This window comes from Pseudomonas sp. Z1-29 (genome assembly GCF_051131995.1).
Taxonomy (GTDB): domain Bacteria; phylum Pseudomonadota; class Gammaproteobacteria; order Pseudomonadales; family Pseudomonadaceae; genus Aquipseudomonas.
The window spans coordinates 1,600,897-1,656,608 of sequence record NZ_CP071645.1; the positions used below are offsets into that span (position 1 = coordinate 1,600,897).

At 62.0% G+C, this 55,712-nt stretch carries 48 protein-coding genes, 4 tRNA genes, 1 pseudogene and 1 riboswitch (2 of these 54 only partly in view); of the genes and pseudogenes, 35 read left to right on the forward strand and 18 right to left on the reverse strand.

All coding sequences use genetic code 11. The annotated features are described in order from the left end of the window. The 4 genes from rlmD to J3P84_RS07495 form a co-directional block, all read left to right on the forward strand. On the forward strand, window positions 1–1,163 hold the 3' portion of the coding sequence (gene rlmD, locus J3P84_RS07480; protein WP_434629049.1) for a 23S rRNA (uracil(1939)-C(5))-methyltransferase RlmD. Its footprint begins 208 nt before the window's first position; the window shows 1,163 of its 1,371 coding nt (coding positions 209–1,371); its start codon lies off the left edge, out of view; its stop codon occupies window positions 1,161–1,163. 101 nt (window positions 1,164–1,264) lie between these two features. Continuing rightward, window positions 1,265–3,511, forward strand: coding sequence for a GTP diphosphokinase (gene relA, locus J3P84_RS07485; protein WP_434601575.1), 2,247 nt, complete (start codon window positions 1,265–1,267; stop codon window positions 3,509–3,511). Window positions 3,512–3,645: 134 nt separating this feature from the next. Further along, window positions 3,646–4,479 (forward strand): nucleoside triphosphate pyrophosphohydrolase, encoded by an 834-nt coding sequence (mazG, locus tag J3P84_RS07490; RefSeq protein ID WP_434629051.1) that lies wholly within the window; start codon window positions 3,646–3,648, stop codon window positions 4,477–4,479. Between the two features lie 26 nt (window positions 4,480–4,505). Further along, window positions 4,506–5,045, forward strand: coding sequence for a DUF2058 domain-containing protein (locus J3P84_RS07495; protein ID WP_305499418.1), 540 nt, complete (start codon window positions 4,506–4,508; stop codon window positions 5,043–5,045). 137 nt (window positions 5,046–5,182) lie between these two features. Here the strand turns inward: J3P84_RS07495 and J3P84_RS07500 are convergent, their stop codons facing one another. The 4 genes from J3P84_RS07500 to purM all read right to left on the reverse strand — a co-directional run bounded on the left by J3P84_RS07500 (window position 5,183) and on the right by purM (window position 8,286). Further along, on the reverse strand, window positions 5,183–5,377 hold the full coding sequence (locus J3P84_RS07500; protein ID WP_434629053.1) for a hypothetical protein: 195 nt from the start codon (window positions 5,375–5,377) through the stop codon (window positions 5,183–5,185). Between the two features lie 478 nt (window positions 5,378–5,855). Next, window positions 5,856–6,569, reverse strand: coding sequence for a DUF3108 domain-containing protein (locus tag J3P84_RS07505; RefSeq protein WP_305499421.1), 714 nt, complete (start codon window positions 6,567–6,569; stop codon window positions 5,856–5,858). Window positions 6,570–6,577: 8 nt separating this feature from the next. After that, complete coding sequence (gene purN / locus J3P84_RS07510) at window positions 6,578–7,228, reverse strand: phosphoribosylglycinamide formyltransferase (protein WP_434629055.1); 651 nt, start codon at window positions 7,226–7,228, stop codon at window positions 6,578–6,580. Continuing rightward, a complete protein-coding gene (gene purM / locus J3P84_RS07515) occupies window positions 7,228–8,286 on the reverse strand; it encodes a phosphoribosylformylglycinamidine cyclo-ligase (RefSeq protein WP_434572426.1) in 1,059 nt (352 codons plus the stop codon). The genes purN and purM overlap by 1 nt, the downstream gene beginning before the upstream one ends. A 365-nt stretch (window positions 8,287–8,651) precedes the next feature. Here purM and J3P84_RS07520 point away from each other — a divergent pair, with 365 nt between their 5' ends. The 5 genes from J3P84_RS07520 (at window position 8,652) to J3P84_RS07540 (ending at window position 13,231) form a co-directional block, all read left to right on the forward strand. After that, window positions 8,652–9,710, forward strand: a complete 1,059-nt coding sequence (locus J3P84_RS07520) for a DUF2066 domain-containing protein (protein WP_434631186.1) — start codon at window positions 8,652–8,654, stop codon at window positions 9,708–9,710. Between the two features lie 32 nt (window positions 9,711–9,742). After that, window positions 9,743–10,816: an AI-2E family transporter gene (locus J3P84_RS07525; protein WP_305499429.1), complete on the forward strand. Its 1,074-nt coding sequence runs from the start codon at window positions 9,743–9,745 to the stop codon at window positions 10,814–10,816. Between the two features lie 169 nt (window positions 10,817–10,985). Continuing rightward, on the forward strand, window positions 10,986–11,690 hold the full coding sequence (gene hda, locus J3P84_RS07530; RefSeq protein WP_003178999.1) for a DnaA regulatory inactivator Hda: 705 nt from the start codon (window positions 10,986–10,988) through the stop codon (window positions 11,688–11,690). A gap of 214 nt (window positions 11,691–11,904) precedes the next feature. Beyond that, window positions 11,905–12,531, forward strand: coding sequence for a C40 family peptidase (locus J3P84_RS07535; RefSeq protein ID WP_434629058.1), 627 nt, complete (start codon window positions 11,905–11,907; stop codon window positions 12,529–12,531). 166 nt (window positions 12,532–12,697) lie between these two features. After that, window positions 12,698–13,231 carry a C40 family peptidase gene (locus J3P84_RS07540; protein ID WP_434629060.1) on the forward strand — a complete coding sequence of 178 codons (534 nt, stop codon included), beginning with the start codon at window positions 12,698–12,700 and terminating at the stop codon, window positions 13,229–13,231. A gap of 170 nt (window positions 13,232–13,401) precedes the next feature. Here J3P84_RS07540 and J3P84_RS07545 read toward each other — a convergent pair whose 3' ends face one another. Both J3P84_RS07545 and J3P84_RS07550 read right to left on the reverse strand, forming a co-directional pair. Further along, window positions 13,402–14,712 carry a PQQ-dependent sugar dehydrogenase gene (locus J3P84_RS07545; protein WP_434629062.1) on the reverse strand — a complete coding sequence of 437 codons (1,311 nt, stop codon included), beginning with the start codon at window positions 14,710–14,712 and terminating at the stop codon, window positions 13,402–13,404. A gap of 209 nt (window positions 14,713–14,921) precedes the next feature. Then, window positions 14,922–15,506 carry a hypothetical protein gene (locus J3P84_RS07550; protein WP_434629064.1) on the reverse strand — a complete coding sequence of 195 codons (585 nt, stop codon included), beginning with the start codon at window positions 15,504–15,506 and terminating at the stop codon, window positions 14,922–14,924. A 159-nt stretch (window positions 15,507–15,665) separates the two neighbouring features. Continuing rightward, window positions 15,666–15,880, forward strand: a riboswitch (cobalamin riboswitch). A gap of 82 nt (window positions 15,881–15,962) precedes the next feature. Between J3P84_RS07550 and cobO the strand changes: the two genes are divergently transcribed. The 10 genes from cobO (at window position 15,963) to J3P84_RS07600 (ending at window position 24,962) form a co-directional block, all read left to right on the forward strand. Further along, window positions 15,963–16,574 (forward strand): cob(I)yrinic acid a,c-diamide adenosyltransferase, encoded by a 612-nt coding sequence (cobO, locus tag J3P84_RS07555; RefSeq protein ID WP_305499435.1) that lies wholly within the window; start codon window positions 15,963–15,965, stop codon window positions 16,572–16,574. 11 nt (window positions 16,575–16,585) lie between these two features. After that, window positions 16,586–17,965, forward strand: a complete 1,380-nt coding sequence (locus J3P84_RS07560; protein ID WP_434629066.1) for a cobyrinate a,c-diamide synthase — start codon at window positions 16,586–16,588, stop codon at window positions 17,963–17,965. Continuing rightward, the gene (gene bluB / locus J3P84_RS07565; protein ID WP_434629068.1) at window positions 17,962–18,612 is read left to right on the forward strand and encodes a 5,6-dimethylbenzimidazole synthase; all 651 of its coding nucleotides are present in this window, start codon (window positions 17,962–17,964) and stop codon (window positions 18,610–18,612) included. Before J3P84_RS07560 ends, bluB begins: the two co-directional genes overlap by 4 nt. After that, complete coding sequence (gene cbiB / locus J3P84_RS07570) at window positions 18,609–19,517, forward strand: adenosylcobinamide-phosphate synthase CbiB (RefSeq protein ID WP_434629070.1); 909 nt, start codon at window positions 18,609–18,611, stop codon at window positions 19,515–19,517. The genes bluB and cbiB overlap by 4 nt, the downstream gene beginning before the upstream one ends. Next, the gene (cobD, locus tag J3P84_RS07575; protein WP_434629072.1) at window positions 19,510–20,502 is read left to right on the forward strand and encodes a threonine-phosphate decarboxylase CobD; all 993 of its coding nucleotides are present in this window, start codon (window positions 19,510–19,512) and stop codon (window positions 20,500–20,502) included. Before cbiB ends, cobD begins: the two co-directional genes overlap by 8 nt. After that, complete coding sequence (locus J3P84_RS07580; protein ID WP_434629074.1) at window positions 20,499–21,950, forward strand: cobyric acid synthase; 1,452 nt, start codon at window positions 20,499–20,501, stop codon at window positions 21,948–21,950. Before cobD ends, J3P84_RS07580 begins: the two co-directional genes overlap by 4 nt. Before the next feature lie 132 nt (window positions 21,951–22,082). Continuing rightward, window positions 22,083–22,604, forward strand: a complete 522-nt coding sequence (gene cobU, locus J3P84_RS07585) for a bifunctional adenosylcobinamide kinase/adenosylcobinamide-phosphate guanylyltransferase (protein ID WP_434629076.1) — start codon at window positions 22,083–22,085, stop codon at window positions 22,602–22,604. Then, complete coding sequence (gene cobT / locus J3P84_RS07590; RefSeq protein ID WP_434629078.1) at window positions 22,601–23,656, forward strand: nicotinate-nucleotide--dimethylbenzimidazole phosphoribosyltransferase; 1,056 nt, start codon at window positions 22,601–22,603, stop codon at window positions 23,654–23,656. The genes cobU and cobT overlap by 4 nt, the downstream gene beginning before the upstream one ends. Continuing rightward, window positions 23,653–24,228 carry an alpha-ribazole phosphatase family protein gene (gene cobC, locus J3P84_RS07595; RefSeq protein ID WP_434629080.1) on the forward strand — a complete coding sequence of 192 codons (576 nt, stop codon included), beginning with the start codon at window positions 23,653–23,655 and terminating at the stop codon, window positions 24,226–24,228. Before cobT ends, cobC begins: the two co-directional genes overlap by 4 nt. A gap of 2 nt (window positions 24,229–24,230) precedes the next feature. Continuing rightward, window positions 24,231–24,962, forward strand: a complete 732-nt coding sequence (locus J3P84_RS07600) for an adenosylcobinamide-GDP ribazoletransferase (protein ID WP_434629082.1) — start codon at window positions 24,231–24,233, stop codon at window positions 24,960–24,962. Between the two features lie 19 nt (window positions 24,963–24,981). Here J3P84_RS07600 and J3P84_RS07605 read toward each other — a convergent pair. After that, window positions 24,982–25,677, reverse strand: a pseudogene (locus tag J3P84_RS07605) (SDR family oxidoreductase); the annotation flags it as partial. A gap of 140 nt (window positions 25,678–25,817) precedes the next feature. Here J3P84_RS07605 and J3P84_RS07610 point away from each other — a divergent pair. Further along, window positions 25,818–26,657 carry an NEL-type E3 ubiquitin ligase domain-containing protein gene (locus tag J3P84_RS07610; RefSeq protein ID WP_434631189.1) on the forward strand — a complete coding sequence of 280 codons (840 nt, stop codon included), beginning with the start codon at window positions 25,818–25,820 and terminating at the stop codon, window positions 26,655–26,657. 409 nt (window positions 26,658–27,066) lie between these two features. On the opposite strand, the gene J3P84_RS07615 is transcribed toward J3P84_RS07610, so the two are convergent. Further along, the gene (locus J3P84_RS07615; protein ID WP_434629084.1) at window positions 27,067–29,292 is read right to left on the reverse strand and encodes an autotransporter outer membrane beta-barrel domain-containing protein; all 2,226 of its coding nucleotides are present in this window, start codon (window positions 29,290–29,292) and stop codon (window positions 27,067–27,069) included. 765 nt (window positions 29,293–30,057) lie between these two features. On the opposite strand from J3P84_RS07615, the gene J3P84_RS07620 reads away from it, so the two are divergent. The 3 genes from J3P84_RS07620 to J3P84_RS07630 all read left to right on the forward strand — a co-directional run bounded on the left by J3P84_RS07620 (window position 30,058) and on the right by J3P84_RS07630 (window position 32,457). Continuing rightward, the gene (locus tag J3P84_RS07620; RefSeq protein ID WP_434601539.1) at window positions 30,058–30,462 is read left to right on the forward strand and encodes a MarR family winged helix-turn-helix transcriptional regulator; all 405 of its coding nucleotides are present in this window, start codon (window positions 30,058–30,060) and stop codon (window positions 30,460–30,462) included. Window positions 30,463–30,523: 61 nt separating this feature from the next. Then, the gene (locus tag J3P84_RS07625; RefSeq protein ID WP_434631191.1) at window positions 30,524–31,723 is read left to right on the forward strand and encodes an MFS transporter; all 1,200 of its coding nucleotides are present in this window, start codon (window positions 30,524–30,526) and stop codon (window positions 31,721–31,723) included. A 182-nt stretch (window positions 31,724–31,905) separates the two neighbouring features. Continuing rightward, on the forward strand, window positions 31,906–32,457 hold the full coding sequence (locus J3P84_RS07630) for a glutathione peroxidase (RefSeq protein WP_434629087.1): 552 nt from the start codon (window positions 31,906–31,908) through the stop codon (window positions 32,455–32,457). 90 nt (window positions 32,458–32,547) lie between these two features. Here the strand turns inward: J3P84_RS07630 and J3P84_RS07635 are convergent, their stop codons facing one another. From J3P84_RS07635 to J3P84_RS07645, 3 genes are all read right to left on the reverse strand, one after another. Next, window positions 32,548–33,822: an OmpP1/FadL family transporter gene (locus J3P84_RS07635; protein WP_305499461.1), complete on the reverse strand. Its 1,275-nt coding sequence runs from the start codon at window positions 33,820–33,822 to the stop codon at window positions 32,548–32,550. Between the two features lie 144 nt (window positions 33,823–33,966). Continuing rightward, window positions 33,967–34,449, reverse strand: a complete 483-nt coding sequence (locus tag J3P84_RS07640; RefSeq protein WP_305499463.1) for a hypothetical protein — start codon at window positions 34,447–34,449, stop codon at window positions 33,967–33,969. A gap of 275 nt (window positions 34,450–34,724) precedes the next feature. After that, window positions 34,725–34,949, reverse strand: coding sequence for a hypothetical protein (locus J3P84_RS07645; protein ID WP_007898912.1), 225 nt, complete (start codon window positions 34,947–34,949; stop codon window positions 34,725–34,727). A gap of 932 nt (window positions 34,950–35,881) precedes the next feature. Between J3P84_RS07645 and J3P84_RS07650 the strand changes: the two genes are divergently transcribed. Both J3P84_RS07650 and rmuC read left to right on the forward strand, forming a co-directional pair. Then, the gene (locus J3P84_RS07650; RefSeq protein ID WP_434572466.1) at window positions 35,882–36,205 is read left to right on the forward strand and encodes a sel1 repeat family protein; all 324 of its coding nucleotides are present in this window, start codon (window positions 35,882–35,884) and stop codon (window positions 36,203–36,205) included. Window positions 36,206–36,380: 175 nt separating this feature from the next. After that, window positions 36,381–37,769 carry a DNA recombination protein RmuC gene (rmuC, locus tag J3P84_RS07655; protein ID WP_434631194.1) on the forward strand — a complete coding sequence of 463 codons (1,389 nt, stop codon included), beginning with the start codon at window positions 36,381–36,383 and terminating at the stop codon, window positions 37,767–37,769. Window positions 37,770–37,911: 142 nt separating this feature from the next. Here rmuC and J3P84_RS07660 read toward each other — a convergent pair whose 3' ends face one another. Then, complete coding sequence (locus J3P84_RS07660; protein ID WP_434629090.1) at window positions 37,912–41,382, reverse strand: hybrid sensor histidine kinase/response regulator; 3,471 nt, start codon at window positions 41,380–41,382, stop codon at window positions 37,912–37,914. 252 nt (window positions 41,383–41,634) lie between these two features. After that, window positions 41,635–42,174, reverse strand: coding sequence for a TetR/AcrR family transcriptional regulator (locus J3P84_RS07665; RefSeq protein ID WP_434629092.1), 540 nt, complete (start codon window positions 42,172–42,174; stop codon window positions 41,635–41,637). A gap of 102 nt (window positions 42,175–42,276) precedes the next feature. On the opposite strand from J3P84_RS07665, the gene J3P84_RS07670 reads away from it, so the two are divergent. The 3 genes from J3P84_RS07670 to J3P84_RS07680 all read left to right on the forward strand — a co-directional run bounded on the left by J3P84_RS07670 (window position 42,277) and on the right by J3P84_RS07680 (window position 46,679). Then, a complete protein-coding gene (locus J3P84_RS07670; RefSeq protein WP_434629094.1) occupies window positions 42,277–43,470 on the forward strand; it encodes an MFS transporter in 1,194 nt (397 codons plus the stop codon). A 104-nt stretch (window positions 43,471–43,574) separates the two neighbouring features. After that, on the forward strand, window positions 43,575–44,723 hold the full coding sequence (locus J3P84_RS07675; protein WP_434629096.1) for a TDT family transporter: 1,149 nt from the start codon (window positions 43,575–43,577) through the stop codon (window positions 44,721–44,723). Window positions 44,724–44,804: 81 nt separating this feature from the next. Then, the gene (locus tag J3P84_RS07680) at window positions 44,805–46,679 is read left to right on the forward strand and encodes an MFS transporter (RefSeq protein WP_434572475.1); all 1,875 of its coding nucleotides are present in this window, start codon (window positions 44,805–44,807) and stop codon (window positions 46,677–46,679) included. A 103-nt stretch (window positions 46,680–46,782) separates the two neighbouring features. Here J3P84_RS07680 and sugE read toward each other — a convergent pair whose 3' ends face one another. From sugE to rdgC, 3 genes are all read right to left on the reverse strand, one after another. Continuing rightward, window positions 46,783–47,097 carry a quaternary ammonium compound efflux SMR transporter SugE gene (gene sugE, locus J3P84_RS07685; protein ID WP_305499474.1) on the reverse strand — a complete coding sequence of 105 codons (315 nt, stop codon included), beginning with the start codon at window positions 47,095–47,097 and terminating at the stop codon, window positions 46,783–46,785. A 117-nt stretch (window positions 47,098–47,214) separates the two neighbouring features. Then, window positions 47,215–48,180: a bile acid:sodium symporter family protein gene (locus tag J3P84_RS07690; RefSeq protein ID WP_434629098.1), complete on the reverse strand. Its 966-nt coding sequence runs from the start codon at window positions 48,178–48,180 to the stop codon at window positions 47,215–47,217. 142 nt (window positions 48,181–48,322) lie between these two features. Then, window positions 48,323–49,243, reverse strand: a complete 921-nt coding sequence (gene rdgC, locus J3P84_RS07695) for a recombination-associated protein RdgC (RefSeq protein ID WP_305499478.1) — start codon at window positions 49,241–49,243, stop codon at window positions 48,323–48,325. 160 nt (window positions 49,244–49,403) lie between these two features. Between rdgC and J3P84_RS07700 the strand changes: the two genes are divergently transcribed. The 4 genes from J3P84_RS07700 to J3P84_RS07715 all read left to right on the forward strand — a co-directional run bounded on the left by J3P84_RS07700 (window position 49,404) and on the right by J3P84_RS07715 (window position 49,920). Then, a tRNA-Val gene (locus J3P84_RS07700) sits at window positions 49,404–49,479 on the forward strand. A gap of 19 nt (window positions 49,480–49,498) precedes the next feature. Continuing rightward, window positions 49,499–49,575: transfer RNA gene (locus J3P84_RS07705), tRNA-Asp, on the forward strand. A 175-nt stretch (window positions 49,576–49,750) separates the two neighbouring features. Then, a tRNA-Val gene (locus tag J3P84_RS07710) sits at window positions 49,751–49,826 on the forward strand. 17 nt (window positions 49,827–49,843) lie between these two features. Next, window positions 49,844–49,920: transfer RNA gene (locus J3P84_RS07715), tRNA-Asp, on the forward strand. A gap of 718 nt (window positions 49,921–50,638) precedes the next feature. Here the strand turns inward: J3P84_RS07715 and J3P84_RS07720 are convergent. Beyond that, window positions 50,639–51,775, reverse strand: coding sequence for a catalase family protein (locus J3P84_RS07720; protein WP_434629101.1), 1,137 nt, complete (start codon window positions 51,773–51,775; stop codon window positions 50,639–50,641). Between the two features lie 31 nt (window positions 51,776–51,806). Beyond that, window positions 51,807–53,612, reverse strand: a complete 1,806-nt coding sequence (locus tag J3P84_RS07725; RefSeq protein ID WP_434629103.1) for a di-heme-cytochrome C peroxidase — start codon at window positions 53,610–53,612, stop codon at window positions 51,807–51,809. A 269-nt stretch (window positions 53,613–53,881) separates the two neighbouring features. On the opposite strand from J3P84_RS07725, the gene J3P84_RS07730 reads away from it, so the two are divergent. The 3 genes from J3P84_RS07730 to J3P84_RS07740 all read left to right on the forward strand — a co-directional run. Beyond that, window positions 53,882–54,595, forward strand: coding sequence for an FKBP-type peptidyl-prolyl cis-trans isomerase (locus J3P84_RS07730; RefSeq protein ID WP_305499483.1), 714 nt, complete (start codon window positions 53,882–53,884; stop codon window positions 54,593–54,595). 287 nt (window positions 54,596–54,882) lie between these two features. Continuing rightward, entirely contained in the window at window positions 54,883–55,338 is a 456-nt protein-coding gene (locus J3P84_RS07735; protein ID WP_434629105.1) for a YkvA family protein, read from the forward strand. A 111-nt stretch (window positions 55,339–55,449) separates the two neighbouring features. After that, window positions 55,450–55,712, forward strand: partial view of a helix-turn-helix domain-containing protein gene (locus J3P84_RS07740; RefSeq protein WP_305499486.1) — the 5' portion only. The gene runs 76 nt beyond the window's last position; the window shows 263 of its 339 coding nt (coding positions 1–263); the start codon lies at window positions 55,450–55,452; its stop codon lies beyond the right edge, outside the window.

Here is a 55,712-nt window from a genome sequence, read left to right on the forward strand (position 1 = left end):
AAGTGGTCGAGGCCCGCACCGAACGGGTGTTTTCCTCCAGCGAACTGCGTCGTGCAGCGCCCTGCGTGCATGCCGGTCGCTGCGGCGGTTGCAGCGTCCAGCATTTGCCCCATGGCGAACAGCTTGCCCTGAAACAGCGCATGCTCGCCGAGCAACTGTCGCGGGTGGCCGGTGTCGAGCCGGATGAGTGGGCCGCGCCGTTGAGCGGACCGGAGTTCGGCTACCGACGTCGCGCTCGGGTGGCGGTGCGTTGGGATCAGAAAGCAAAATATCTTGAAGTGGGTTTCCGTGCCGTCGGCAGCCAGGACATCGTAGCCATCGACGCATGTCCGGTGCTGGTACAGCCCTTGCAGCCGATCATGAGTCGCCTGCCGGAAATGCTCCGTCGCTTGGGCAAACCCCAGGCGCTCGGCCATGTCGAGTTGTTCGCCGGCTCGTCCCTGGCGTTATTGCTGCGGCATATGGCGCCGTTGTCGGAAGCCGACCTGACGATCCTCAAGGATTTCTGCGCGTTCCATGAAGCCCAGTTGTGGCTGCATGGCGAAGGCGAGCCGCAACCGGTCGATCCGGGCCAGGCCCTGGGTTATCGCCTGGAAAGCTGGGACCTGGAACTGGCTTACCGGCCGGGGGATTTCATTCAGGTGAACGCCGCCGTCAACGAGGCGATGGTCGCCCAGGCGCTGCAATGGCTGGCGCCTCGACCCGATGAGCGCGTGTTGGACCTGTTCTGTGGCCTGGGCAACTTCGCCTTGCCGCTGGCCAGGCAGGTGCGCGAGGTCGTGGCGGTGGAAGGCGTGCAGACCATGGTCGAGCGCGCGGCGGCGAACGCCCTCAGCAACAATTTGCATAACACTGCCTTTTTTCAGGCCGATTTATCCCAGCCTTTGGCGGGTGCCGAGTGGATCGGCGAAGGCTTTTCTGCGGTACTCTTGGACCCACCCCGTGATGGTGCTTTCGAGGTGGTGCGCAAGCTGGCCTCGCTGGGTGCCAGGCGGCTGGTTTATGTGTCGTGCAACCCGGCAACTTTGGCCCGGGACACGGTCGAATTGATCAAGCAGGGCTACCGGTTAAAACGTGCCGGGATTCTCGATATGTTTCCTCAGACGGCGCATGTCGAGGCCATGGCGTTATTTGAAGCGAGCCAGGATGGCTTGTCCGACTGACCCGTTCGTGCCGACCCGCCACAGCCCTGGGCGGAAACACGGGCAACGAAGGTCAGCGATGTGGACGCATTGAATCTGCGTCATAGGGAAGGTAAGTAAAGATGGTACAGGTGAGAGCACACCAGCCGATCAACACCGACGGCAGTATCAATCTCGAGGCTTGGCTCGATCACGCGGTCAGTATCGATCCGGCACTGGATCGCGAAGCCTTGAAGCAAGCCTGCGAGTTCGCTCGCGAGGCAGAACAGCAACACAACGCGGCGAAGAACCTGTGGTCCGAAGGCACCTCGAGTTTCCAGACGGGCCTTGAGATCGCCGAAATCCTCGCCGACCTCAAGCTCGACCAGGACTCGCTGGTCGCCGCGGTGCTGTACCGCGGCGTGCGTGAAGGGCAGATCCAGCTGCCGATGGTCAACCAGCGTTTCGGCACCGTGGTCGCCAAGCTGATCGACGGCGTGTTGCGCATGGCGGCCATCAGCGCCAGCCTCAGCCCGCGCCAGTCCATGGTTCTGGGCACCCAGGGCCAGGTGGAAAACCTGCGCAAGATGCTTGTGGCCATGGTCGACGACGTGCGTGTCGCGCTGATCAAGCTGGCCGAGCGCACCTGCGCGATCCGCGCCGTGAAATCCGCCGACGATGAAAAACGCAACCGTGTCGCCCGTGAGGTGTTCGACATCTACGCGCCGCTGGCCCACCGTCTCGGTATCGGTCACATCAAGTGGGAGCTGGAGGACTTGTCCTTCCGCTACCTGGAGCCTGACCAATACAAGCAGATCGCCAAGCTGTTGCATGAACGACGGCTGGATCGCGAGCGCTTCATCACCGATGTCATGACTCAGTTGCGTGAGGAATTGCAGGCCACCGGCGTGGAAGCCGATATCAGTGGCCGGGCCAAGCACATCTATTCGATCTGGCGCAAAATGCAGCGCAAAGGCCTCGAATTCAGCCAGATCTACGACGTTCGCGCCGTGCGCGTGCTGGTTCCGGAAATGCGCGATTGCTACACCGCGCTGGGGATCGTCCATACCTTGTGGCGGCACATTCCCAAGGAATTCGACGACTACATCGCCAACCCGAAGGAAAACGGCTACCGCTCGCTGCACACCGCGGTCATCGGCCCGGAAGGCAAGGTGCTGGAGGTGCAGATCCGCACCCATGCCATGCACGAAGAAGCCGAGCTGGGGGTTTGTGCCCACTGGAAATACAAGGGCACCGACGTCAAGTCCGGGTCCAACCATTACGAAGAGAAAATCTCCTGGCTGCGCCAGGTGCTGGAATGGCACGAGGAACTGGGTGACATCGGCGGCCTGGCGGAACAGCTGCGGGTCGACATCGAGCCGGACCGGGTCTACATCTTCACTCCCGACGGCCACGCCATCGACTTGCCCAAGGGCTCGACGCCGCTGGACTTCGCCTACCGGGTGCACACCGAGATCGGTCACAACTGCCGTGGCGCCAAGATCAACGGGCGGATCGTGCCGCTCAACTACAGCCTGCAGACCGGCGAGCAGGTGGAGATCATCACTAGCAAGCACGGCACGCCGAGCCGCGACTGGCTGAACCCGAACCTGGGCTACATCACCACTTCGCGCGCGCGGGCGAAAATCGTCCATTGGTTCAAGTTGCAGGCCCGTGACCAGAACGTCGCCGCCGGCAAGACCCTGCTCGAGCGCGAGCTGAGTCGCCTGGGCCTGCCGCAGGTGGATTTCGACAAGCTGGCTGAAAAAGCCAATATGAAGACCGCCGAGGACATGTTCGCCGCCCTTGGCGCCGGCGACCTGCGCCTGGCGCAACTGGTCAACCTCGCCCAGCAACTGGTTGAGCCGGAACGCGGCAACGAGCAACTGGAACTGATCCCGCGCAAGGCCACCGGCTACAAGCCCGGCAAGCGCGGCGACATCCAGATCCAGGGCGTGGGCAACCTGATGACCCAGATGGCGGGCTGCTGCCAGCCGCTGCCGGGGGATGCGATCGTCGGCTACATCACCCAGGGCCGTGGCGTGAGCATTCACCGCCAGGATTGCGCCTCGGTGCTGCAACTGGCCGGTCGCGAACCGGAGCGGATCATCCAGGTCAGTTGGGGCCCGGTGCCGGTGCTCACCTACCCGGTGGACATCATCATCCGCGCCTACGACCGTTCCGGCCTGCTGCGTGACGTGTCCCAGGTGCTGCTCAACGAGCGGATCAACGTGCTGGCGGTCAACACCCGCTCGAACAAGGAGGACAACACCGCGCTGATGTCCCTGACCATCGAGATTCCGGGGCTGGATGCACTGGGGCGGTTGCTGGGGCGGATTTCCCAGTTGCCGAACATCATCGAGACCCGGCGTAATCGGACACCGGGCTAAAGGTCAGGCACAGTCCAAAAGTGTGGGAGCGAGCCTGCTCGCGAAGGCGGTGTGTCAGCTGGTATGTTTTGACTGATGTACCGCTTCCGCGAGCAGGCTCGCTCCCACAGGGATTTTTTGTGGTGGGATGATTGATGTACAGCCTCGAAGACCTGCTCCACCTGATGAACCGCTTGCGCGACCCGCAATACGGCTGCCCGTGGGACATCAGGCAAACCTACGCAACCATCGTCCCTCACACCCTGGAGGAAGCCTACGAAGTGGCCGACGCCATCGAGCGCGGCGACTTCGATCACCTTCAAGGTGAATTGGGCGATTTGCTGTTCCAGGTGGTGTATTACAGCCAGCTGGCCCGGGAAGAAAACCGTTTCGAATTCGCCGGCGTGGTCGATAGCATCACCCGCAAGCTGATTCGCCGCCATCCCCATGTGTTTCCTACCGGTGACCTTTACGCAGCCGTGGATGCCCCGCGCCTGAGCGAAGAGCAGGTAAAGCAGCGCTGGGAGGAAATCAAGGCAGAGGAGCGCGCCGAGAAGGCCTCGGTGCCCAAGCAGTTGTCACTGCTGGATGATGTACCGGCGGCATTGCCGGCCTTGTCGCGGTCGGCGAAGTTGCAGAAGCGCGCCGGTCAGGTCGGTTTCGACTGGCCGGGACCGCTGCCGGTGCTCGATAAGGTCCGTGAAGAGCTCGACGAAGTGCTCGAAGCCATGGCGGACAATGACACCGCGGCCATCAGCGACGAAGTGGGTGACCTGCTGTTCAGCGTGGTGAACCTGGCTCGACACTTGAAAGTCGACCCCGAAACGGCCCTGCGTGGCGCCAATGCAAAGTTTGAAAGACGTTTCCGATTTATCGAACAGGCATTGCGCGAGACCCACCGTCCCATGGAAGATTGCACCCTCGAAGAGTTGGACGCCTTGTGGGGCGAAGCCAAACGTCAGGAAAAGAATTTGCCCAGCTGTGGCTGAGGCCGTTGCCTAAGTGAGTAAGCACCATGAGCCTTTCCCTTCGCGACCAGTTGCTCAAAGCAGGGCTGGTCAACCAAAAGCAGGCCAAGCAGGTCGGCAAAGAGAAACAGAAGCAGCAACGCCTGGCCCACAAAGGCCAGGTCGAACTGGACGACTCCCAGCAGCGTGCGGCCCAGGAAGCCATGGCCGAGAAGGTCAAGCGCGACCAGGAACTGAACCGCCAGCAGCAGGAAAAGGCCGAGCAGAAGGCCCGTGCCGCGCAGATCAAGCAATTGATCGAGGTGTCGCGCCTGCCGAAGCTGACCACCGACGACTACTACAACTTCGTCGACGACAAAAAGGTCAAGCGCATCTCGGTCAATGCGCTGATGCGTAACAAGCTGAGCAGCGGTTCCCTGGCGATCGTCCATCATGCCGGGAGCTATGAAGTGATCCCGCGCGAAGCGGCGCTGAAGATCCAGGAACGCGACCCCAAGCGCATCGTCCAGCTCAACACCCAGACCGAAGAAGTGGATGCCGATGATCCGTACGCGGCGTATCAGATTCCTGATGATTTGATGTGGTAAGCGGGAAAATGCTATTGAGTTGAACACAAACCCTGTGGGAGCGAGCTTGCTCGCGATAGCGGCCTATCAGTGACAGAGATGTTGGCTGATGCCCCGCTATCGCGAGCAAGCTCGCTCCCACAGGTGTTTTGTGTGGTTCAGGATTCAGCGGTCTCACGCAAACGCTGCCGCTCCTCACGCTCCAGCTCGGCCTTGTAGTTATGAGCGTCCGTCTCGGAATGGAACATGCCCACCAGCAGATCCTGTTGATGCACATCCCAGATCCGGATACCGGCGGCAATACCTTCGTGGGACATGTGGGCGTCGTCGCGTTCAGTTACTTTCACAGTCATCTTGCAAGCTCCAATCTCTGTTATCTGCAGCAAGGCGTGTGCAGGGTTTTGTTATAGATTTGGATAGCGAGCTAAGTAAATGGCCTGGGCGATTAAGAAGTTTTCATGAAGCGCACGGCCCTCGTGCAGGCCAGGCAGGGCGCGGCGTTTGGTCGCAGGTGGGGTTCATGAAGAAAATTTCATGTTGTAGCGGCAAGCCTTGAGTGAAAGCAAAACCCCTGTGGGAGAAAAGGCGGGACGAGAAGTCTCCCACGGTCCGTACTGGCTAGAGTCGGAATCGAGCTTTTAGTCCCGCCCACCCCTTCAAGTCTAAACATACAAGCGAGCTTGCTCGCGATAGCGGTCGCACATTCAATATCGATGCAAGCTGACCCACCGCTATCGCGAGCAAGCTCGCTCCCACAGGTATAAGTGGTGGGCTTGAAACTCGGGCAACAAAAAGCCCCGCATGTGCGAGGCTTTTTGGTGTCGGTATGGATCAGCTGCCTTTCACAGCCTTGCCGTTGACCGTACCGTCCTGGAGCATGATGTTGTACTCCTTGCCGTCGGTCTCGACTTGCTGCAGGCGTACCAGCAGGTAATCCCAGTCCTTGGCGAACCAGAGCACGGTGATGCGCTTGCTTTGTGTCGGGTCGCGCACGCGCTCGACCTTGATGGCGTCGATCTGGCCGGCCTTGGTGTCGACTTTTTCCGAACCAAGCACGCGGAAGTCATAGGTATCGATTTCACCGTCATCGACGACCTGATAACTCATGCTTTTCTTGCCGGCCGCCACGTCGTGCTGCAGGGCCAGTTGGTACGTGGATTTGTCGACCATGCCGCGGTTCAATGGCAGCTTGACCGCGTCACCGCGATCGGTGCCGGTGACCATCTTGGCATTCCAGTCGAAATCCAGGTCTGCTTTCTTGGCTTTACCCAGGCCGCCGCGCTCGAAGTGATAGGACTGCGGCAGCAGGGTGTCCTTGTCCAGGGTCAGGGTGCTTTCTTCGGTCAGGCTGGCGATCATCATCGATGCCTTGAAGCTCAGCTTCCAGGTGCCGTTGGCCTCCTTGGTCAGGCTGCGCTCGGCGGTGCCGCTCATGGGCAGCTGTTTCCAGTCGGCGGTATAGCTGGCGGAGAACGGTTGAAGGTCTGCAGCCTGTGCCAGGGGCAGGGCAAGCAGAGCGCAAGCGAAGAGCAGGGCGCGACGCATAAAATCTCCTAGTATCGAATCAAATGGCCGCTGGCGGCGAGCAACTGGCCGTCCAGTGAGGCTCCGCGATCGTCGAGTGTCAGCCGGCCTTCGGCAAACCAACGCACGGCCATCGGGTAGATCTGGTGTTCGCGGGCGTGGACCCGTTGCGCCAGGCTTTGCGGCGTGTCGTGCAACTCTACCGGTATTACTGCCTGTACGACCAGTGGTCCGCCATCGAGTTCCTCGGTGACAAAGTGAACCGAGCAGCCATGCTCCGTGTCACCGGCCTCCAGCGCACGCTGGTGAGTGTGTAACCCTTTATATTTGGGCAACAGCGACGGATGGATATTGAACAGGCGGCCCTGGTAGTGACGCACAAAACCGGCGCTGAGGATGCGCATGAAACCGGCCAGGACCACCAGTTGCGGATTGAAGGCGTCGATCTGTTCGATCAGCGCGGCATCGAAGGCCTCGCGACCGTCGAACGCCTGGTGATCGAGGACGCGGGTATCGATACCCGCCTCCTTGGCACGTTGCAGGCCGTAGGCATCGGCGCGGTTGGAAATCACCGCGCGGATCCGGACCGGGCTGTCGCCGGTCCGTGTACTGTCGATCAGGGCCTGCAGGTTACTGCCGGTGCCGGACAACAGCACCACGACGTCACAGGTTGCGGACATCAGTGTGCCTTGAGGTTTTTCAGCTCGACCTGTGCGGCGCCTTCGGCCGCGGTGGCGATCTGGCCGATGACCCAAGGCTGCTCGCCCGCGTCGCGCAGGACGTTCAGCGCGGTTTCGACGTGCTCCTGGGCCACGCAGATGACCATGCCCACGCCGCAGTTCAGCACGCGGTGCATTTCGGTTTCATCGACGTTGCCTTTTTCCTGCAGCCAGTCGAACACCGCCGGGCGGGTCCAGCTCGCCACGTCGACCACGGCCTGGGCGCCTTTTGGCAGCACGCGCGGGATGTTGTCCAGCAGACCGCCGCCAGTGATGTGGGCCATGGCCTTGACGGCGCCGGTGTCCTTGATCAGCTTGAGCAGGGGCTTGACGTAGATGCGGGTCGGGGCCATCAGCAGGTCGGCGAGTGGCTGGCCGTCGAGCTGGGTGTTCTCGATATCGGCGCCCGAGACTTCGATGATCTTGCGGATCAGCGAGTAGCCGTTGGAGTGCGGGCCGGAAGATGGCAGGGCGAGCAGGGCGTCGCCGGCGGCGACTTTCGAGCCGTCGATGATCTCGGCCTTTTCCACGACGCCGACGCAGAAACCGGCCAGGTCGTAGTCTTCGCCTTCGTACATGCCTGGCATTTCAGCGGTTTCGCCGCCGACCAGGGAGCAGCCGGACAATTCACAGCCGGCGCCGATGCCGGTCACGACCTGGGCGGCGGTGTCGACGTTGAGTTTGCCGGTGGCGTAGTAGTCGAGGAAGAACAGTGGTTCGGCGCCGCAGACCACCAGGTCATTCACACACATGGCCACCAGGTCGATGCCGATGCTGTCGTGCTTGTTCAGGTTCAAGGCCAGGCGCAACTTGGTGCCGACGCCGTCGGTACCCGAGACCAGGACCGGTTGCTTGTAGCCGGCCGGGATCTCGCAGAGGGCGCCGAAACCGCCCAGGCCGCCCATGACTTCCGGGCGCGCGGTGCGCTTGGCGACGCTCTTGATGCGTTCGACCAATGCTTCACCGGCGTCGATGTCTACACCGGCGTCCTTGTAGCTCAGGGAGGGTTGCTTGCTCATGATCCAGGCCTTTAAAGGGGGGATTTCTGGGTAACGACCGATCGCCGGGGCCATTGAATAACCGTTGTACGAATTATTCCGGGAGCCCAGCCATTGCCGGTCTGCGAAGGCGCGCGATTTTATCAGGCTTGTGGACCAGCGGCCATCCTCGCGCCGACGGCAGGGACATATCCGCCAAAAAAAACCGTTATTTCTTGTATTGGTACTGGGCGACGCGTCTGTATAAGGTGTAGCGGTAAGCGGCTATGGTTATGACAGTAGAAAACTTGCGCCGGGTGGTGAATGTTTTCCCCGGTGCCGTGGTCACAGCCATGCTCAATCTTCTCCACACGGCCGGTGCCAGCCGTTATGTCCGGGAATCTTCCATGCGTCTTTTCAAATTCTTGTCCATGGGCTGCCTGTCGCTGATCAGCCTGGCGAGCCATGCCGAAACCCTCAATAACCTTTATCAGGTGCGTGAGCCGGTCAGCAGCCAGGCGCCGGATGAGCGAAACCAGGCAACGTTGCGAGCGTTGGACACCCTGGTGCTGCGCCTGACCGGCGACGCCAAGGCCGCGCAGAATCCCGGCCTGGCGGCTATCCGCAAGGACCCGCAGCAGATCATTCTGCAGTACGGCTACGACGCCGGTCCTCCGGAAAGCCTGCAGGTGGACTTCGATCCCGCCAGCACCGACCGGGCATTGCGTTCGGCGGGGCTGCCGCTTTGGGGCGCGAATCGTCCATCGATTCTAGGCTGGTGGCTGAATGACTCGGCAGAAGGCTCCAGCCTGGTCGGTGATGGCCAGGCCAGCGCCACGCCTCTGCGCCGCGCGGCCCAGCACCGGGGCTTGCCGCTGCACCTGCCGTTGGCGGATTTGAGCGAGCAGATTGTCGCCACCGCGCCGACGTTGCAAGGCAACGACCCGGCGCCGTTGCGTGAGGCGTCGGACCGGTATGGCTCGGATGCCTTGCTGGCGGTCCATGCCAAGGAGGAGGGAGGCCAGTGGCAGGCCACCTGGCGCCTGTGGCTGGGCGACCAGCGCGAGCAGGGCAGCGCCCAGGGCGCCGATCCCGCTGCGCTGGCCGATGCCGTGATGTTGGCGGTGAGCCAGCGCCTGGCGCCGCGTTTCGTGGCCAAGCCGGGCGTGGCGACCGAGCAGTTGCTGGAAGTCCAAGGCATGAATCTGGAACGTTATGCAGCGCTGGGGCGTCTGCTCGAACCGTTCGCTGGCCAGGTGCAGCGGGTCGAGGGCGACAGAATTGTCTACAAGGTCAACGGCAGCGCCGAGCAATTGAAGGCACAACTGGCCCTGGCCAAACTGCAGGAATTGCCGCCGGGTGAAGCCGTCGCGCAAGCGCCTGCGGCGCAGCCGGCCGCCGACGGAACGGTTCCGGTCGCGACACCGACACCGTCGCCGGCGGCTAACTTGCGATTCCGCTGGTAGTTTTCTTTCTTTTATAGGGGCAGGAGTGGTTCATGGGCGATACGCGGCGTTGGTTCTGGTTGGGTGGGGTCGCCCTGCTGATTGCATTTATCTACTTGCTTCACCCGATCCTCACGCCGTTCCTGGTTGCGCTGTTACTGGCCTATCTGTTCGATCCGGTGGTGGATCGCCTGGAAAAGCTCGGGCTGTCCCGGACCTGGGGCGTGGTGGCGGTGTTCGCGTTGTTTACCTTGATCGTCAGCGCTCTGCTGCTGGTGCTGATACCCATGCTGGCCAAGCAACTGGTGCGCCTGTACGAGCTGGCACCGCAGATGCTCGATTGGCTGCAGCACACCGCAGTGCCTTGGGTGCAATCGAAGCTGGGCCTGTCGGACGGCTTCTGGAAGTTCGACAAGGTCAAGGCCGCCATCAGTGAGCACATGGGGCAGACCACCGATATCGTCGGCGTGGTATTGAGCCAGGCCACGGCTTCGAGCCTGGCGCTGATCGGCTGGCTGGCGAACCTGGTGCTGATTCCCGTGGTGGCCTTTTATCTGCTGCGCGATTGGGACCTGATGATGGCGAAGATCCGCAGCCTGCTGCCGCGTCATCGCGAAGAGCGCATCATGACGCTGACTGGCGAATGCCACGAAGTGCTAGGGGCGTTTGTCAGGGGGCAGTTGCTGGTCATGGTCGCGTTGGGTTTCATCTACGCGGCGGGGCTGATGCTGGTAGGGTTGGAGCTGGGCCTGTTGATCGGCCTGATCGCCGGGTTGGCGGCCATCGTGCCCTACATGGGGTTTGTCATCGGGATTGGCGCGGCGTTGATTGCCGGGCTGTTCCAGTTTGGCGGCGACCTGTATCCCATGGTCGGCATCGTCGCGGTATTCATGGTCGGGCAGGCGCTGGAGGGCATGGTGCTGACGCCGTTGCTGGTGGGAGATCGTATCGGCTTGCACCCGGTGGCGGTGATCTTCGCGATCCTGGCGGGTGGCGAGTTGTTCGGCTTCACCGGAATCCTGCTGGCGCTGCCGGTGGCGGCGGTGATCATGGTGCTGGTGCGTCATATGCACGATCTGTACAAGGATTCCGACATATATAGCGGCGCAGAGGACCCCGACCTCTAGGGGAAATGGCAGGCGCGGCGTCAGGGAAACTGACGCTCCGTGCCCTTGCTGCTGCAAACCTTTGATTTTGCTCGTGGTCCGGCGCATTGTGCGGTCCGCGCCACGGGTATAAACTTTGCAAACTTTACACAGAGGCCACTAATGGTTCCCTTGGAACCGTTCAGTCAGCATGAAACCGATTCAGCTGCCCCTTGGTGTGCGTCTGCGTGACGACGCCACCTTCATCAATTACTACCCAGGCGCCAATGCCGCTGCACTCGGCTATGTCGAGCGGCTTTGCGAAGCCGACGCCGGCTGGACCGAGAGCCTGATCTATCTGTGGGGCAAGGACGGGGTAGGGCGCACGCATCTGTTACAGGCGGCGTGCTTGCGCTTCGAGCAGTTGGGTGAGCCTGCCGTGTACCTGCCACTGGCCGAGCTGCTGGATCGCGGCGTGGAAATCCTCGACAACCTGGAGCAGTACGAACTGGTCTGCCTGGATGATCTCCAGGCAGTGGCCGGCAAGGCCGATTGGGAAGAGGCGTTGTTCCATCTGTTCAACCGGTTGCGCGACAGTGGCCGGCGTCTGTTGATTGCCGCATCGACCTCGCCACGGGAGTTGCCAGTGAAGCTGGCCGACTTGAAATCCCGCCTGACCCTGGCGCTGATCTTCCAGATGCGCCCGCTTTCCGACGAAGACAAGCTTCGCGCGTTGCAATTGCGTGCATCTCGACGCGGCCTGCACCTGACCGACGAGGTCGGGCATTTCATCCTCACCCGTGGCACCCGCAGCATGAGCGCGCTGTTCGAATTGCTCGAACGTCTCGATCAGGCCTCACTCCAGGCCCAGCGCAAGCTGACCATTCCTTTTTTGAAAGAAACTTTAGGCTGGTAAAACTGTCGCGAGATGATGGCTTAAAGCCTCTTCTTGACCCGACGAAGCCCGCGGTTTTACTGGGCTGGAGGCCTGCAAACCGCTCAATACGGGCTTAAGCGCTTAGATGTAAACGAGAAATCAAGAAGTCACATTTGTATCGATTGAATTTGCAAATGAGGTTGATAGAAGGCATAGTCTCGCCATCTTTACTACCTCAGCCACGGTCGTGCCCATGCTAAATCGCTTCGCACCCCTCGTGCCTCTCGCACTCGTTACCCTGTTGTTCGGTTGCGCTGCCCACTCTCCAGTGACCCAGCAAGCGCCACAACCACAGGTGAATAACACCGTTACCGCCCAGTCTTCCGTCGTTGCGTTCCAGGAAGAAATGGCCTCCGACAAAGAGCTGGCAGACTTCGCCGGCAGCAAGCCTTATCAGCTTCCAGTGCTGGCAGACAGCATCCTGGAGCGCGGCATGTCGTTGATCGGCACACGTTATCGTTTTGGCGGGACCTCCGAAGCCGGCTTCGACTGCAGCGGCTTCATCGGCTACCTGTTTCGCGAAGAGGCGGGCATGACCCTGCCGCGTTCCACGCGTGAAATGATCAACGTGAAGGCCCCGCTGGTCGCTCGCAACCAGCTCGAACCCGGTGACCTGCTGTTCTTCAGCACCAACGGTCGTCGCGGTCGCGTCAGCCACGCCGGTATCTACCTGGGCGACAACCAGTTCATCCACTCCAGCAGCCGCCGCAGCGGTGGGGTGCGAATCGACAGCCTGGGCGACAGCTACTGGAGCAAGACCTTCATCGAAGCCAAGCGTGCCCTCGCCATGGCACCGACTGTAGTGACGGCTCGCAAGTAAACGCACAGTTTGTAGGGCAAACTTAAAGTCTTACTTGAAGTTTGGCCCATAGCCGCTAGAATCCATGATCATTGATTGATGGCAATCCGCCTGCGTACTACGCGGGCGGACTTGTTTCCATCTCCACGGCAGAAATAGCCGCATCCAGATCAGGATTGTTGTGCCTATGTCGACGTCGGCCCGCCTCGCTCTCATGTTTCTTGCCGCACTGCTCAGCGCGTGCGCCAGTCGCACCCCGCCGCCCGCGCCAGTGCGGGCTCCGGTGGTGTTCGCACCTTCCCAGACTTTTTCTCCCGCCGCCGAAGACGTGCTGTTCCGGGCTTTGGGCCTGGTGGGCACGCCTTATCGCTGGGGCGGCAACACGCCGGATTCAGGTTTTGATTGCAGTGGCTTGATCGGCTATGTGTACCGTGACGCCGCCGGCATCTCGCTGCCACGCTCCACGCGCGAAATGATCAGCATGCGCGCGCCGGAAGTCGGCAAGGATGCGTTGCAGAGCGGCGATCTGGTGTTCTTCGCCACCAATGGCGGCTCCCAGGTCAGCCATGCCGGAATCTATGTCGGGGAGGGGCGTTTCGTCCATGCGCCGGCCACGGGCGGGACGGTCAAGCTCGACAGTCTGTCCAAGGCCTATTGGCAGAAAGCCTACCTGGGCGCCAAGCGAGTGCTACAGCCGGAGCACCTGGCGCGTAATCCCTGATTTCTGCTGGATAGGCTCTTGTGGCGAGGGGATTTATCCCCGCTGGGTTGCGAAGCAGCCCTAAAGCTTAAATGGATGAATGCGAGCAGCCTGGGATACCGGGGTACAGATAAAGGGCCGCTGCGCAGCCCAACGGGGATAAATCCCCTCGCCACAAGAGAGTGTGGAACCTATTTACCTGACAACCGCCAGATCTTGTTCCCCACATCATCCGCCACCAACAACCCGCCCTGCTTGTCGATCACCACGCCCACCGGCCGGCCCTGGGCTTTTTCGTCTGCATTGAGGAAACCGGTCAACACATCCACTGGTTGCCCGACCGGTTTGCCGCCGCTGAACGGAACAAAAATCACTTTGTAGCCACTGTGGGGCTTGCGGTTCCAGGAGCCGTGTTGCCCGATGAAAGCCCCTTCGGTGAACGGCGCGGGCAATTTGCTGCCCTCGGCGAAGCTCAGCCCCAGGGAGGCGGTGTGCGGGCCCACCGCATAGTCGGGGGCGATGGCCTTGGCCACCAGCTCGGGGTTTTGCGGCTCGACCCGGACGTCGATGTTCTGCCCGTAATAACTGTAAGGCCAGCCATAGAAGCCGCCATCCCTGACCGACGTGATGTAGTCCGGCACCAGGTCGCTGCCGATCTCGTCCCGTTCGTTGACCGCCGTCCACAACGCGCCGCTGCGTGGCTCCCACGCCAGGCCATTGGGATTGCGCAGGCCCGCGGCGAAGATGCGATGAGTGCCTGTGGCCCGGTCGACTTCCCAGATCGCCGCCCGGCCTTCTTCCGCTTCCATGCCGTTCTCGCCAACGTTGCTGTTCGAACCGGTGGTCACGTACAGCTTGCTGCCGTCCCGGCTGGCGATGACGTTTTTGGTCCAGTGGTGGTTCAAAGTGCCACCCGGCAAGTCGACCACCTTGGTTGGCTGTGCCTTGATCTGTGTGTCGCCTTCCTTGTACGGGAAGCGGATCAACCGGTCGGTGTCGGCCACGTACAGGTCATTGCCGACGAGGGTCATGCCGAACGGCGAATTGAGGTTCTCCAGGAAAATCGTCCGGGTCTCGGCGACGCCATCGTGATTGGCGTCTCGCAGCAGGGTGATGCGGTTGGGGCTGGGCACGCCGGCGCCGGCCCGGCCCATGACTTTTTTCATGACCCAGCCACGAATGCCCTGGGCATCGTCGGGCTTGGGCGGGGTGTTGGTTTCGGCCACCAGCACATCGCCATTGGGCAGTACGTAAAGCCAGCGCGGATGATCCAGCCCTTCGGCAAACGCGACTACCTGCAGGCCTTGGGCCGGGGTTGGCTTGGCGCCGTCCGGCCAGCCGACCGCTTCGGCGATATTCACCGTGGGAATCAGGGTCTTGTTCGGTTCGGGCAGTTTCGGCGACGGGCCGGTGCCGTCGGAAACCTGCAATGTGGAAGACTCGCCACACGCGACAAGCCCCGTAGCCAGGGCAATGATTAACAGATGAGGTGGCTTGAGCATGCGGGCTTCCCTATGAGTGCATGTGGTTACTCATAGAGGAGCGTAGACGTGGGATGGTTCAACGGTGGGTAACAACAGTCAGGCAGACAGATTCCTTTGTGGGAGCGAGCCTGCTCGCGAAAGTGCTATATCGGGCAACATCGATGTCGACTGTTGCACCGTCTTCGCGAGCAGGCTCGCTCCCACATGTTTTCCCACTGATCCATGAATCAGCCGTGCGCCTGTTTCAGCAGCAGCGCAATACCCGGATGGTACTGGCCCGCCTCGTTGCGCAATTTGCGATAGGCGTAGGGGAAGTACCAGGCCACGGCGCAGGTGTTCTCCTTCTGCAGGTCGTCGATCATGTCCTGCAACTCTTCTGGCGTGGCGCTTTGCTGGGCTTTTTGCGGGGCAACGAACAGGCAGCCCAGTTTCAGGTCGCTGGCGTAGCTGATGCGCTTGGCGTCGCTGGCGGCTTCGAGCAAGGGTTGGGTCAGGTTCAGGTTGTTGACCTTCGGCCAGCGCTGGGTGGCCTGGATAAAGGCGCGCTCATCGGCGCTGGCAATGAACAGGTCGGCGCTGACGTTGCGTTCGCCTTCTTCGTTCTGCTTGCGCGTCGCTGCGTTCTGCAGCGTGACCATCTCAGCCATCCAGGCAGCGGCAGACAGCAACCCGAGGTTGGCTTTTTGATCATGCCAGTAGGGGGTGTCGTTATCGCCGCGCACGGCGTTGTAGCGATCGATACAGTCGAACCAGCGTTCCAGCACCGGGCGTAGAAACTCCAGCTTCGGATTGCTGATGATCATGCCTTGCATGCGTTTGCCCTCTTGTTCTTGTGATATCGGGTCGTAGTGTCTATTTGATATCACTTGCCGCAGCTTCACACAAGATCGCTGTCAGTTTATTGATCAGGGCCAGTCAACGAGTGGATACAGGTGGCGGCTTTAATTGACGCTCCATCCCCAACCCTCTAACCTTCGCGGCTTGTTTCAGGTGCTCTGTGGCGCGGTCGCGGCCGACAGAGTGAAACAGGGAAGCCGGTGAGCGAACGCGAACCCGGCGCTGCCCCCGCAACGGTAAATGAGTCAACGCTGTGCCTAGGCCACTGTGTCGCAAGACATGGGAAGGCGCGCAGCCAGGCATTACGCCGCTCATGAGCCCGGAGACCGGCCTGATTCATCCAACGGCATCACGGTGGGCGATGCCAGGCTCGCTGCCGTCCTTTTTTCTGCCCGCCCGCCGTTATCCAGTCCCAACGGAGAGCTCCCCTCATGACCGATACGCCCGATCGCGACGAACGCCACCTGGCGCGCATGCTGCGCAAGAAAGCCGTGATTGACGAGCGCATCGCCAATTCACCGAACGAGTGTGGCCTGCTGCTGGTGCTGACCGGCAACGGCAAGGGCAAGAGCAGTTCGGCGTTCGGCATGCTCGCCCGTGCCATGGGCCACGGCATGCAGTGCGGCGTGGTGCAGTTCATCAAGGGGCGCAACAGCACCGGCGAGGAGCTGTTTTTCCGACGCTTCCCGGAGCAGGTGCGCTTTCACGTCATGGGCGAAGGCTTCACCTGGGAAACCCAGGATCGTCAGCGCGACATCGCCGCCGCCGAAGCGGCCTGGGCGGTATCGCGGCAACTGCTCGGCGATCCATCGATCGGCCTGGTGGTGCTTGATGAGCTGAACATCGCTCTCAAGCACGGTTATCTCGATCTCGATCAGGTGTTGAGCGATCTGCAGGCCCGTCCGCCGATGCAACACGTGGTGGTCACCGGCCGGGGTGCCAAGCCGGAAATGATCGAGCTGGCCGATACCGTGACCGAAATGGGCATGATCAAGCATGCCTTCCAGGCCGGCATCAAGGCGCAGAAAGGCGTCGAACTGTGAATGATGCTTCGATGACCAGCCGCCACTGTCCGGCGGTGTTGATTGCCGCGCCGGCTTCCGGCCAGGGCAAGACCACCGTCACTGCGGCGCTGGCACGGTTGCATCGCAACCAGGGGCGCAAGGTGCGTGTGTTCAAATGCGGACCTGATTTCCTTGATCCGATGATCCTTGAGCGCGCCAGTGGCGCACCGGTCTATCAACTGGATATGTGGATGGTCGGCGAGCAGGAAAGTCGCCGACTGTTGTGGGAAGCCGCCGCCGAAGCGGACCTGATCCTGATCGAAGGCGTGATGGGGCTGTTCGACGGCACCCCGTCCAGCGCTGACCTGGCGCGCCACTTCGGCGTGCCGGTGCTGGCCGTGATCGACGGCACGGCGATGGCCCAGACCTTCGGTGCCCTGGCCCTGGGCCTGGCCCGTTATCAGCCGGACTTGCCGTTCGCTGGCGTACTGGCCAACCGGGTCGGCACCCTGCGCCACGCGCAATTGCTCGAAGGCAGCCTGACCGAAGGCCTGCGCTGGTACGGCGCGCTCTCGCGAGAAACCGGCATCGAGCTGCCGAGCCGCCACCTGGGGCTGGTCCAGGCCAGCGAACTGAATGACCTGGACGTTCGCCTCGACGCAGCGGCCGAAGCATTGGCCGGCAGTTGTGAAGTGTCGCTGCCGCCCCAGGTCGAGTTCGCCGCGCCCGAACTGACAACCGTCGAGCCGTGGCTCGACGGTGTGCGCATCGCCGTCGCCCGCGACGAAGCGTTTGCCTTCACCTATGGCGCGAGCCTCGACCTGCTGCGGGCCATGGGCGCGCAACTGGCCTTCTTTTCCCCTATTCATGACACCGAACTGCCCGAGGCGGACAGCCTGTATCTGCCTGGCGGTTACCCGGAGCTGCACCACGTTGCACTGGCGCGGAACGTGCCGATGCTGACGGCGATCCGTGCCCACCACGCAGCCGGCAAACCGCTGCTCGCCGAATGCGGTGGCATGCTCTACCTGCTCGATTCATTGACCGACGTCGAGGGCACTCGCGCCGAGCTGCTCGGCCTGTTGAGCGGTGAAGCGCAGATGCAAAAGCGCCTTGCGGCCTTGGCGTTGCAATCAGTCGAGCTGCCGGAAGGCACCCTGCGCGGGCATACCTATCATCACTCCTTGACCAGCACTGAACTTGAGCCGATCGCCCGTGGGCACAGCCCGAACGGTGGGCGAGGGGCTGAGGCGGTTTTCCGCCTGGGGCGGATGACGGCTTCCTATGTGCATTTTTACTTTCCGTCCAATCCCGGGGCGATTGCCGCGTTGCTTGCGCCCGACCCTGCGGCCGTCTTCGCGAGCAGGCTCGCTCCCACATTTGATCACCTGAACCCTGTGGGAGCGAGCTTGCTCGCGATGAGGCCATGACTGACAACGCCTTTGCCCAGGCCGAACGCGAAGCCGTCTACCGCGCCATCGCCGAACGCCGCGACATGCGCCATTTCAGCGGCGGCACCGTCGAGCCGGCGTTGCTGCGCCGTCTGCTGGAAGCCGCGCACCAGGCGCCCAGCGTCGGGCTGATGCAACCGTGGCGCTTCATCCGTATCAGCGACCGTGGCTTGCGTGGGCAAATCCAGCGACTGGTGGAAGAGGAGCGCATCCGCACCGCCGAAGCCCTGGGCGAGCGCAGCGATGAATTCATGCAGCTCAAGGTCGAAGGCATCAGCGACTGTGCCGAGGTGCTCGTCGCGGCGTTGATGGACGATCGCGAGCGGCATGTCTTCGGTCGCCGGACCCTGCCGGAAATGGACCTGGCCTCGCTGTCCTGCGCCATCCAGAACCTGTGGCTGGCGGCCCGCGTCGAAGGGCTGGGGATGGGCTGGGTGTCGCTGTTCGATCCCCAGGCCCTGGCTGACCTGCTGGGCCTGCCCGCCGGGGCCAAGCCGTTGGCGGTCCTGTGCCTGGGACCGGTCGAAGGCTTCTACCCAGCGCCGATGCTGGCCCTGGAAGGCTGGGCGCAACCGCGTCCGCTCACTGAACTGCTTTACGAAAACTACTGGGGAGTGCGCCCATGAGCGTAGCGTTGCTCAGTGCCGCCGCGGTGGCGCTGGATGCGCTGCTGGGTGAGCCCCGGCGTTGGCATCCGCTGGTGGCGTTCGGCGGCTTTGCCGATCGCATCGAACAACGTTTCAACTCCGGCGGGCGTGGCTGGCGCAGCCATGGAGTGACGGCGTGGGTGATCGCCGTGGTGCCGCTGACCTTGCTCGCCACGGCCCTGTCCTGGGCACCGATGATTGGCTGGCTGGTGGAGATTCTGGCGCTGTACTGCGCCCTCGGCCTGCGCAGTCTCGGCGAGCATGTCGAGCCGGTGGCCCGGGCGCTGCGCAGCGGTGAGCTGGACGAGGCGCGTCGACGCGTCGGTTACCTGGTCAGCCGCGAAACCGCCGAGCTGGACGAAACCGCCGTTGCCCGCGCCGCCACCGAGTCGGTACTGGAAAACGGCAGCGACGCGGTGTTCGCCGCGTTGTTCTGGTTCGCCGTGGCCGGTGCGCCCGGCGTGGTGTTGTATCGATTGAGCAATACCCTCGACGCCATGTGGGGCTATCGCAACGAGCGCTTCGAGCGTTTCGGCTGGGCGGCGGCGAAGATCGATGACCTGCTCAACTACATCCCCGCGCGCCTGGTGGCGTTGACCTACGCTGTGCTCGGCAAGACCGGCCTGGCACTCAAATGCTGGCGCAGCCAGGGCCCGACCTGGGACAGCCCGAATGCCGGGCCGGTGATGGCCGCCGGTGCCGGCGCGCTGGGTGTGGAACTGGGGGGCGCGGCGGTGTATCACGGCGAACTGCATCAACGCCCGCCATTGGGCGAGGGCGTGCCGGCGAGTGCCGATTCGATTGACCGAGGCTGGCAATTGGTGCAGCGCGGCGTATGGTTATGGCTGCTGATTCTCTGCCTCGGAGCCGAGTTTTATGCTTGAGCATGGTGGACGACTGCGCAACGCCGCCCGGCAATACGGGATTGCCGAGGCCGACTGGCTCGACCTGTCCAGTGGCCTCGCGCCCTGGCCGTTCGAGATCCCGGCTATTCCAATGCGCGCCTGGGCGCGCCTGCCCGAGACCGACGATGGTCTGGAACAGGCCGCTTGCGACTATTACGAAGCGACGCATGTGCTGCCGGTGGCCGGTTCGCAAATGGCCATCCAACTGCTGCCGCGCCTACGCCGAGCGGGCAAGGTCGGGGTCTTGTCGCCTTGTTACGCCGAGCACGCCGAAGCCTGGCGCCGCAGCGGGTACATCGTGCGCGAAGTGCTGGAAGCGGAAGTGGATTTTTTCCTCGACAGCCTCGACGTGCTGGTGGTGGTCAACCCGAACAATCCCACCGGCCTGAGCCTGGATCCCGAACGCCTGCTGGATTGGCATGCCCGGCTGGCCCAGCGGGGTGGCTGGCTGGTGGTGGACGAGGCGTTCATGGATATCACGCCGCACCTGAGCCTTGCCGCCTACGCCCATCAGGTCGGATTGATCGTGCTGCGCTCGTTCGGCAAGTTTTTCGGCCTGGCCGGGGTTCGCCTCGGGTTCGTCCTGGCCGAGCGACGCTTGCTCAGGCTGCTCGCCGAACAGGTCGGGCCGTGGGCCGTCAGCGGGCCGACGCGGATATTGGGCCAGGCGTGCCTGTTGGATACCGAGGCCCACGCCCGCCAGCGCCAGCGTTGCGAAGAAACCAGCGAGCGCCTGGCGCTGCTGCTCGAGCATTACGGTTTCAAGCCTGATGGCGGTTGTGGATTGTTCCAGTGGCTGGTTACCGAGCACGCCCGGGCCCTTTATGAATTCATGGCCCAGCGCGGCATTCTCCTGCGGCTGTTCATCAACACCAGCAGTCTGCGCTTCGGGCTGCCGGCCAATGACGCAGAATTCCTGCGTCTCGAACAGGCTTTCGAGGCCTACGCCAAGGACATTCAATGACCACCTTGATGGTGCAGGGCACCACCTCCGATGCCGGCAAAAGCACGCTGGTCACGGCGCTGTGCCGCTGGGTCAGGCGCCAGGGCGTGAGCGTGGTGCCATTCAAGCCGCAGAACATGGCGCTCAATAGCGCGGTGACCGCCGATGGCGGCGAAATCGGCCGGGCCCAGGCGGTCCAGGCCCAGGCTTGTGGCCTCGAACCGCATACCGACATGAACCCGGTGCTGCTCAAGCCCAACAGCGACACCGGTGCCCAAATCATCATCCATGGCCGCGCCGTGACCAGCATGAACGCCGTGGCGTATCACGATTACAAGGCCATCGCGATGCAAGCGGTGCTGGCTTCCCATGAGCGTTTGCGGGCGGCGTATCCGGTGGTCATGGTCGAGGGCGCGGGGTCGCCGGCGGAGATCAATCTGCGTGCCGGCGACATCGCCAACATGGGTTTTGCCGAGGCCGTCGATTGCCCGGTGCTGCTGATCGCCGACATCAATCGCGGCGGCGTATTCGCCCACCTGGTCGGCACCCTTGAGTTGCTTTCGCCCAGCGAACAGGCCCGGGTAAAAGGTTTCATCATCAACCGTTTTCGTGGCGACCTGGCGTTGCTGCAACCTGGCCTGGATTGGCTCGAAGCGCGCACCGGCAAACCGGTGATTGGCGTATTGCCCTATGTGCTGGACCTGCATCTGGAAGCCGAGGACGGTCTCGATCGGCGTCAGGCCGACAAGGCCGAACAGGTACTCAAGGTTGTGGTGCCGGTGCTGCCGCGCATCAGCAACCATACCGATTTCGATCCGCTGCGCCTGCACTCGCAGGTCGACCTGCAGTTCATCGGCCCCGGCCAGACCATCCCGCCGGCCGACCTGATCATCCTGCCCGGTTCGAAAAGCGTGCGCAGCGACCTGGCCTACTTGCGCGTCAACGGCTGGGAGACAGCAATCAATCGGCACCTGCGCTACGGTGGCAAGTTGCTGGGCATCTGCGGTGGTTTGCAGATGCTTGGCCGCCAGGTCCACGATCCGCTCGGGCTGGAAGGCGCGGCCGGTTCGAGTGCCGGGCTGGGCCTGCTGGACTTCGAGACGACGCTGGAGCATGAGAAGCAGTTGCGCAACGTACGCGGGCGGTTGGCCCTGGAGGATGCCGAGGTCAGCGGCTACGAGATTCATGCGGGTGTGACCACTGGCCCGGCCCTGGAAAACCCTGCGGTGACGTTGGACGGCGGCCGTTGCGACGGCGCCCGAAGCCTCGACGGACAGATTTTCGGCACCTATCTGCATGGGCTGTTTGAAACGCCAGCGGCGAGCAGCGCGTTGCTGCGCTGGGCGGGCGTGCAGGACGTCCAGGCGGTGGATTACCACGGGTTGCGCGAGCGGGATATCGAGCGGTTGGCGGACCTGGTGGAGCGGCATCTGGATACCGGGGTGTTGCGTGAACTCTGTGGGATTTGAGGTGGCTGAAAGGGCCCCTTCGCGAGCAGGCTCGCTCCCACATGGGCCTTGCGGTGTACATAATCCCTGTGGGAGCGAGCCTGCTCGCGAAGGGGCCAGCACCGACACCGCCTATTTGAAAGAGAACGACCCATGCTGCAACTGATCCTCGGCGGCGCCCGCTCCGGCAAGAGTCGCCTGGCTGAAAAACTCGCGGCAGGCACCGGCTTGCCGGTGACCTACATCGCCACCAGCCAACCCCTGGACGGCGAGATGAACCAGCGTGTCGCTCAGCATCGCGCCCGGCGCCCGGCCGATTGGGCGTTGGTGGAGGAACCGCTGGCGCTGGCGCAGGTGTTGCGCGAAACCGCCGCGAGCGAGCGCTGCCTGCTGGTGGATTGCCTGACCCTTTGGCTGACCAACCTGTTGGTGCTCGACGATGCCGACCGACTGGCTGCCGAGCGCGAAGCCCTGCTGGACTGCATCGGCGCGCTGCCCGGTGAAATCATTTTTGTCAGCAACGAGACCGGCCTGGGTGTCGTGCCGCTGGGCGAGCTGACTCGCCGTTACGTCGATGAAGCCGGCTGGCTGCATCAAGCCCTGGCCGAACGTTGCCAGCGCGTTGTGCTGACCGTTGCCGGCCTGCCCCTGACTCTCAAAGGTATTGCGTTATGAATCACCGCTGGTGGCTGGACCCGTGCAAGCCCGTTGATAGCCAAGTGCTGGAGCAAGCGATGGCGCGGCAACAACAACTAACCAAACCGGCCGGCTCCCTCGGGCGCCTGGAGTCGGTGGCGGTGCAACTGGCGGGCCTGCAAGGGCAGGTCAAGCCAAGTCTTGAACAATTGTGGATCGCGATTTTTGCCGGCGATCACGGTGTGGTGGCCGAAGGCGTCTCGGCCTATCCCCAGGAAGTGACCGGACAGATGCTGCTCAACTTTGTCAGCGGCGGCGCGGCCATCAGCGTGCTCGCGCGGCGGTTGGGCGCTTCCCTGGAGGTCGTCGACCTGGGCACCGTGACGCCTTCGCTGGACTTGCCCGGCGTGCGGCATTTGCGGGTCGGCCCGGGCACCGCCAATTTCCTCCTGGGCCCGGCCATGACCCTGGTCCAGGGCGAACAGGCCCTGCAAGCCGGACGCGACAGTGCCATGCGCGCCGCTGCCAGCGGCACGCAACTGTTCATCGGTGGCGAGATGGGCATCGGCAATACCACGGCGGCCAGCGCGCTGGCCTGTGCCTTGCTCGATTGCCCGGTGGCGCATCTGGTCGGGCCGGGCACCGGGCTGGATGCGGCGGGTATCAGCCGCAAGGTCCAGGTCATCGAACGCGCCCTGGCCGTGCACGGTGGGTCGAACGGCGACCCGCTGCAAACGCTGTGCAACCTTGGCGGGTTTGAAATCGCCGCGTTGATCGGCGCCTATCTGGCCTGTGCCCAACAAGGCATCGCCGTGCTGGTGGATGGCTTTATCTGCAGCGTCGCGGCCCTGGTGGCGGTGCGGCTCAATCCGGCGTGCCGGCCCTGGTTGTTGTTCGCCCACCGTGGCGCCGAACCGGGACACCGCCACGTGCTGGAAACCCTCGCTGCCGAACCGCTGCTGGACCTCGGCTTGCGCCTGGGCGAGGGCAGCGGGGCGGCGCTGGCGGTGCCGTTGTTGCGCCTGGCCTGTGACCTCCATGGGCAGATGGCGACCTTCGCCGAAGCGGCCGTGGCGGATCGCCCGGCATGACCTTGCGCCTGGACCTGTTGCGCCATGGCGAGACCGAACTGGGCGGCGGGCTGCGCGGCAGTCTCGACGACGCCCTGACGCCACGAGGCTGGGAACAGATGCACGCGGCGGTCGCAGCGGGCGGGCCGTGGGATCGGCTGGTGAGTTCGCCCTTGCAGCGTTGCGCGCGTTTCGCCGAACAGCTGGGTGCGCGACTCGGCGTGCCGGTGGACTTGGACAAGGACCTGCAGGAATTGCATTTCGGCGCCTGGGAAGGCCGTAGCGCGGCGGCATTGATGGAGACTGACGCCGAGGCGCTGGGGCGGTTCTGGGCCGATCCCTACGGCTTCACGCCGCCGGAAGGTGAGCCGGTACTCGAGTTTTCGGCGCGAGTGCTGGCGGCGCTTGAACGCTTGCATCAAGCCTACGCCGGGCAGCGCATCCTGCTGGTCAGCCATGGCGGCGTGATGCGGCTGCTGCTGGCCCGCGCCCGCGGCCTGCCGCGCGAGCAATTGCTCAATGTCGAAGTCGCCCACGGCGCGCTGTTTTCTCTCTTGGTGGCGTCCGGTCCAGTCCTCGAAGAGGCGGTCTGAAGATGTTGCCTTTCTGGATCGCCCTGCAATTTCTCAGCAGCCTGCCGGTGCGCTTGCCGGGCATGCCCGAACCTGCGCAACTGGGTCGTTCGCTGCTGTTCTATCCGCTGGTAGGGGTGATGTTCGGCGGCTTGCTCTGCGGGCTCGATGCCTGGTTGTCAGGCGCACCGTTGCTGCTGCATGCGGCGCTGCTGCTGACGGCCTGGGTGTTGCTCAGTGGCGGCCTGCACCTCGATGGCCTGGCGGACAGCGCCGATGCCTGGCTCGGTGGTTTCGGTGATCGCGAGCGTACGCTGCTGATCATGAAGGACCCGCGCAGCGGACCGATCGCGGTGGTCACCCTGGTGCTGGTGCTGTTGCTCAAATTCAGCGCGTTGCTGGCGCTGATCGAACAGCAGCAGACCTTGGCGCTGCTCATCGTGCCGGTCCTCGGGCGTGGTGCGTTGCTGGCACTGTTCCTCACCACGCCCTATGTACGTGCCGGTGGCTTGGGCCAGGCGCTCGCCGACCACCTGCCACGCCGCGTCGGTTGGCAGGTGCTGTGCGCCGTTGCGCTGGCCTCCGGGCTGGTGGCGGGCTGGGCCGGCCTGGTGGCGTTGCTGGTCGCGGCGCTGGGCTTTATCGGCTTGCGCCGGATAATGCTGCGCCGCTTGGGCGGGTGCACCGGAGACACGGCGGGGGCCTTGCTGGAACTGCTGGAGATGGCGGTTCTGGTGGGTTGGGCATTGAGCTGATTACAGGACGGCGCCGAGATCAATCGACAAACAGGTCGGGTGTCAGCGGGCCGCCTTGCGGGTCGTAGCGGTACTGTCCGAACTCGGTCTGGCCTTGTTCCGCCAGCAGCTCTTCATCAATCAGCAGGCGGCCGGTGACGTGGCGATTGCTGCTGGAGAGAATGGCATGGGCGGCATCGGCCATGATCGCGGGGGTTCGGGCGCGCTTGAAGGCCTGGCGTCCGCCGAGTTCGAACTCGATGGCGGCGGTGGCGATGACGGTCTTCGGCCATAGCGAGTTGACGCTGATGCCGTATTTCTCGAACTCATCGCTCATGCCGAGGGTGAGCATGCTCATGCCGTACTTGGTGACGGTGTAGGGTGCGTGCTGGGCGAACCAGCGGGACGACAGGCTCAGCGGTGGCGAGAGGTTGAGGATGTGGCCGCCGCCGCTGCGCTTGAGGTAGGGCAGGACCGCCTGGCTGCAGACCATCACTGCACGCGTGTTGATCTGATACATCAGGTCGAAGCGTTTCGGCACAAGATGTTCGACGCCCATGAGCCGAATCGCTCCCGCGTTGTTGACCAGGGCATCGATACCGCCGAAGTGTTCGGCGGCCCTGTCCATGGCCGCGCCTACCGCCGTCTCGTCGCGCACGTCCAGTTGCAGGGGCAAGGCCCTGCCGCCGGCGGCTTCCCCGCTGGATAGACGCACACTTGCTATCGAGCCTGGAAGAACTCGACCTGTCCGAAAATCTCCTCACCCACATTCCGGAAGATGTATTCAGCAACGGAGGCAATCACCGGGCATCCACCGAAGTAGTGCTGGCCGGCAACCCGCTCGATCCCGAGCTTTCCCAGCGATTGCTCGACTCGATGGCCGCGGTGCAGCCGGGTATCCCTCGCTTTACCTTCGAACTGGATGACTTGCAGCTTGATCATTTCGCTCAACCGGGACCGGTCCCTACGCCCAGTGTCGACCCATGGCTCGAAGGACTCGATGAACTCGAAGCGGCACGTCGCCGGCAACTATGGCAAGACATCGGGCGGGCAGGCGCTTCGAACCTCATGACCATGATCAATCAACTGCGGCAAACCAACGATTTTTTCCACGCTGCCCGCCGACCTGAACTGATCGGCTCGGTCTGGACGGTCCTTGAACAAGCTGGCAACGACGCGGTGTTGCGGCGCCGATTGAATGATATGGCCGAGGAGGGCGCGCGGATGCGCGCGCAGGGGGAAACCTGTGTGGATGGCTTGCGTGTCGAATTCGCCCGGATCGAAACCGAGGCCATGGTTCATCAGGCGCTGCCGGCCGGCATGCCGGAGGAGCAACGAGGGGCCTGGTTCTACCAGCGGCTACGGGCCAAGTATCGGGCCGATGCGGTCGAGGTCATTGCCAATCGGCAGGCCGGGGGACGTGATGTTGCCGAGGTACGCATGGCTTACCTGATCGGCACGCGCGAGCCCCTCGGCCTTCTTGTCGCGCCTGGAAGCATGGCATTTGCCGGCGCTGCCCGGATCAGGCACGGCGAGCTGTCCAGGGTGGTACAGATTGTTCTGGAGGAGGAGCGCTTGGGAGGCCTGCTCAACTACGGCCAGCTCCAGCCATTCTGGACCCAGTACCTGCGCGAACGTTACGCCGCTCGTTTCGCTCGCCTCGAAACCGAGTATCGGCAACCCGGCAACAACCGGTCGGCGCTGATCTCAACGTAATAATCATCCGCTCGCATAGGCAGTACCCATGTTCGGGTAGCGATGATATTGCCTTCGTCATCGTCAAGGAAAACATCCACCCGCTCCTCACCCGTTAGCGGAGGAGATTCGTACCAGGGCTTGAACTCTAGCCTCAAGGGGTTGCTCGGGTCACTCCAGGCCGTACGGTGCAGCAGGTTCGGCTCCCCCCCGGGAATATCAGGCAGTGGTTTGGGCTGTGTCCAGGGCGCGGTCATCGTGCACGGGAGCTGGTTGAACTGGGCTGATGACATCTTTCATGTTCTCCGTTGCTGGCAATCAGAATCCCCAGTCCCGAGAGCGGGGCATCACACGCTTGATGAACACTCGAATGCCGCAGGGGGCAAACGCCAGGGTCGCCCCCCGACGTTTGGCGCCCGTTCAGCCCGCGCTACCAGAGATAGCGCACGCCGATGTTGGCTCCCCACGGCTGATCGATCTTGTCGCCGTTGCTGTAGTCAAAATCGGCGTGGATTGCGACTTTGTCGGTCAAGGTCATTGCAACACCGACGCCCAACTCGCCACGGGAGCCCGAGAGGTCGTTATTGAAGACGTTGTTGTTGACCTCGACTTCGTTGTTCTTGGCGAACTCATGGACATAGGCTGCACGCAGGTAGGGTTGCACCGTCTTGCCTTCAGCAAGCCTGAAAGTGCGCCCGGCGGTAGCGCCCGCCTTGCCCAGGATTGAACGGGTGCGACTGCCTTCGGCAGCCAGGTCGTTGTTCAGATCGTAATCCTTGCCTTGGATAACGACGCCGGAAAGCTGGGTGAACGGCTCGATGAAGTAATCATCCGCCAGTTTGATATGACGACCGACTTCCAGGGAGGCACCAACGCCATGGTTGTTGTAGTCGCCCTTGGCCTTTTTGCCATCGCTCAGTTGTACATCGGACTTGTTCTGGAAACGGTTGAACTTGATGACGGCATCCAGGTAGTAGCCGCTCTGCTGATCCAGCCAAGTAGTGTAGGCACCCAGGTAATAGCTGTTGACCGTGCCGCTGGTACCCCGGCTCAAATCCAGGTCGGACTGGCTGTAGCCCCCCAACAGCCCGACGAGCCACTGCCCATCGCCGAACGGCAAGGGCGCATCGGCACCGAACGACACCCCTTGCTGGACTTGCTGATAAGCCAGGCCGGAACTGGCACTGACGTCGAATTTGTTGCCGTAGGAGCGCATCCAGCCGCCGGCCTTGTCGGGGTTCATACGCACCTCGCCCATGCGACTGCGCAATGTACTCAACTCGCCGTACCATACGGTTGGAGCGGTATTGAACAGCGCCAGCACCGAGCGCGTACCAGGACTGATCACTCGGGACGTGGTGTCCAGGTACCAATCATTGTCACCATGCTTGACCAGGTCGTAGGAATAGGTCCCGAGATCCACTGCACCATCGAGCAGAGAAAATTGCGCATCGCCGTCTGCGATATGCACCACCGGGATACTGCCTGGCGCGAGTGGATCCTGGCCACTGCTGCCCATGAGAATGGTATGGCGGCCGGTCGCGGTGCCGGTGACTTCGAGCGTATCGACTTGGCCGGTGGCGAAATCGACGTCCATGATGAAATTGCCAGTCCCGGACAGATTGCCTACCGAGAGCTTATAGAACTCGGTAGGGCTACCCAGCTGAACGTTGCCGCCATCCAGGGTCAAGCTATCCACCACGCCGTCCTCGACCATCGCCCAGGTCGCACCGCTGTTGACCGCGAGCGCATCGACGTTGATCAGCCGGCCGGTCAGGCTCGCGCCCTGCTCCAGGGTCACGTTGGCCGTGCTGGTGTCGTCGGCACGGATGTCGCCGACCAGCTTGGTGTTGCTGTTGCCCACCCGCAGGTTGCCCTCGGCGCCACGGCGCACATCCATCAGGATACCGTTGCTGGCGGTCAGGGTAGAGCCGTTGAGTACGGCGATATCGGCCTGCACCGGTCCTACACCCAATGTGTCGACCAGAATCGCCGAGCCGTTGAGCCCTTCCACGTGGGTATTGTTCAACTCCAATGTACCGGGTACGTCCAGCCTGGCATCGCCGGCAAAAAGAATTCCCTCGCTGCTGCCACTGATGCGGCTGTCTACGGCCGTTACGCTGCCGTTGAAGATGCGCAGGCCATCACCGCTGCTTCCGGTTCCGGTTCCGCTGCCTGACAGTGTCGAGCGCAGCACCGTCAAGGTGGTCAAGGCATTGACGCTGGCGCCGGCGATCGCGCCGCTGATGAGGCTATCGGAGACGGTTACGCTGGCCCCCTTGGTCGCGGCCGTATCGCTGGAGAGCGCCAATCCGGTGCGGTCGCTGGAGGAGATATTGCTTTGGGCGATGCTCGCTGTGCCCGCCACAACGTGGACGCCACTTTCGTCCGTGGCCTGTACCGCTGCGCCAGTGAGATTCAGGGTCGATTCATTGACCAGGATATCCCGGGTCTGGGCGCCGTTGACGTTCAGCGTCGAGGCACCATTCAACACATAATTGTCCGCAGGCGTGCTGTTGTCGATGGTCAGGACTTCCCCGGGAACGAGCACCCGCGCTGCCAGGGCAACGTCGGAAAACAACCAGAGCGGTGCGCAGGAGAGCAGTTTCAAAGTACGGGACAAAGGATGCAGCTTGAACGAGCGAGCAGTGGACATAGGGCACCATCGGCGAGCAGTTACAGAAGGCGGCGCAGGCTATAGGGCAGGATGCGACCCGTATGTAGGATTTTTCCGAAATGTGCCGAGAGAACATCAAAGCCATGACAGACAGTCGCCTCGACAAGGCAGCTGTCTGTCGCGCAGCGATGATTGTCAGGTCAAGGATTAGCCGGGACGTTGCAGCTGCCTTCCCCCTGCGCTAGCCCTACCTTGGTGTTGGTTGGAGTGGACTTGGCAGGTTTACCTTCAATGAGGTAGGCCACTTCGCCTTTACCTATCTGGTTGGCTGGGTCCCAGATTGGCAGGATATGAACGCCATACGGCTCGATGAGCCAAACGATGCCTTGCTCGGCCTGCTCTTGGGTTATGTTGGAAAAAGTAGCTGTCTTGAAGGCGAGAGGCAGCGGTGTCGGATAGAGCCTGCTGGCGAACGACTTGAAGCAGTGCTGGCTTGGTACATGATTGAATCTCCCATTCATCATCATTGATGGCGTGGACGCGGTGCTGTCCTGCTGTCGCTTGCACGGCGCCCCCCAGGCCTGGGTCAGGACTGGGGATACCTCCTTATATCGGGATTCAATCCCGGCAGAACCTGTCAGGATTGACAGGTGCGGACTTTAAGCAGGTCACTGGGAAAAGGCTGTCAGGCCGAGGCCACGCAGCTTGTAGGACATATCGCTGGGACTTGCTTGCCGTGTGTTGGAGCAGTGACATTCCTTGAATTAACTTGCGTTAACTTAATCGCGGGTATATACACGCACCATGCTTGCCTCTCAATGTTTGTGCATCAACCTGCGTCGTGCCGCCCGTGGCGTCAGCAGGTATTACGACGGCGCCCTCGACGGCTTCGGGATCAACGTTGCCCAGTATTCTCTGCTGAACAACCTGGCGCGCCTGGACCAGCCGAGCATTTCTTCCCTGGCCGAGGCCATGGGCCTGGACCGCAGCACGCTGGGGCGCAACTTGCGGGTGCTAGAAGGCGAGGGCTTGGTGAAGCTGGCCGAGGGCGAGGATCTGCGTAACCGTATCGTCGAGCTCACCGAGGCCGGACGTGCCCGACTGGCGGCGGCGCAGCCGGCCTGGGAAACGGCGCAACAAAAACTGATCGACAAGCTGGGCGCGGAAAAGCGTGCGACCCTGTTGGCCTTGCTGGATGAACTGGCGTGATGCCGGTTCGTCCGCTGATAAGTGGGTATATACCCGCGACCGGAGAACAATAATGACATCGATGTGGCGTACCTGTGGTTGGGTCCTGGTGGGCAGCGCGCTGATCCTGGCGTTGTCGCTGGGTGTGCGGCATGGGTTCGGGCTGTTCCTGGCGCCGATGAGCGCGGATTTCGGCTGGGGCCGCGAGGTGTTTGCCTTCGCGATTGCCTTGCAGAACCTGATCTGGGGCCTGGCGCAGCCGTTTACCGGTGCGCTGGCCGATCGCTTCGGCGCGGCGAAAGTGGTGCTGATCGGTGGCGTTCTCTACGCCGTCGGGCTGCTCCTGATGGGCATGGCCGACTCGCCCTGGTCGCTGTCGTTGAGCGCCGGTCTGTTGATCGGCATCGGCCTGTCCGGTACCTCGTTCTCGGTGATCCTCGGCGTGGTCGGGCGGGCCGTGCCAGCGGAAAAACGCAGCATGGGCATGGGCATCGCCAGCGCCGCCGGCTCCTTCGGCCAGTTCGCCATGCTGCCGGGCACGCTGGGCCTGATCGGCTGGCTCGGCTGGTCCGCCGCGCTGCTGGCGCTGGGTCTGTTGGTGGCGTTGATCGTGCCTTTGGTGAGCATGCTCAAGGACGCACCGGCGCCCCTGTCCGGGCATGAGCAGACGCTGTCCGAAGCGTTGCGCGAGGCTTGCAGTCATTCGGGGTTCTGGCTGCTGGCCGTGGGCTTTTTTGTCTGTGGTTTCCAGGTGGTGTTCATCGGTGTACACCTGCCGGCCTACCTGGTCGATCAGCACTTGCCGGCCAGTGTCGGCACAACGGTGCTGGCGCTGGTCGGGTTGTTCAATATCTTCGGCACCTACACGGCCGGCTGGCTGGGTGGACGGATGTCCAAGCCGCGGCTGCTGACCGCGTTGTATCTGGCGCGGGCGGTGGTGATCGGCCTGTTCCTTTGGCTGCCGGTGACCACGACCACGGCCTATGTCTTCGGCATGGCGATGGGCTTCCTCTGGCTGTCGACGGTGCCGTTGACCAACGGTACGGTTGCGACCCTGTTTGGTGTGCGAAACCTCTCGATGCTTGGTGGGATGGTGTTCCTGTTTCACCAGTTGGGATCGTTCCTGGGAGGCTGGCTGGGCGGGGTGGTGTACGACCGCACCGGCAGCTATGACCTGATCTGGCAAGTGTCGATCCTGCTCAGCCTGTTGGCGGCGGCATTGAACTGGCCGGTGCGCGAACGCCCGGTGGCGCGCCTGCAAGCGCAGGCCGGTGCCGCATGAGCCGCGTCGGTCCGTGGTTGGTCGCGGCCGGCGCCGCGCTGTTGCTGGCCTTCGCCTGGTGGGGCTGGCACCAGGGCGGGTTGGCGTTGATGCAATTGGGCATGGGTAACTGCTGAACAATGGACGGCGTCGGGCGGGCGGAGTAACGTCCTGGTCTGACAGGCTTTCAAGGAAAATCCGACATGCTGATGCGCTGGCTTGCTGTTCCCACCCTGTTGCTGGCTGCGGCCGGGCAAGTTTGGGCGGCTGATTGTCCGCCGCTGCTGGAGGGCTCGCTGCCCAAGCTGCGGGCCAAGGAAACCATCGACCTGTGCCAGCGCTTCGCCGGCAAGCCCCTGGTGGTGGTCAACACCGCCAGCTTCTGTGGTTTTGCACCGCAGTTCAAAGGCCTCGAAGCGCTGAACCAGCACTATAAGGGGCAAGGGCTGGAAGTGCTGGGCGTACCCTCTGACGATTTCAAGCAGGAGTCCAAGGATGGCGCGGAGACGGCCAAGGTCTGCTACGTCAACTACGGCGTGACCTTCGCCATGACCGAGCCGCAGCCAGTGCGCGGCGCGGACGCGATCCCCTTGTTCAGGCACCTGGCCGAACAGTCCAGCGCGCCGAAATGGAATTTCTACAAGTACGTTGTAGATCGCCAGGGCAGGGTGGTCGGCAGTTTTTCCAGCCGGATCAAACCCGACGATCCTGACTTCATCAAGGCAGTGGAAACGGCCATCGCTTCGAAACCCTGACCGCCAGCCACGAAAAAGCCCCGCCTCTTTGCAGAGCGCGGGGCTTTTTTTCGCTTCAGCTGGCGAAGTGTTCAGCTTCGCCGTGAATCATCAGAAGCGGTAGGTTGCACCGACACCAAAACCGTTGGCGCTGTTTTCGTATTCAGCGTTGTAGGCCTGACCCAAGGCGTTGCTGCGGTTGACGTTGACTTTTTCTTCCTTGAGGTAGGAATAGGCCACGTCGATGGTCAGGTCGTCGGTCGGGCTCCAACCGGCACCCAGGCTGAAGATGGTCCGGTCGCCGGTAGGGATGCGTGGCGAGCGGTCTTCGTTGTTGGCAGGCGACTGGTCGAACGTCAGGCCGGTGCGCAGCACCCACTGTTTGTTCAACTGGTAGGACGTACCGATGGCGTAGGCCCAGGTGTCGTGCCAGTTCTGTTCTTCGGTGATGGTGCCGAAGAGGGCTGGGTTCAGGGCTCCGCCGCCGGTCAGGTCGTTATCGACGGTGATGTCCTTCAGGCGGCTCCAGCGGGTCCAGGTGCTGCCTGCATAGACGGTCCAGGCGTCATTGATTTCCTGGGTAACCGAGAAGTCCACCGATTCAGGCGTGGTGATGTCCAGCGAAGCGTCATAACGTGCGCGGCTCAACAGAAAGCCCGGCGTACCGGCGCCCGGGCTCACTTCGGTGTGGCCTTCGAGCTTGTACTTGACCTTGGAGTGGTAGGTCAGGCCGACACGGGTGCTGTCGGTAGCCTGGACCATCAAGCCGATGTTGTAGCCGTAGCCGATGTCATCGCCCTTGATCTTGACGTTGCCGTCGTTAGGCGAGAACGGTGTGGTCAGTGCCGATTCCAGTGAGCCGGAAATACGGTTGATGGTCGGGCCGAAACCAATCGAAACCTTGTCGTTGAAGGCGTAGCTGATGGTTGGCTGGAAGGTCACGACCTTCACTTCGCTCTTGCTGCCGAAGTTGCGGCCCTGGAAGCTGTTTTCATAATCGGTGATCAGGCCGAACGGGGCGTAGACACCCAGGCCGAATGCCCATTTGTCATCGATAGGCTTGACGTAGTAGCCCATCGGAACGCCGGTGAACGGAACCATGTCGCCGTCGTTGGTGCCGGAGCGGGTACCGCTGGCATCGTTGATATCGGTGGACGCGTCGATCACGGCGAAGCCGCCGGTCACTTGCTCGCGCTTGAGGCGCGACATACCGGCAGGGTTGCCAAACACGGTGCTTGCATCATCGGCAGAAGAAGAACGACCCGCGAAGCCAGTGCCCATGCCACTGATGCTTTGTTCGTTCAGGGCAAAACCACTGGCAAAGAGTTGGGTGGATGCCAAGGTAACGGCAAGGCCAAGGGTGGTTTTGAGCATCATTTTTTTCATTGTTAGAACTCCAGGTGATCACCGACGCGAAAATTACCAACATTTTCCTTCAAGCGCTATAGCTTGTATGGCTTGATTTAGAGGGGTTTTGTAGGACAATCTGACCAAATTCACTGAAGTTGTAGGAACTTTCTGATTTTCCATTCAGCAAGCGACCTGATTCAGTGGGGAAACACAGTTTTGCCAGGCACAGGTGAAATCTCGCAGGCGTCCCTGGGGGTGAAAAGTCTGCCGCCAGATCCGCGCCATGCCCAACAGGTCGCCGGCCTCGGGCAGCGGTGTGGCCTGCTCCTCCACCAGCAGCCAGGCGATGGCCGTGGCGTAGCGCAGGTTGACGGTCAGTTCCAGATGGGGACCGCTCAGGAACGCATGCTGGCTCGCCAGGCCGCGTACCAGGCTGGCCCGCTCCGGGTCCAGCGCCAGATAGTCGTCCCATAAGGCTCGGTGGCGAGGTTCGGTGATGCGGTATAGGCCGTGCCCGCGCCGATCGTGCAACGCCGCGCCAAGCCCGGACTGGCTGGCGGCGATGCCCAGCAGCAAGGTCTCCGCCGTCGTGCTGTGACTCCCCAGGTAGAGGAGCGTCGGACGGATCACGTATCGACACAGTTCGCTGGCAGCGATACCCATAAAACCCTCGAGACGGGAAAAGGGTCGAAGCCTGAAGATGTGGCCTTGGCAGCAGTGGATCGGTTCAGGCTCCGCCGGAAGCGGATCAGGCCGCTTGACTTGAAGTGTAGTGTCATATCCCTGCTGTAAAGGACTGTTTTTAAACCATCTTCATCGAACGGTTATGGTCGTTATAGCGCTTTGTACTTAAGCCGTTGCGCTTTATCGAGAAATGCCAGGCAATAAAAAACCCCGCTTTTCGGGGCGGGGTCTTCGGTTTCAGCTTTCCGGGCGTCTCAGGCAACCAGTGCCTGGCGGGTACGCTCGATCACGGCCTGCAGCGGTTCTGCGCTGGAGTACTGGTCGGGATACAGGCGTTCGCTGTGACGGGCGATGCCGTGTTCGTTGACCAGCGTGAAGCTGAAGCAGCCTTTGCGAGCGGCCATGATCAGGCAGTTCATTGGTGCAAAAGCGTTGGTCAGGGTGCGGATGGCATCCTGGGTATGGATTTGAGTAGACATGTTATGGGTGTTCCTGCAAATGACACGGTTAAGAACCGTGCCGCGTTAAAACGTTCCAGTAACGTCGACCACCATTGGTCGAACGAAGAACCCGACTGGAACAAAGCAGCCAGTTTGAGCGCTATAAAAAGGCGCGCTTGGGCTGGCAGGTAGGTACTTAGGAGGGCAGGCAACACATCAAGGGCAAAGGTTCTGGGCCCGGGGTGAAGATCCTGATCAATTTTGCAGGTTGGTTCGGTCAGAGTAACGAGCCTGGCAGGCACCCTTTGCATTCGATCAAAGGCAGTGCTGACGCAAGATTTACCTGGAAACCATCGAGGGGGTCGGTCTCTTTTTATCGGTGGGGCTGCCCTTGAGGGTGGCTGACCGTGGAGATGTGTTCGACCCGGAATTGACTTTCAGCTTGGTACTAACGCCGCGGATACTAACGGATCGGAATACCGAAGGGAAGGCCATCGATCAATAAATATTCAAACCCGACCAGTGGGACGCCGCGCTCTGCCTTGCGTGGCTGGCGAGCCCGGGCGATCAGCCAAGGCACTCTCCCGGGTTATCCCCAGGTCCCACCTCTGCGAATGCCTCAAAAAGCGCGGCGATATAACCGTTCGCGTGTTACTTGTGCACACTTGCGACGAGGCTTGTCACCGAACTGTCATGTAGGAACATTCTGAGGTGGGTGCCTGTATCCAAAATTTAAGTCAATGAAAAACATCGCTTTTTTTAGCTGGTGAAAAAATCGTCAGTTTGAGCGCAGGCCCCGTTCCACAGGGCTTGCGGCGAGTTCAGGGTAGGTTGTCCACTGAGTTATCCACAGCTTCTGTGGATTGTCCCAAGCGCTTGCTCTAGGACGGGCGTGCCGGTTTTTTTCGACTTTACCCGTACGAAAAAAGGAGTAGAGTGGCGCGCCTTCTGACCTGTCACCGTAGTGCGTTATGAAGTTCCGCTCAGTATCAAATCCTGTTACCTCCACACCCCAGGGTGTTACCCCACCCAAGCGTATTTCGATGCGCGTGGCCGAATGGTTACTCGACAGCCCGCGCCTGGGGGACAGCCCCAGCGTCAAGCACCTGGCCGGCCGCCTGCTCAAGCAACCGGCCCGTGAAGGCGTGGTGGCGGCCCAGAGCCGTCTCGGCCAGCTGATGTGCCGCGAATGCGGTAACGCTCGGGACCGGCGCATCGGCCAGGACCTGCTGCGCCAGGCTGCCCGGGCAGGTGATCACCGCGCTCGCCAGGCGTTGGGTGAAATCGAAGACTGAGCTGGGCAACGCCGGGTTGCTTGGTTAACCTTCGGGCTTTATTTCATCCGCGGAAATTGTCATGGCTATGGATTTGACCAGCCTGTTGCTTGGTCTGGCGGGCGCTGCGCTGCCGTTGCTGGCCCTGGCCTGGCATCTGCAACGACAGGCCAGCGCGGCGCAGACCGAACTCGCCCTGCTGGAAGAACGCCTGGCGACCGCGCACATGGCCCACGACGGGTTGAACGCCCAGCTGGATGCTTGCCGCGACGAAATCAGTGACCTGAGCCAGGCCAATGCCGCCAAACAGGCCGAGCTCGCGGCGGCCAGTCGCGAAGTCGAATTGCTGCAGATCGAGCGCGACAATGCTCGGGACGCGGCCCACGCCTGGAATCTCGAACGGGCCAACAAGGAAGCGGAACTGCGGCGGCTCGATGCCCAGGCGGCTTCGTTGCACGCCGAGCTGCGCGAGCAGCAGGAAAGCCATCAGCAGCGCCTCAATGACCTGCAAGGTTCGCGCGACGAGCTCCGGGCGCAGTTCGCCGAGCTGGCCGGAAAAATCTTCGACGAACGTGAACAGCGCTTCGCCGAAACCAGCCAGCAGCGCCTGGGGCAATTGCTCGATCCGCTTAAGGAGCGCATCCAGTCGTTTGAGAAACGCGTTGAGGAAAGCTATCAGGCCGAGGCTCGCGAGCGATTTTCCTTGGGCAAGGAGCTTGAGCGCTTGCAGCAATTGAACCTGCGCCTGAGTGATGAAGCCACCAACCTTACCCGTGCCCTCAAGGGGCAGAAAACCCAAGGCAACTGGGGCGAACTGATCCTCGAGCGGGTGCTCGAACACGCAGGCCTGGAGAAGGGCCGCGAATACCAGACCCAGGTCAGCCTCAAGGGCCCGGACGGTGAGCGTTTCCAGCCGGACGTGTTGATTTACCTGCCCGGCGACAAACAGGTAGTAGTCGATTCGAAGGTCAGCCTCACGGCTTACCAGCAATACGTCGCCGCCGAAGATGACGCCATCGGCCAGCTCGCCCTCAAGCAGCATGTCGTGTCGTTGCGAGCCCACGTCAAGGGCTTGGCCGGCAAGGACTACAAGCGCCTGGACGGTTTGCACAGCCTGGATTTCGTGTTGCTGTTCGTGCCGATCGAGGCCGCGTTTTCCGCCGCGCTGCAAGCCGAGCCGACGCTGTTCCAGGAAGCCTTCGACCGTAACATCGTGATCGTCAGCCCGACGACTTTGCTGGCGACATTGCGGGTCATCGACAGCTTGTGGAAACAGGAACGCCAGAGCCAGAACGCCCGGGAAATTGCCGAGCGCGCCGGATGGCTGTACGACAAGTTCGTGCTGTTCATCCAGGACCTCGATGAAATCGGCAATCGCCTGCAGCAACTGGACAAAGCCTACAGCGCCGCGCGCAACAAGCTGACGGAAGGGCGCGGCAACCTGATCAGCCGCAGCGAACAACTGAAACTCCTCGGCGCCCGGGCGAGCAAGAGCCTGCCGACGGAGCTGCTGGAACGGGCGATGGCGGATGTGGATGGGTTGCCTGAGGTGGCGGAAGAACCCAGCACGGACACCCAAGGCTGAAGTAGAACTCCAGGCCTGAAACCGAACCCCTGTGGCGAGGGAGCTTGCTCCCGCTGGGCTGCGCAGCGGCCCCTCTTTTATGAGTGCTGCGCACTCAAGCGGGAGCAAGCTCCCTCGCCACGGAGGGTTTGCCCTTCCTGAATTACAACGGCAAATGCCGACTCAACAACGCCCGCAACGCCGCCGGCTTCACCGGTTTGGCCAGGTAATCCAGCCCCGCCGCATGCACTTGCGCCACCGTCTCCGGCCGGCCGTCGGCGCTGATCACCACCCCCGGCACCGGCTCGCCCAGGCGCGTGCGCAGCCAGGCCATCAGCTCGGTGCCCGTCTCGCCGTCGTCCAGATGAAAATCCACCAGGGCCAGTTGCGGACGCCCGCCCTGGCCGAGCCAACGCTCGCACTCTTCGCGGTTGCGCGCGGTCCAGACCTGGCATCCCCAACGCGTCAGCAAACTGCTCATGCCGATCAGGATACTGTCTTCGTTATCCACACACAGCACCTGGGCCCCGCTCGGCAATTGGCCGTTGGGTTCGGGCGCGGCACTGGGAGCAGCGGCCTGGGTGCTGGCCAACGGCACGCTGACACTGAACACGCTGCCGCGCCCCAGCCAGGAACGCACGCGCAACCTGTGATCAAGCACGCGGCACAGGCCATCGGCGATCGCCAGGCCCAGGCCGAGGCCTTTTTCGGCGCGGGTCTGATGGCTGTCGAGGCGTTTGAACTCTTCGAAAATGACCTGCTGTTTGTCTTCGGCAATGCCGGGGCCGCGATCCCAGACCTCCAGGCACAGCTCGCCCTGGCGGCGGCGCACACCCAGCAGCACGGGACCTTTGGCGTAGCGGAAGGCATTGGTGAGGAAGTTCTGCAAGATCCGCCGGAGTAGCTTGATGTCGCTGTCGACCCGCAGGCGCGAGCCACGAACGCGAAACTTGAGCCCTTGCTCCTGGGCCAGCACGGTGAATTCGGCGCCCAAGGTATCGAACAGGTCGTTGAGCACGAAGGGCTTGCGATCGGGGTTGATCTTGCCGTTCTCCAGGCGGGAGATGTCGAGCAGGTCGGTGATCAGGTCCTCCGCCGAACGCAGCGAGCTGTCCAGGTGCTGCACCAGTTGCCGGGCTTCGCCGGGCAGGCTGTCATGCTGGTGGGACAGCGCGGCGGAAAACAGCCGCGCGGCATTCAGGGGTTGCATCAGGTCATGGCTGACGGCGGCAAGGAAGCGGGTCTTGGACTGATAGGCGGCTTCTGCGGTGCTCTTGGCCTCGGTCAGCGCCAGGTTCAGCTGCGACAGTTCCCGCGTGCGCTCGGCCACCCGTTGCTCCAGCCCTTCGTTGGCCTCGGTCAAGGCTTGGGCGGCTTCGCGGAACGCGGTGATGTCAGTGAAACTCATGACAAAGCCGCCGCCGGGCATCGGGTTGCCGATCAGCTCGATCACCCGGCCGTTGGGGAACAGCCGTTCCGAGGTGTGCGCGCGGCCCTGGCGCATCCAGTGCAGGCGCCGGGCGACATGGACCTCGGCCTCGCCGGGCCCGCAGAGGCCGCGTTCGGCGTTGTAGCGGATGATGTCGGCAATTGGCCGGCCGACGCTGATCAGGCCGTCGGGGTAATTGAACAGCTCAAGATAGCGACGGTTCCAGGCCACCAGCCTGAGGGACTGGTCGACCACGCTGATGCCCTGGGTGATGTTTTCGATGGCGCCTTGCAGCAGCGCGCGATTGAACTGCAGCACCTCGGACGCTTCGTCGGCGATCCGCACGACGTCCTCCAGTTGCATCTCCCGCCCTTCAATTGCCGCCTTCACCACCGCCCGCGTCGAAGAGGCCCCCAGCACACCGGCCAGCAGGCGCTCGGTGTGGGCGATCCACTCGCTGTCGGCGTTCTGGCTCGGGTTGAAACCTTTGCCCTGACGGTAGGCGAAACGGATGAAGCTCTGCCGCGCGCGCTCTTCGCCGACGAACCGGGCGGCCAGTTGCAGCAGATCGTCGATCTGTACCGCGAGCATCGAACGAGGGTTGGGGCGGGCGCTGATTTCCTGGCCGATGAAGCGCCCGGCCTGCCAGTGCTCCGACACGCGGGTGCGGGACAACACCGAGACCCAGGCGAACAGGATGAAATTGCCGGCCAGGGACAAAACCACCCCTTGGGTCAGTGGAGTAATCGGCAGGTCCAGCGGGTTGCCGTGCAGCCAGGCCAGGCCGGGAAAACTGCTCAGTGACCAGCCCAGGCTGTGGGCGGCGATCGGCAGCACCAGCGTATAAAACCAGAGGAAAATTCCCGTGGCGAGACCGGCGAACACGCCGCGTCGGTTCGCCTGTTTCCAGTACAGCGCGCCGAGCATCGCGGGCGCCAGTTGAGTCACGGCGGCGAAAGCGATCTGGCCGATGGTCGCCAGGCTCGCCGTCGACCCCAGCAGCCGGTAACTGACGTAAGCCAGCAGCAGGATCACGACGATGCTCACCCGGCGTACCGACAGCATCCACTGGCGGAACACCTCGAAGGGCCGCTCGGCGTTGTTGCGGCGCAACAGCCAGGGCAGCAGCATGTCGTTGGAGACCATGGTCGACAGGGCGACACTCGCCACGATCACCATGCCGGTGGCGGCCGACGCGCCGCCGATGAACGCCAGCACCGCCAGGGCCGGGTGGGCCTGGGCCAGCGGCAGGCTGATGACGAACGAATCCGGCAGCACCGAACTGGGCAACATCATCTGCCCGGCCAGGGCGATCGGCACCACGAACAGCGCGGCCAGCGCCAGGTACGCGGGAAACACCCACTTGGCCAGGCGCAGGTCCTGCGGGTCGATGTTCTCGACCACGGTCACGTGGAATTGCCGGGGCAGGCAGATGATCGCCATCATTGCCACGCCGGTTTGCACGACCATGGACGGCCAGTTGATGGTTTCCTTCCAGTATTGCTCCAGGCGGGGCGCCAGCATCGCCTGGTTGAACAGGTCATCAAAACCGTCATAGAGGCCAAACGTGACAAACGCGCCGACGGCCAGGAAGGCGAACAGCTTGACCAGCGACTCGAAGGCAATCGCCAGGACCATGCCGCGATGGTGCTCGGTGGCGTCCAGGTTGCGGGTACCGAAGACGATGGTGAACAGCGCCAGGATTAGCGAGACGATCAAGGCGGTGTCCTGGGCCCGGGTGCCCATGGCGTCGGCGCCGGCGCCGATCAGCAGATTCACCCCGAGCACGATGCCCTTGAGCTGCAAGGCGATGTAGGGCAGTACGCCGACCAGGCAGATCAGGGCCACCACAATCGCCAGGGACTGCGACTTGCCGTAGCGGGCGGCGATAAAGTCGGCGATGGAAGTGATGTTCTCCTGCTTGCTGATCATCACCATTTTCTGCAGGACCCACGGCGCGAACACCAGCAGCAGGATCGGTCCGAGGTAGATCGGCAGGAACGACCAGAGCTGTTCGGCGGCCTGGCCCACGGCGCCAAAGAAGGTCCAGCTGGTGCAATAGACCGCCAGCGACAGGCTGTAGACCCAGGCCCGCACGCGCGGCGGCAACGGCGTGCTGCGTCGGTCGCCGTAGAAGGCGATGGCAAACATGATGGCCATATAGGCCAGGGCGACAACGGCAATCAGCCCGCTGGACAGCGACATGGAAACTCCCGGACAAATATCCCCGGGCTCGGGCCCGGCACGACAGTCTCGCATGCCCGCTCGGGTTCGTCAGTGTCGACCAAGGTCGGGGCGTGGCGGGGTGTCGCGGGTGGGGTGGAGTGCTCGGGTTATCGGGTGTTCTTTCGGGCATCTTCGCGAGCAGGCTCGCTCCCACAGTGGATCTGCGGTGCACACAGATCGCGTGCCAGCTGGAGACCCCAGGTGGGAGCGAGCCTGCTCGCGAAAGCGGCCTTACTGACCCAACGCTATGTCAACCAACCGATACAACTCCTCAACCTCCAACGGCGCAGTGGCAAAGAGGATACGAAACACCGTCGGCGCCACGATCACATTCACCAGCCGCTCGATGCCCGGATTCGGCTCATCGGGATAGCGGTCCAGGATGATCTGCAACTGACCGCTGATAATGCCCACGCAATAGCCCGGCGTGGCGCAGGCCTGGATATCGCGCATCATGTTGCGGCCGGGCTCGGAACTCATTTCGTCCAGGTACTGCTCCGCCCAGGCACGCAAGTCGCCGCGCAGGCTGCCGGTATTGGCCGGCTCGCCGTCCGGGCGCATGCGTGCGATGGCGACATCGGCCAGCAGCGCTTGCAGATCGCCCCAGCGCCGATAAATGGTGGACGGCGTCACCCCGGCGCGCGCGGCGATTTGCGGCACGGTCAGGTTGGCGCGATCCTGCTCCTGCAATAACGCGTGAACGGCCGAATGAATCGACTCTTGAACCCGGGCGCTTCTGCCGCCGGGGCGTAAACCTTCTTTAATAGCCATGAATCGGACCTTAACACAAAGAATTTGCTTTAAGCGCATGCCGGTAGCACACTCCGCAAAAGCAAAAAATTAGCTTTTGTGAATGCCTTGTGGAGCGTGCCCATGTCTCGTCCAGCTTCGACCCGCGCCAGCCTGATATTTCTGGCGCTCACCTTGCTCGGCTTCCTGGCGGCGTCCAGCGCGCCGACGCCGTTGTACCACCTCTACCAGGAACATATGCAGTTTTCCCCGGCGATCCTGACACTGATCTTCGGCGTGTACGCGTTCAGTCTGCTGGCGGCTTTGCTGGTCGTCGGTTCGCTGTCGGATTACCTCGGTCGCAAGCCAGTGATCTTTGCGGCATTGCTGCTCAACATGCTGGCGATGCTGCTGTTTATCAACGCCGACAGCGTCGCCTGGTTGATCGGTGCGCGTTTGATACAGGGCTTTGCCACCGGAATGGCCACCAGTGTATTGGGGGCGGCGTTGCTGGACTTCGATCGTCAGCAGGGGCCGCTGATCACCAGCGTGGCGCCATTGCTCGGCATGGCGTGTGGCGCGATGGGCTGCGGCCTGCTGGCTGAGTTCGCGCCGATGCCGCTGCAATTGACGTATTGGCTGCTGCTGGCATTGTTTCTGCTCCAGGCGATTTACCTGTGGCGCCTGGCGGAAAGCGTCAGCCCGCAGCCCGGGGCCTGGCGATCGTTGCGCCCGACTTTGCATGTACCTGTCCAGGCCCGGCGCGCCTTGTGGCTGATATTGCCTCTGGACCTGGCGGCTTGGGCGGTCGGGGGATTCTATTTGTCCCTCGCGCCGTCACTGGTGCGGGCCGCGACCGGTTCGACATCGAACCTGATTGGCGGCGCGCTGGTGGCTGTGCTCACCCTCAGTGGTGCCTTGTCGATCTACACGCTGCGTAACCGGGCGGCAAGAACGATGCTGCGGCTTGGCGCCAGCCTATTGGTGCTCGGCCTGGGCCTGGTATTGACCGCCGTACACACGGCCAGTCTGCCGTGGTTTTTCATTGGCACCTTGATCACTGGCAGCGGTTTTGGCGCGGGATTCCTCGGCGCCCTGCGCAGCATCATGCCGCTGGCCTTGCCCCACGAACGGGCCGGCCTGATGTCGGCGTTCTACGTGCTCAGTTACCTGGCCTTCAGCCTGCCTTCGTTGTTGGCGGGAAACCTCACGCGTATTTTCGGGCTGATTCCGACCACCGATGGCTACGGCGTCGTGCTGATTGTGATGGCAGTCGGTGCGCTGGCGGGCTTGCTGCGCCAGCCTGCAAAACCGCTGGCGGAGGGGGTGGGGTCGTGAGCGCTTATCTGTAAAACAGAATAGATATAGAGAAATTACCCGTTATATAGATATTCTTTTCAGTTCTAGCATGGCTTTACCTCATCCGATAACGAGGATTGACCATGACTTGCTGCGCTGCGAAAAACCGTTTACGCCCGCTGAGCCACTTGGCCGGACCCTTGGAGGCCGTCCGACAATTCACCCCGAACTGGTTCGCCGCCACCATGGGGACTGGCGTGCTGGCATTGGCCCTGGCGCAAGTGCCAGGCGGCAATGCCGGATTGCACGCATTTGCTGAAGGGCTGTGGTTGTTCAACATTTTCCTGTTTGCACTATTCACCGGGCTGTACGGCGCTCGCTGGATGCTTTTTTTCAACGAGGCCCGGCGAGTTTTCGGCCATTCGACGGTCTCGATGTTTTTCGGCACCATTCCCATGGGCCTGGCGACGATCATCAACGGCTTTCTGGTGTTCGGGTTGCCGCGCTGGGGGGATGGCGTGGTGGCGGTGGCAGAAGTGTTGTGGTGGATCGACGTGGTGATGTCGCTGGCCTGCGGCGTGCTTATTCCGTTCCTGATGTTCACCCGCCAGGAGCACCGCATCGACCAGATGACCGCCGTGTGGCTGTTGCCCGTAGTGGCCGCCGAGGTGGCCGCTGCCAGTGGCGGGCTACTGGCGCCACACCTTGGCGACGCCCATGCGCAACTGGTCATGTTGGTCACCAGCTACGTGTTGTGGGCATTTTCGCTACCGGTGGCGTTCAGCATTCTGACCATCCTGCTGCTGCGCATGGCCCTGCACAAACTGCCGCATGAAAACATGGCCGCCTCGAGCTGGCTGGCCCTCGGCCCCATCGGCACGGGCGCCTTGGGCATGTTGCTGCTGGGTGGCGAGGCACCGCTGGTTTTCGCCGCCAATGGCTTGCCGGGCGTGGGCGAGGTTGCCTCGGGGCTGGGGTTGGTGGCCGGCATCACCCTGTGGGGCTTGGGTTTGTGGTGGATGTTGATGGCGCTGTTGATCACCGGGCGCTATCTGCGCGAAGGCATCCCGTTCAATCTCGGCTGGTGGGGTTTCACCTTTCCCTTGGGCGTGTACGCACTGACCACGCTGAAACTGGCGAGCGTGCTGGGGCTGGTATTTTTCAACCTGCTGGGTTGCGCATTGGTGGTGATGCTGGCGGTGATGTGGCTGATCGTCGCTCGGCGCACGGTGCTGGGCGCCTGGCACGGTGAGTTGTTCGTGTCGCCTTGTATTGCGGGGCTGGGGAAATAATCGTCAAAGACAGGTAATGTGTGGCCTGGATCGAAAAAGCGTCATTCCAATAAGCGTCCAAGCCACTCAGGAACATGGAAGATGAGTCACCCCTCGCAGTTCACCTTGCTTCGCACGCGGCGTTTCCTGCCGTTCTTCATCACGCAGTCCCTCGGCGCGTTCAACGACAATATCTTCAAGCAGTCGCTGATCCTCGCCATCCTCTATAAATTGACCATCGAGGGTGATCGCTCGATCTGGGTCAATCTGTGCGCGCTGCTGTTCATCCTGCCGTTCTTCCTGTTCTCGGCGCTGGCGGGCCAGTTCGGCGAAAAATTCGCCAAGGATGCGTTGATTCGCCTGATCAAGCTTGGCGAAATCGCGATCATGGCGGTCGGCGCGGTGGGTTTCCTGTTCGATCATCTGTGGCTGATGCTGGTGGCGCTGTTCGCCATGGGCACGCACTCGGCGCTGTTCGGGCCGGTGAAATATTCGATCCTGCCGCAAGCCCTGCGCGAGGATGAGCTGGTCGGCGGCAACGGCCTGGTGGAGATGGGGACGTTCCTGGCGATCCTCGCCGGCACCATCGGCGCCGGGATCATGATGTCCTCGGCCAATTACGCGCCCGTGGTCTCGGTGGCGATTGTCGGCATTGCCGTGGCCGGTTACCTGGCCAGCCGCGGCATTCCACGGGCGGCGGCCGCTTCGCCGCAGATGCGTTTGAACTGGAACATCTTCAGCCAGTCCTGGGCGACCCTGAAGCTGGGCCTCGGGCAGACCCCGGCGGTGTCCCGCTCGATTGTCGGCAATTCCTGGTTCTGGTTTGTCGGCGCGATCTATCTCACCCAGATCCCGGCCTATGCCAAGGAATGGATGCACGGCGACGAAACCGTCGTGACGCTGATCCTGACGGTGTTTTCGGTGGGGATCGCCCTGGGCTCGATGCTCTGCGAAAGGCTCTCGGGGCGCAAAGTGGAGATCGGCCTGGTGCCGTTCGGTTCGTTCGGGCTGACGGTGTTCGGCTTGCTGTTGTGGTGGCATTCCGGTGGAATCCCCGCCAGCGTCGACGGCCACGGCTGGCTGCAAATTCTGGGTTTCGGCCACGCCTGGCTGGTGCTGATCGATATCCTCGGGCTGGGTATCTTTGGCGGTTTCTACATCGTGCCGCTGTATGCATTGATCCAGTCGCGCACCGTTGAAAACGAGCGGGCGCGAGTGATCGCCGCCAACAACATCCTCAACGCCTTGTTCATGGTGGTCTCGGCGATCGTTTCCATCGTCCTGCTGAGCCTGGCCAAGCTGTCGATCCCGCAGCTGTTCCTGGTGGTGTCGCTGCTGAACATCGGCGTCAACGCCTACATTTTCAAGATCGTCCCCGAGTTCAGCATGCGTTTCATGATCTGGCTGCTCAGCCATTCCATGTACCGCGTGGAGCATCGCAACCTGCAAGCGATCCCGGATGAGGGAGCAGCGTTGCTGGTGTGCAATCACGTATCGTTTGTCGATGCCTTGCTGATTGGTGGCGCGGTGCGTCGGCCGATTCGTTTTGTCATGTACTACAAAATCTACAACCTGCCGATCCTGAACTTTATCTTCCGCACCGCCGGGACCATTCCGATTGCCGGGCGCCAGGAGGATATCCACATCTATGAAAAAGCCTTCAGCCGCATCGCCCAATACCTGAAGGACGGTGAGCTGGTGTGCATCTTCCCTGAAGGAAAGTTGACCGCCGACGGTGAGATCAACGAGTTCAAGAGCGGGCTGACGCGCATCCTTCAAGAAACCCCGGTGCCGGTGATTCCCTTGGCATTGCAGGGCTTGTGGGGCAGCTTTTTCAGCCGTGATCCGAGCAAGGGGCTGTTTCGGCGGTTCTGGTCGCGGGTGACGCTGGTGGCGGGGACGGCGGTGGCGGTCGAGGCGGCGGAGCCGGCGAAGTTGCAGGCGTTGGTCGGAGAGTTGCGCGGGGCGGTCAGATAACCGGTGATCTTGTGGGCCTCTTCGCGAGCAGGCTCGCTCCCACCCTTGACCGAGTGAATGCGGTCGAATGTGGGAGCGAGCCTGCTCGCGAAGGTGTAGTGGCTTAAGCGCTGACCTTTAGCCCGACCAGCCCGGCTATGATCAGCGCAACGCTGGCCAGGCGAATCAGTGCCATCGACTCGCCAAACAGGATGATCCCGGCGATCACCGTGCCGACGGCACCGACCCCGGTCCAGATGGCATAGGCGGTGCCCAGCGGCAACTCCTTCATCGCCAGGCCGAGCAGGCCGAGGCTGATCGCCATGGCGGCGATTGTCAGTGCGGTAGGGAGCGGGCGGCTGAAGCCGTCGGTGTACTTCAGGCCGACAGCCCAGCCGACTTCGAACAGGCCGGCGAAAAACAGAATGATCCAGGACATCACACACCTCATCGATGGATGGGGTCGTCCCCGGATAAAAACTTCATGGCGTTGCGGGGTCGTCCCCGCATTGGGCGCAAGAGTGCCCAATGCTGACTATTCGGTCAAGTCCGCCGGTCAGTCCGCGGTTTGTCGGGCGAGTTCTTCGCGGTCCTGCTTTTCGCTCATGCGCCGGAACCAGGTCGAGAGCAGGGCGCCGGAAATGTTGTGCCAGACGCTGAACAGCGCGCTGGGCACTGCCGCCAGCGGCGAAAAGTGTGCGCTGGCCAATGCCGCACCGAGGCCGGAGTTCTGCATGCCGACTTCCAGCGACAACGTCTTGCGTTGGGCCAACGGCAACCCGAAAAGCCGACCGGTGAAATACCCCAGCAGGTAGCCGAAGCTGTTATGCAGGATCACGATCGCCATGATCAGCAGGCCGGACTCAGCGATCTTCGCTTGGCTGGCTGCCACCACCGCCGCAACGATGATCACGATACTGACCACCGATACCAGCGGCAGCACCTCTACGGCATGACGGACCCGCGCACCCAACAAACGTTGGGCAACGATACCCAGTGCGATGGGCAGCAACACAATTTGCAGTATCGACCAGAACAATGCCGAGAACGACACCGGCAGCCAGGCCGAGGCCAGCAGCCATATCAGCGTCGGGGTCAGCAGCGGGGCAAGCAGGGTGGTGATGGCGGATATCGCTACGGCCAAGGCCAGGTCGCCGCGGGCGAGCCAGGTCATCACGTTGGACGACGTGCCGCTCGGGCAGCAACCCACCAGAATCACGCCGACGGCGATTTCCGGCGGCAGGCTGAAAACCTGGCAAAGCAGCCATGCTGTGCCCGGCATGATCACGAACTGGGCAATCACACCCAGGGCCACCCGTCCTGGGCGGCGAGCCACTTCGGCAAAGTCTTCCAGCTTCAGTGCCAGGCCCATGCCGAACATCACCAGGCCCAGCAGCGGCACAATGGCGCTTTTGAGACCGATGAACCAGGTCGGCAGAAAGAACGCCACGACGGCGAACAGCAACACCCAGTAAGCGAACGTATTGCCGACGAAGCGGCTCAATTCAGCCAGTGCACGCATGATCTGATCCTTGTTATAAAAAACACCGAATACCCGTGTGGGAGCGAGCCTGCTCGCGAAAGCGGGGTGTCAGTCAACATCGTTGTGGCTGTCATACCGCTTTCGCGAGCAAGCTCGTTCCCACAGGGGCTATCCGCTACTTTTAGATCCCTTGCGGAATCTCTTCACCACCCAGCGCTTCAACCAGCGCCGGCAGGAACTCGCCGAACGTCAGCATCATCAGGGTGAAGCTGGCGTCCAGTTGGCCGAGGGCTTCGTCGCCGCCGTCCTGTTCCGCCTGGTCTTGCAGCAGGTCTTCGAACTTCAGGCGCTTGACCACCATCTTGTCGTCGAGCACGAAAGACAGCTTGTCCTGCCAGGCCAGCGACAGTTGCGTCACCACCTTGCCGGTGTTCAGGTGCAGCTGGATTTCGTCGCTGGTCAGGTCCTGGCGCTTGCAACGGACGATGCCGCCATCTTCATGGGTATCGCGCAGTTCGCATTCGTCCAGCACGAAGAAATCGTCTGCGGCTTTCTGGGTCTTGACCCAGTCGGTCATGATCGCGGTCGGGGCCGTCTTCACTGTCAGCGGGCGTACCGGCAGCGTGCCGATGACTTCGCGCAGGGTCGAAAGCAGGTCTTCGGCGCGTTTCGGGCTGGCCGAATTGACCAGGATCAGGCCTTGTTTCGGCGCGATCGCGGCGAACGTGGACGAACGGCGAATGAAGGCGCGAGGCAGGAAGGCCTGGATGATTTCATCCTTGATCTGGTCCCGTTCCTTTTTATAGACCTTGCGCATCTGCTCGGCTTCGATCTCTTCGACCTTTTCCTTGACCGCGTCACGGACGACGCTGCCCGGCAGGATGCGTTCTTCCTTGCGTGCGGCAATCAGCAAAAAGTCCTGGCTGACATGCACCAGGGGGGCGTCTTCGCCTTTGCCAAATGGCGCGACGAAACCGTAAGTGGTCAACTCCTGGCTTGCACAGGGGCGTGCCAGTTTGCTCGCCAGTGCAGTTTCCAACGCCTCGGCATCAACGGGCAGATCTTGGGTCAGGCGATAGATAAGCAGGTTCTTGAACCACATGGGGTGAGTCTCTCCTTTATACAAAGGGGGGCATTATTCTCTTCGCGGCGCCATAGGCCAACCCTTCGCTAAGCCTTTGGAAGGCCTGAAAAAATTAAATTAAAAAGTGCTTGCCAGCTTAGGAAGTGCTCCGTAGAATGCGCGCCACACCGAAAGCGAAGGGTGATTAGCTCAGCCGGGAGAGCGTCTGCCTTACAAGCAGAATGTCGGCGGTTCGATCCCGTCATCACCCACCATTCGCTTCAAGTGTTATGCGCAGCGGTAGTTCAGTCGGTTAGAATACCGGCCTGTCACGCCGGGGGTCGCGGGTTCGAGTCCCGTCCGCTGCGCCATATTCGGTACCTGGAACACTGAACGCCAGGTCACCACAGAAAGCCCGCTAACGCGGGCTTTTTGCTGTCTGGAGTTTCCGTGGTGCGCGTGAATCACATTTTTTTGCTGGATTTATCAATTAAATCAGCACGTTATAAAAAACTGTGAGAGAATGCGCCCCGCATCGAAAGTGCAGGGTGATTAGCTCAGCCGGGAGAGCGTCTGCCTTACAAGCAGAATGTCGGCGGTTCGATCCCGTCATCACCCACCAAACTTTCAATGTTACGCGCAGCGGTAGTTCAGTCGGTTAGAATACCGGCCTGTCACGCCGGGGGTCGCGGGTTCGAGTCCCGTCCGCTGCGCCATATTTGGTATCTGGAACGCTGAACGCCAGGTACCCGCCAGAAGCGGCGCTTTTCCTTTAAGAGAGGGAAGGCGCCGTTTTTTTTGCTTTCGATATCTGTCTTTCTCAGTGTGGTGTGTATATCCGTTTCTGCGGTAATGGCCGCTGGCGGTTTCGCTTTTACAGCGACTCACTTTTATGAAGCGTAAAAGTAAGCAAAACGCTTTTGCCCCACCACTGTCCACCGCGAGGCGGCCTTAAAGCCGACCTGGCTCTCCCGGTCGTACTCCGATCCAACTGTGGGAGCGAGCCTGCTCGCGAAGAGGCCGGCACATCCAGCGTCTTCATTCGACCATGACACCGCTTTCGCGAGCAGGCTCGCTCCCACAGGATGAACACGGTCAACCAAACCAGGTCGGCTCGAAGGCCGCCTCGCGGTGGACGTTGATCTCGGGCGCCCCGTTAACCACGATGGCCGAACGCAGGCATTGTGCAGTGGGCATCCCGGCATGGATGCCGGGATAGCCGCGCTGGGCCAGGGACGGCCCTTCGCGGCGGGCCCACGGAGCAATGCCGGAGTGCGGGCATGCCGAGCCTTAGCGAGGCACCGAGTGGTGGGGCAAAAGCGCTTTGGTTACTTTCACGCTTTTTGAAAGTGACTCGCCGTAAGGGCGAAACCATAAGCAGCCGTTACCGCAGAAACGGATATACACACCACACCACACCACACCCACCACCACCTACTGCTCAGCATTCCGACTATGCCGATAATCGCTGACCGCCTCATACACCGCTTTACGCAAACGGTTGATACCGCCAATAGGCCGATGTGCCTCGAGCCCAAACCACGGGTTGAACGACAGGTTGTCGCAAGCCAGGTTCAGCTTGGGCGTATCGAAATCCTGGGCCGGCACCTTGATTCGCGCCACCGTCTCGAATGGCGCATCGCTTTCCCGCCACTCGATACTGGTGTCTTCGATCGGCATGTATTTGCCCGGGTCCTGACGCTGGATCTGCAGCACAAAACAGGCTGGCACGCGGTCTGTGGATAACTGTTGAGTCAGTGCGCTGCGCAAGAAATTCGGCAGGTTCTGGTTCTGCTTGGGCAGGGTGTAGGCTGGGCAGTTGTCCGGATCCGGCGCGACGCGAAACTTGGCATTGGCCGCGCCGAACTTGTACGGCGATACCGAGAAATAAGTGGTCTGGGTCGGGCTCGCCGGAGGCGGGGAGAGTGTCGCCAGGGCGATGAACAGATGACGGATCTGCCAGCTGCGTGGGTCCAGGCTCGGAAAGAAAGCCATCGCCTTTTTTCCGTCAGCCTGGGCCGCCACGTTCTGACGGTATTCGGCGACATCGCTGACAAAGAAGTTCGGATGATTGAACATCACGAAGTCCTGCTCGCCCTGCGATTGCCGGTCCGCGAGCAATTGCTTGCCGGGCACATCCAGCAGCTTGATGGCCATCCCTCGTGCATCGCGCAGGCTGTCGAACTGTGGATAAGCGTTGCCGTTGGACAGGCGGATCGTCGCCTGCCAGGTCTTGCCCGGTTCGGCGAATACGCCCTGGCGCAACGGTGCCGGCAGATCGCCGGGCACCTGGACTTCGGCCATCACGCAGCCGTGGGCCTTGGCATGGGCATCGCGCAGGTAGCGCGTGCCTTCGCGGTGCTGGTCGACGATGCGGATGGCGGTCTGGATGATGTCCTGGGTCATGGCGCTTTCACCGGGCGGTATCTGCTCCTTGTCCGCGACCGGCCCACTGTGTTGCCAGGCGAACCAGGCCGTGGCCAGGGCCCAGCCGAGCAGGCCGATGCCCAGCAGCCAGAGGAGCGTCTTGCCCAGAAAGGCGCCGAGGCGCAGCCAGAGCTTTATGAGCATGGTGCAATCCTTTTACCTGAAAGATTGATCATCACAGTTGCGACTCCAGCGGTCCGCCCAGCACCTTCAAGTACTCCAGCAACGCCCAGCGCTCCTGCGGCTGCAGCAAACGGCCAATGACCCCATTGCCCCGTTCGCCGGCGCGGAATTCATGGCCGCTGTTATGGTTGCCAGTGATGCGAGTGTCGAACAGGAAGGCATTGGCAAACGCTTCGGTGCGATAGCCCAGGTGCCGCGGGTCGTATTCGAAGCTGCCCTTATAGAAGGTGGTCGCCCGCTCGGCCTGCGGCGACAGCAACTCATAGATCGTCGGCACCGAGCCGTTGTGCAGGAACGGCGGTGTTGCCCACACGCCGGCCAATGGCCGGGCCTTGTAGGCGCGTAATTCACGGACGCCGATGGGCAGCCCGAAACCGTCCAGCGCCGGACGTTCCACCGGCGTGACGCCGGCATCCCGGTAAGCGCGGTTTTCGACGAATGCGGTGACGTAGGCCAGCCCCTTGGCGACCGAGATCTGGCTGAGGTCCAGCGGCTCTGTCGGGGCAGGGTGCAGTTGCACTTCCAGCTTCGCCAGTTCGGCCGGGTCCCATTGCAGGCTGGTCAGGTTGAAACGGTGATCGGCAATATTGTTCGCGGTGCCCGGGTCCGTGCCGATCACCTTCACTGGCAGCATATGCAACTGTTGCACCGGCCGGTCAGGGCCCTGGACGACTTTGGGCACATGGCAGCCGGCGCAGTTTTCTTCGAACAACGCCTTGCCCTTTGCCGCCAGGGGCTTGTCAATCGAACCCAGCAACGCTTCCGGCCATACGGGTGGCTTGAGCAGTTGCAAGGTCTCTTCGATCTTGTTCAGGTCGCGCACCCGCACGCTGGAAGGATAGCGCGCATCGCCTTGCAGCGGCTTGCCCTGGGCATCGAAGAAACTCAACGTGGCGCCAACCCCCAGCGCCTCGCCGACGTTGCGGGCCATCGGCTGCTGCGCCGAACCGTTCCACTGTACCCAGTCGAACGTCCACATTTCCCACAACTGTGGGTAATCCACCGGTGCGTTGGCGACCCGGTAGTTTTCTGCCGAAATGGCATCGCCAAAGCTGGCATTGGCGATACGGCCAAAGGCGTCGGTACGGCCCGGGCCTTCCTCGGTGGGATAGAGACCGCGATGGGTGTCGTTCCAGGCGGTGCGCAGGAACGCATTCAGGGAAACCTTGAAGGCCTTGCGCAACTCTTCATGGCGAGCGTCATAGTCATTGCCCAGCACCTGGCGGGCGAAGCGTTCGAATTTCCATGGGTTGTAGTAAGTCGAGGCGAGACTTGCCACCAGTGCCTGTCCGAAACTGCCGCCGCGCAATGTCGGAACAGTCGATGGCAATACGTGTTGGGCCGAGCCGCCATCGATCCGGATCGCCTGGCCCTTGAAATGCAATTCGCCGGTGTGGCAGGCGGCGCAGGTAATGTCGAGGTATTGCTCGTTACTGCCGGCGTTCTGGTGTCGGGTGAAGCCCACCGGTAAGTTGCCGGGGTTCAGTGGCGTGGCTTTCTGCGCAGGATCGACCAGAAAACCGAAGCGCGCCAGGTATTCCGGCGAAGCGAAGCGCTGTTGCGAGAACGGCAATTCAAGCGCGGTGAACCACTCGTAACGCAGGCCTTTGACCTGAGTGCCCTGAGGCGTGAAATAGTAAGTCTGTCGCTCGGCGGCGCTCCATTGGTCTAGGTAGTGCACCTGTTGGACAGGCGTGTAGGCCGGCAGGCGCGGGTTGGCCACGTAATAAAGCACCACGGCCACGACCACGATGGCCAGCGCGAGGATCAGCAATAAAAGGCGAGAGAGGAGGCGCACGGTTTACGTCCTTGTTTTTTTAATATGCCCTTATGCCTCAGCGCCGCTTGGCCGGCAAGTGGCCATTACCCCGCGCTACGAGTAGCGGCCGATCTGGCCGTGTCTGAAACAGATGACAGATGCTTCATCTGCCGAGGATCAAAAAGCGTTTGCCGACCTGAACTTATCATCGCTTTGTGGCTCACATGCCGGTAGCCATTGGTCGTGGCCGCCTGATAAGCTCGCGGCTTTACTCGATTGCCCTTTAGGCGCATGAACAAGGAAATAGCATGAAACAGCATCGGTTGGCGGCGGCGGTAGCCCTGGTTGGCCTGGTACTCGCGGGTTGTGACTCGCAGACCAGCGTAGAGCTGAAAACCCCGGCGCAGAAAGCTTCCTACGGTATCGGCCTGAACATGGGCAAAAGCCTGGCTCAGGAAGGTATGGATGACCTGGACTCCAAGGCAGTCGCCCAGGGCATCGAAGATGCCGTCGGCAAGAAAGAACAGAAGCTGAAAGACGAAGAACTGGTCGAAGCCTTTGCCGCGCTGCAAAAACGTGCCGAAGAGCGCATGGCCAAGATGAGTGAAGAGTCGGCAGCCGCCGGCAAGAAATTCCTTGAGGAAAACGGCAAGAAGGCCGGCGTTACCACCACCGCTTCCGGCCTGCAGTACGAAGTGGTCAAGAAGGCCAGCGGCGCGCAGCCTAAGCCGACCGACGTGGTGACCGTTCACTACACCGGCAAGCTGACCAACGGCACTGTGTTCGACAGCTCCGTGGAGCGTGGCAGCCCGATTGACCTGCCGGTCAGCGGTGTGATCCCGGGTTGGGTCGAAGGCCTGCAATTGATGCACGTCGGCGAGAAGTACAAGCTGTACATCCCGAGCGACCTGGCCTACGGCGCCCAGAGCCCGAGCCCGGCGATCCCTGCCAACTCGGTCCTGGTATTCGACCTGGAACTGCTGGCAATCAAGGATCCGGCAAAAGAAGGCGCAGCCAAGTAATTGCGCCTGTCTTGATAAAAACGCCTCGCTCATGCGGGGCGTTTTTGTATCTGGCATTCGACGAGGCAAAAAAACCGAACGCGCAGGGCAAGCTACAGTCATAGGCAGTACAGCGCTGTGCTGGATGCGGTCGACCCGTCGGGTAGGTGGTTGCCGTTTATTTATGTGAGTAAAAAACGCCCGATCTAAGCCCGGCCCTTATGAAACGGGGGGCGCAGCGTTGAAATGCAGCTCTGTTCACAAGGTTATCCACAATTTGTGTGGATAACATTTCAGTGGGAGAAAAAATGAAGGCCCCGTGGAGTTTCGCGCGATTTCTTCCCCTGGCGGGACGGCTCCTGGCCCGCGGCAGATTGCCCACGCTGCTGTTCGCCGTTGCCAGCAAGGGCGCCCGGGAGGGCGGTCGCCTCGGCAAGCTCAAGGAGGACCTGCGTCTGCTGCAGGCTCTGTGCCTGGCTTACTGGCGGGGCGAATACCGCGCCGTGAGTGCCAAATCGATGCTCTCGGTGGTGGCGGGCCTCATGTATTTCCTCAGCCCGCTGGATGCGATCCCGGACTTGCTGCCCATGCTAGGCATGTTCGACGACATCGCGGTGCTGGCCTGGATCATGAAAACCCTCGACGACGAGCTGGGGGCCTTCCGCGCCTGGCGCGGACAGCAGTCGCCGGAGAAGCTCGCGCGGGTTGAAAGGCTTCCCGACACCCCGGAACAACTCCAGCTGCAAGGGCCGAAGAAAAGCTGACCTGGCCCGTTTCCCTGCGAGATTTCATCGCCCCGCGACCTTGGCTGCTATTAGGATTACACTTCCAAGAAAAAGCTTACTCGCTAAGTGTCGTTGTCCTACGGGGTAATCATGGATATTCAAATAATCACGCGCGACGGAGAGCCCGAGTACGCGGTTTTGCCGTGGGATCAGTACCAGGCGCTGCTAAAGGCAGCCGGCATCAATCAAGCACCGCAAGAAGCCACGGTCCGCCATGCGGCGGCACCCGGCCAGGTTCTCCCTGGCCTGGATCAACTACGCAGTTTGCGCGAAGGGAAGGGCATCGCCATCGAGGCGCTGGCCCGCACGGTAGGCATCAGCCCGTCTTATCTGGCCATGATCGAAAGCGGCGA

What these genes read in the sequence shown, in the direction of transcription:
- relA (WP_434601575.1), top strand. Translation starts at nt 1,265, where the DNA reads ATGGTACAGGTGAGAGCACACCAGCCGATCAACACCGACGGCAGTATC.
- J3P84_RS07495 (WP_305499418.1), top strand. Translation starts at nt 4,506, where the DNA reads ATGAGCCTTTCCCTTCGCGACCAGTTGCTCAAAGCAGGGCTGGTCAAC.
- bluB (WP_434629068.1), top strand. Translation starts at nt 17,962, where the DNA reads ATGACTGACAACGCCTTTGCCCAGGCCGAACGCGAAGCCGTCTACCGC.
- J3P84_RS07545 (WP_434629062.1), bottom strand. Translation starts at nt 14,712, where the DNA reads ATGCTCAAGCCACCTCATCTGTTAATCATTGCCCTGGCTACGGGGCTT.
- cobU (WP_434629076.1), top strand. Translation starts at nt 22,083, where the DNA reads ATGCTGCAACTGATCCTCGGCGGCGCCCGCTCCGGCAAGAGTCGCCTG.
- J3P84_RS07635 (WP_305499461.1), bottom strand. Translation starts at nt 33,822, where the DNA reads ATGAAAAAAATGATGCTCAAAACCACCCTTGGCCTTGCCGTTACCTTG.
- J3P84_RS07610 (WP_434631189.1), top strand. Translation starts at nt 25,818, where the DNA reads ATGGCCGCGGTGCAGCCGGGTATCCCTCGCTTTACCTTCGAACTGGAT.
- J3P84_RS07660 (WP_434629090.1), bottom strand. Translation starts at nt 41,382, where the DNA reads ATGTCGCTGTCCAGCGGGCTGATTGCCGTTGTCGCCCTGGCCTATATG.
- J3P84_RS07550 (WP_434629064.1), bottom strand. Translation starts at nt 15,506, where the DNA reads ATGCAAGGCATGATCATCAGCAATCCGAAGCTGGAGTTTCTACGCCCG.
- J3P84_RS07630 (WP_434629087.1), top strand. Translation starts at nt 31,906, where the DNA reads ATGCTGATGCGCTGGCTTGCTGTTCCCACCCTGTTGCTGGCTGCGGCC.
- cobO (WP_305499435.1), top strand. Translation starts at nt 15,963, where the DNA reads ATGACCGATACGCCCGATCGCGACGAACGCCACCTGGCGCGCATGCTG.
- J3P84_RS07675 (WP_434629096.1), top strand. Translation starts at nt 43,575, where the DNA reads ATGACTTGCTGCGCTGCGAAAAACCGTTTACGCCCGCTGAGCCACTTG.
- J3P84_RS07640 (WP_305499463.1), bottom strand. Translation starts at nt 34,449, where the DNA reads ATGGGTATCGCTGCCAGCGAACTGTGTCGATACGTGATCCGTCCGACG.
- J3P84_RS07535 (WP_434629058.1), top strand. Translation starts at nt 11,905, where the DNA reads ATGCTAAATCGCTTCGCACCCCTCGTGCCTCTCGCACTCGTTACCCTG.
- J3P84_RS07680 (WP_434572475.1), top strand. Translation starts at nt 44,805, where the DNA reads ATGAGTCACCCCTCGCAGTTCACCTTGCTTCGCACGCGGCGTTTCCTG.
- J3P84_RS07650 (WP_434572466.1), top strand. Translation starts at nt 35,882, where the DNA reads ATGAAGTTCCGCTCAGTATCAAATCCTGTTACCTCCACACCCCAGGGT.
- J3P84_RS07520 (WP_434631186.1), top strand. Translation starts at nt 8,652, where the DNA reads ATGCGTCTTTTCAAATTCTTGTCCATGGGCTGCCTGTCGCTGATCAGC.
- cobD (WP_434629072.1), top strand. Translation starts at nt 19,510, where the DNA reads ATGCTTGAGCATGGTGGACGACTGCGCAACGCCGCCCGGCAATACGGG.
- J3P84_RS07690 (WP_434629098.1), bottom strand. Translation starts at nt 48,180, where the DNA reads ATGCGTGCACTGGCTGAATTGAGCCGCTTCGTCGGCAATACGTTCGCT.
- J3P84_RS07730 (WP_305499483.1), top strand. Translation starts at nt 53,882, where the DNA reads ATGAAACAGCATCGGTTGGCGGCGGCGGTAGCCCTGGTTGGCCTGGTA.
- J3P84_RS07505 (WP_305499421.1), bottom strand. Translation starts at nt 6,569, where the DNA reads ATGCGTCGCGCCCTGCTCTTCGCTTGCGCTCTGCTTGCCCTGCCCCTG.
- purN (WP_434629055.1), bottom strand. Translation starts at nt 7,228, where the DNA reads ATGTCCGCAACCTGTGACGTCGTGGTGCTGTTGTCCGGCACCGGCAGT.
- J3P84_RS07735 (WP_434629105.1), top strand. Translation starts at nt 54,883, where the DNA reads ATGAAGGCCCCGTGGAGTTTCGCGCGATTTCTTCCCCTGGCGGGACGG.
- rdgC (WP_305499478.1), bottom strand. Translation starts at nt 49,243, where the DNA reads ATGTGGTTCAAGAACCTGCTTATCTATCGCCTGACCCAAGATCTGCCC.
- J3P84_RS07625 (WP_434631191.1), top strand. Translation starts at nt 30,524, where the DNA reads ATGTGGCGTACCTGTGGTTGGGTCCTGGTGGGCAGCGCGCTGATCCTG.
- J3P84_RS07500 (WP_434629053.1), bottom strand. Translation starts at nt 5,377, where the DNA reads ATGACTGTGAAAGTAACTGAACGCGACGACGCCCACATGTCCCACGAA.
- cbiB (WP_434629070.1), top strand. Translation starts at nt 18,609, where the DNA reads ATGAGCGTAGCGTTGCTCAGTGCCGCCGCGGTGGCGCTGGATGCGCTG.
- hda (WP_003178999.1), top strand. Translation starts at nt 10,986, where the DNA reads ATGAAACCGATTCAGCTGCCCCTTGGTGTGCGTCTGCGTGACGACGCC.
- J3P84_RS07615 (WP_434629084.1), bottom strand. Translation starts at nt 29,292, where the DNA reads ATGTCCACTGCTCGCTCGTTCAAGCTGCATCCTTTGTCCCGTACTTTG.
- sugE (WP_305499474.1), bottom strand. Translation starts at nt 47,097, where the DNA reads ATGTCCTGGATCATTCTGTTTTTCGCCGGCCTGTTCGAAGTCGGCTGG.
- J3P84_RS07560 (WP_434629066.1), top strand. Translation starts at nt 16,586, where the DNA reads ATGACCAGCCGCCACTGTCCGGCGGTGTTGATTGCCGCGCCGGCTTCC.
- cobC (WP_434629080.1), top strand. Translation starts at nt 23,653, where the DNA reads ATGACCTTGCGCCTGGACCTGTTGCGCCATGGCGAGACCGAACTGGGC.
- J3P84_RS07620 (WP_434601539.1), top strand. Translation starts at nt 30,058, where the DNA reads ATGCTTGCCTCTCAATGTTTGTGCATCAACCTGCGTCGTGCCGCCCGT.
- J3P84_RS07600 (WP_434629082.1), top strand. Translation starts at nt 24,231, where the DNA reads ATGTTGCCTTTCTGGATCGCCCTGCAATTTCTCAGCAGCCTGCCGGTG.
- J3P84_RS07540 (WP_434629060.1), top strand. Translation starts at nt 12,698, where the DNA reads ATGTCGACGTCGGCCCGCCTCGCTCTCATGTTTCTTGCCGCACTGCTC.
- purM (WP_434572426.1), bottom strand. Translation starts at nt 8,286, where the DNA reads ATGAGCAAGCAACCCTCCCTGAGCTACAAGGACGCCGGTGTAGACATC.
- cobT (WP_434629078.1), top strand. Translation starts at nt 22,601, where the DNA reads ATGAATCACCGCTGGTGGCTGGACCCGTGCAAGCCCGTTGATAGCCAA.
- J3P84_RS07670 (WP_434629094.1), top strand. Translation starts at nt 42,277, where the DNA reads ATGTCTCGTCCAGCTTCGACCCGCGCCAGCCTGATATTTCTGGCGCTC.
- J3P84_RS07665 (WP_434629092.1), bottom strand. Translation starts at nt 42,174, where the DNA reads ATGGCTATTAAAGAAGGTTTACGCCCCGGCGGCAGAAGCGCCCGGGTT.
- J3P84_RS07720 (WP_434629101.1), bottom strand. Translation starts at nt 51,775, where the DNA reads ATGCTCATAAAGCTCTGGCTGCGCCTCGGCGCCTTTCTGGGCAAGACG.
- J3P84_RS07525 (WP_305499429.1), top strand. Translation starts at nt 9,743, where the DNA reads ATGGGCGATACGCGGCGTTGGTTCTGGTTGGGTGGGGTCGCCCTGCTG.
- J3P84_RS07645 (WP_007898912.1), bottom strand. Translation starts at nt 34,949, where the DNA reads ATGTCTACTCAAATCCATACCCAGGATGCCATCCGCACCCTGACCAAC.
- J3P84_RS07580 (WP_434629074.1), top strand. Translation starts at nt 20,499, where the DNA reads ATGACCACCTTGATGGTGCAGGGCACCACCTCCGATGCCGGCAAAAGC.
- mazG (WP_434629051.1), top strand. Translation starts at nt 3,646, where the DNA reads ATGTACAGCCTCGAAGACCTGCTCCACCTGATGAACCGCTTGCGCGAC.